Source organism: Lacrimispora sphenoides (assembly GCF_900105215.1).
GTDB lineage: Bacteria > Bacillota > Clostridia > Lachnospirales > Lachnospiraceae > Lacrimispora > Lacrimispora sphenoides_A.
In genome coordinates this window covers 1,729,172-1,786,842 of sequence record NZ_FOIP01000002.1, presented here as the reverse complement: position 1 = coordinate 1,786,842, position 57,671 = coordinate 1,729,172, and the positions used below count along the sequence as shown (strand labels likewise).

Below are 57,671 nucleotides of genomic sequence, written 5' to 3'. Positions count from 1 at the left end.
CAACAAATCAGGATTTCCGGAAGAAAGAGGGCTAAGCAGGCCCACTGATGTTGTTTTCGGACCTGATCATTCCATGTATATATCGGATATGGCGATCGCTGACTTAGATATGCAAAATATTTATTTACCAAACACAGGAGTCATTTGGAGAATAAGAAAAATAAAGTTTTAGATATAATTTAAGGGAAGTCATTTGGCTTCCCTTAAAACATCCAAATATTCAACATTGATTTAAACAAAAGCTATAAAATGCGTGCCCAGAAAGCATTCGCTAAAGTGCCGGAAACCGGGGAAAACGATTCTAAATTAACGGCACAGGGAATCCAACAGGTGACGGACGTAAATTCGAAGCTTTTCGCCATCCTCAAAGAAGTCCGGTTCATAGGAAACATAAGTGATCTTATCCTTGAATTCCATTTGCAGGCAGGGTGTCCACAAGGAGGTAAACTGGGGAAGATAACAGCCGGCCCTGCGGGTATAGCATGTCTTAGCCGTAGCTTTTATCCGGGCTTCCTTATCCACGTATTCCGCCACGCTTTTGTGAATGGCCTTGTCTTCATAAATCAGATAATAGTAATTTTTATAATCTGGATAAAAATATTTCAATTCACCCTCATAGAGGTCTATGGTTATGGTCAGGTGTTCTCCATCCGCTTCCATGGAGACCAGGGAATTGGATTTGGAAAATCCAACGGGAACGGCAAAGCCATTTTTGCAGGTGAGCCGTAAAGAGTGGAACTCCCGGCCGAAGATGTCTTCCTGGCTTAAAAACTCCTGATGTTCAAGGAGAAAGCTGTGCCCTAAAAAGTCCGGGTAATTCAATATAGGGAGGATTAATGGCATTCCTTTTAAATCATCTTCATTATGTAATATTAAAAGATCAAATAGAAATTTATCATGGGAGATAAGATAATCTTTATAAACTTCGATCAACTGCCCGCCGGAATAAAGATCCTTCCGCTCTACTTTTAAAAACTCCTCAATGGCTTTTTGTTTCATGGAAGGAAGTCCAAGAATTCCCCGGTAAGGGCGTATTTTTTTGTAAATATCCAGGCTATCTACACCGGAAAAATTATAAGACATGCCATGGGCAAGGCATCGCTTCAAAAGATAGGGAATATCGAAACCATCCCCGTTAAAATGTATGACTGTGGTAAAATTTTCTAAGAATTTAAAAAAGGTTTCCAGCAGTTCTTTTTCCGAATCCAGGGTGTCAGCGAACCACTGGACCAGGTTCCAACAGCCGTTTCTGTAATAAACACATCCGATCAGATAAAGGGTAGAATACTCCCCGGAGAAGCCTGTGGTTTCTATATCAAAGAACAGCAGATCCTCTTTCCGGCCGATCCGGTCAAAGGGATATGTCTCATGAAATGCAATGGTTTTCTGTAAGGTGATCATGTATGATTCCGCCCTTTCCTTAGTACTGTCCATGTTTTTTGAACAGGGCAAACCCCGCTTTACCGGGTGTATGGGGATACCCGCAGGGTAATTTCTCTCCCAATATTATAGCGGATTGGCGCCGGTCCGTCAACGGAAACAGAATATTTGTTCGACTATCCGCTTGCATAAGAACAGGCTGTATGCTATGATAAATAATATAGATTAGATTTCCAGCATAACAAAAGGAGACAGAGGTCGTGATTTCTTTCGTAAAAGGGCCATTGGTTGAAATATTTGAAGATATCGTTGTTATAGAGAGCGGGAACGTGGGATATGAGATACATGTTCCCATATCCGTGATTCAAAATATGCCGGGAATTGGCGTAGAGACAAAATTGTATACATATTTTCAGGTAAGAGAGGATGCCATGTGCCTCTACGGTTTCTTAAACCGTCAGGATCTGCAGATGTTTAAGCAGCTCATAAGTGTGAACGGGATTGGCCCCAAAGGAGCCTTGGGAATTCTTTCTGCCCTTGACCCGGATGATTTAAGAAGGGCCATTGTTTCAGGAGATGCCAAAGCCATATCCAAAGCGCCGGGGGTAGGAGTAAAGACTGCTCAGAGGATTATATTGGATTTAAAAGATAAGATTGACATCGCTGGAATTCTCCCTTCCGGATTTGTGGAGCAGGGGAACGGGCCTGTTTTATCCGGCGGCGGGGTGGCAGGAGAAGCCATGGAAGCACTGGCTGCTCTGGGATATTCCTCAGTTGAGGCGGGCAAGGCGGTTCGTCAGGTGGAAGTAACGGAATCCATGACGGTGGAAGATGTTCTTAAGGCCTCCTTAAAGCATCTGGCATTTATATAAAATAACGGGTAAAGGCAGAGATGGAACGTAGAATTATAACCACAGAGATAACAGAAGAAGATAAAAGAATAGAACCAAACTTAAGGCCCATGTGTCTTGCTGAGTATATTGGACAGGAAAAGATACGTACCAATTTAAAAGTATACATTGATGCCGCCAAAGCCAGGGGGGAATCCCTGGATCATGTTTTATTTTACGGGCCTCCCGGCCTGGGAAAGACGACTCTTTCAGGGATCATAGCCAATGAAATGGGAGTTAACATGAAGGTTACATCAGGACCTGCAATTGAAAAACCAGGAGAGATGGCCGCCATACTGAACAATCTCCAGGAAGGGGATGTGCTGTTTGTGGATGAGATCCACCGCTTAAACCGCCAGGTAGAAGAGGTTTTGTATCCAGCCATGGAAGATTTTGCCATAGATATCATGCTGGGAAAGGATTCTTCTGCCAGATCCATAAGACTGGATCTTCCTAAATTCACATTGGTGGGAGCGACTACCAGAGCGGGGCTTTTAACCGCTCCGTTAAGAGACAGATTCGGTGTGGTGCAGAAGCTGGAATTTTATACGCCCCAGGAGCTAAAGATTATTGTTTGCCGTTCTGCCAGAGTCTTACAGGTGGAAATCGAGGAAGAAGGGGCAGCAGAGATTGCCAAGCGGTCCAGAGGAACCCCCAGGCTGGCCAACCGCCTGTTAAAGAGAGTCCGGGATTTCGCCCAGGTAAAATACAACGGTATTATTACAAAAGAAGTGGCGGATTTTGCCCTGGACATTCTGGATGTGGATAAGTTTGGCCTGGATTATAATGACCGGGCGATCCTGACCACAATGATTGAAAAATTTGCCGGAGGTCCGGTAGGACTGGATACCCTGGCTGCTTCTCTGGGAGAGGATGCCGGGACGCTGGAAGATGTTTATGAACCATATCTTCTGATGAACGGTTTTATAAACCGCACCTCCAGAGGGCGTGTTGCCACGGAACGGGCATATAAACATCTTGGAATCTCCCTGGGTTCATAATCTGCATGAATTTTAGAACTTTCCTATTAGTTAGCCGTACTTTTTGGACATAAAGGTATGCAGGCAGGGCTTTTCTATCTGCACAAAATATGTTATAGTAAAAAGGAGCAAATGAAACAGGGAGAGAACAGCATGGATTCCAAACGCAGTACAGAAGTTTTAATAGATGGCAAGATTTATGCTTTGGGCGGAAGTGAGGAAGAAAGTTATATCCACCGCCTGGCAAGCTATATCAATGAGATGATTATAACGCTGAAGCATCAGGAAGGGTTTACGAAGCAAAGCGCAGAATATCAAAATATCATGATTCAGTTAAATATGGCGGATGATTACTTCAAGGCCAGAGAACAGACCGCCAGACTGGAGCAGCAGAAAGCGGAGATGGAAAAGGAGATTTATAGCTTAAAGCATGAGCTTGTGGCCACTCAGATGAAGCTTGAGTCGGCAAAGCTGGAACTGGTGGAAACCAGGAAATCTGCGGATTCCGGTAAGAAAGAGTAAGTCAGGAGGGGATGTTGGGCGGCAGGGCCGTGACATCCTCTCTTTCATCAATAAAGGGCAAACAGGAGGAACTTGTGAAGAAAGCAGTTGAAATTCTTGCTCCGGCAGGATCATTTGAAAGTATGAAGGCAGCGGTGGCGGCAGGCGCCGATGCGGTCTATATGGGCGGCAGCCGGTTTGGGGCAAGGGCTTTTGCGGAAAATCCCGAAGAGGATAAGCTGCTGGAAGCCATTGATTACGTCCATCTTCATGGGCGAAAACTGTACATGACCGTTAATACGCTGATGAAGGAGCAGGAGATAGGGGAGCTTTACGATTATCTTGTTCCATATTACAGGCAGGGCCTGGATGCAGTCATCGTACAGGATATGGGAACCTTCCGGTTTATCCGGGAGAATTTTCCGGAACTTCCCATTCATGCAAGTACTCAGATGACCATTACCGGCGCTTATGGAGCGAGGATTTTAAAAGACTTAGGAGCTGACCGGGTGGTTACTGCCAGGGAATTATCCTTGAAGGAAATTGCAAAGATCCGTGATCAGGTGGATGTGGAGATCGAGAGTTTTGTACACGGCGCATTGTGCTACTGCTATTCCGGTCAATGCTTATTCAGCAGCCTCATAGGAGGGCGAAGTGGAAACAGGGGAAGATGTGCCCAAACCTGCCGCCTGCCCTACGAGGTGAAGCGGGAAGGACAGGTTCTTGGAGGAAGAGATGACCGTTATTGCCTCAGCCTCAAGGATTTGAGCACTTTGGATATCATACCGGACATGATAGAAGCCGGAGTTTATTCCATGAAAATCGAAGGAAGAATGAAGAGTCCAAGGTATACGGCTGGAGTAGTGAGCATTTACCGAAAGTACGCGGACCTTTATCTTGCTAAAGGAAGAGAGGGCTACCGGGTCGAAGAGCAGGATAAAAAAATACTTCTGGATCTATTTGACCGGGGAGGTCAGACCGACGGATACAATAAGCGCCAAAATGGGCGGGATATGGTGGTCTGGAAAGAAAAGCCTGCTTTTCGGGAAGGCAATCAGGAGTTGTTTGATTTCCTTGATAAAAACTTTGTAGAAAAACAGGTAAGAGAGCCGGTGATTGGAACCGCGCTTCTGGAAGAAGGTCAAATGGTCTCTTTGCAGTTAAGTGCCTGCGGCCATAATGCCGCTGTCGCAGGCGAGATCGTGCAGACCGCCCAAAATCAGCCTGTAACAGAGGAAAAGGTAAGGAAACAGTTTGATAAAACCGGAAATACACCTTTTTATTTTGAAAATCTTGATATAAAGATAAATGGGAATATATTTTTACCAGTTCAGGCTCTTAATGATCTGCGCAGGCGTGGATTGGAAGCCTTGGAATATGAGATTCTTAAAGATTACAAGGAGAACAGGCAGGCAGAACCGGTGAAAGCGGTAGATGAGGCTGTTTATAGCCGAAAAGTTGCCTCAGAAGGCCCTAAACTAACGGTTTCTCTGGAGCGGCCGGATTGCCTGGAAGAAGCGGTGATCAGCCCTGATGTAAAAAGAATTTATATTGATGCTGCAGAATTTAAGCCGGAACAATGGAAAGCGTCTGTGGAGGCATGCCACAAGGCCGGTAAGGAGTGTATGCTTACCATGCCTCATATTTTCAGGATCAGGGCAGAACAGTTCTTTGATAAACATTTAACGGAGTTGAAAGCCGCTGCATTTGACGGATTTCTGATCCGTTCTCTGGAGGAAACAGGTTATTTAAAAGAGAAGGAAGTCAAGGGAACCCTGGTATTTGATTATGGAATGTATGGGATGAACAATTATGCTCAGGAGATGCTAAAAGAACTGGGAGCGGACGAGCTTACCTGGCCGGTAGAATTAAACAGCCGGGATTTGGGAAAACTAAAAGTTCCTGGGGAGCTTTTGGTATATGGCCGGCTGCCAATGATGGTGACCGCCCAGTGCCTGCATCAGGGAATGGAACAATGTGATAAAACACCGGTTGTTTTGACATTAAAGGACCGGATGGGGAAAGCATTTCCTGTAAAAAACCATTGTACTTTCTGCTATAATTCTATTTATAATTCAGCGGCCGTCTCCCTTCTTGGCTTAGAAGAGGCGGTAAAGGGATTATCTCCCTCATGGTTACGGCTTCAGTTCACCACAGAGAACAAAGCACAGACAAAAGCGGTGATACAAAGCTTTTCTGACGGATTCCTTAACGGAAGAGAAGCAAAGTTGCCGTTTGAAGAATTCACAAGGGGTCATTTCAAACGCGGTGTAGAGTAGGTGACATATGATTAATTTGATTATTGACATCTCCAGATATCTGATGATACTGTTGATTGCATTATACACATATTTGAATTTTCGTTTTTTTTCCTTTTCGGATGAAATCAGGAAAAGGAAGATTTGCAGACGCCAGAATTTTGCTATGTTTCTCATTCATCTGCTTGGCTATTTGGTCATCTGGCTGGAGACAGAGGATGAAAAGATGCTGGTTTTTTACGTGGCCCAGGTAATTTTCTTTTTCAGTTACCTTTTCCTGTACCGGCTGATTTATCGCAATGTATCCAGGCTGCTGGTCAATAATATGTGCATGCTCCTTACCATAGGCTTTATTATGCTGACCAGGCTTTCTTTCGACCGGGCCATGAAGCAGTTTGTCATCGTTGCTGCCGCGGCTCTGGTGACATTTGCCATCCCCTTTGTCATTGACAGAGTATGGCAGCTAAGTAAGATTCCATGGATCTATGGAATAGGAGGAATTCTTCTCCTGGGAATTGTATGCCTTGCCGGAACCAGCAGTTACGGTGCCCAGCTTTCCCTGGAGTTCGGAGGTTATTCCTTCCAGCCCACGGAATTTGTAAAGATCATTTATGTCTTTTTTATAGCCACGATGTTTTACCGGTCCACCAGCATGAAGACGGTTCTTATTGTCACCTCGGTGGCGGCCCTACATGTGCTCATTCTGGTGGCGTCCAAAGATCTTGGAAGCGCCCTCATTTTCTTTGTAACTTATGTTTTCATGCTCTTTGTAGCAACGGGAAAATGGTGGTATCTTCTGGCCGGAGCAGGAGGAGGAACTTTGGCTTCTATGCTGGCCTATCAGCTGTTTGGGCATGTAAGGACCAGAGTATCGGCATGGTTAAACCCCTGGTCGGATATTGCAGGAAAGGGGTACCAGATTACCCAGTCTTTGTTTGCCATTGGCACCGGGGGCTGGTTTGGTATGGGTCTGTACCGTGGGATGCCAAGAAGGATCCCGGTGGTAGAAAAGGATTTTATATTTTCAGCGATTTCGGAGGAGCTGGGGGGCATCTTTGCCCTGTGCGTCCTTCTCATCTGTCTGGGATGCTTTTTGCAGTTCATGATGATTGCCAGCCGGATGCAGGCGGTATTCTATAAGCTGATTGCATTTGGCCTTGGAACAATTTATATCATTCAGGTATTTTTAACTGTGGGAGGAGTAACGAAATTTATCCCTTCCACAGGAGTAACGCTTCCTTTGGTCAGTTATGGAGGAAGTTCCATCCTAAGCACCTTTATCATCTTTGGAATCATCCAGGGACTTTATATACTCAAACGCAATGAAGAGGAAGAAGAAAAATATGAAGGCTAACCCGAATCCAAAAGCAAATCACCATATCCTGATACTTACCTATGGGGTCGTACTACTTTTTGTAGGGCTTGCGGCTTATTTTGGTTACTTTTTGCTTGTGAAAAGCGACAGTGTGATCAATAATTCTTATAATGCCAGACTTGACAGCTTTGCCGACCGGGTGGTACGTGGAGAAATCTACAGCAATGACGGCAGAATCCTTGCCAGGACTGAGGTGGACGGAGAGGGAAAGGAAACTAGAGTTTATCCCTATGATTCACTGTTTGCCCATGCGGTGGGATATTCCACCAATGGAAAGACCGGTCTGGAAGCCCTGGCTAATTTCTATCTCCTGACAAGCCATGTAAATCTTGTAGAGCAGGTGGCAAATGAGCTGTCCGGCAAGAAGAATCAGGGGGACAGTGTTGTCTCTACTCTTGACGTGGATCTTCAGAAGACGGCTTATGATGCCTTAGGTAAGCGAAAAGGGGCGGTGGTAGTGATGGAGCCGGATACCGGCAAGATCCTTGCCATGGTATCCAAGCCCGATTATAACCCCAATACCCTGGCTGAAGACTGGAGTCATCTGGTGGCGGAGGAGAACACTTCAGCACAGTTATTAAACCGTGCGACTCAGGGACTTTACCCTCCGGGGTCCACCTTTAAGATAATTACGGCATTGGAATATATAAAGGAAAATCCGTCCAATTATAATGATTATACCTTTGACTGCAAAGGGATTTATAAAAATGGGGATTATACCATACGGTGTTACCATGAGACGGTCCATGGACACCAAAATCTGGAACAGGCATTTGCAAATTCCTGCAACGGAGCATTTTCAAATCTTGGTTTGCAGCTGGACTTAAATGGGTTAAAGAATACTGCGGACCAGCTTCTCTTTAATACGGATCTGGCCTTACCCATTGCAAGCAGCAAAAGCTCTTATACCATGGGAGGCGGCGCTGATACGTGGCAGATCCTTCAGACTGCGATTGGCCAGGGCCAGACTCAGATCACACCCATTCATAATGCCATGATTGTTGCGGCTATTGCCAACGGCGGAACTCTTATGAAGCCTTATTTTATTGACCGGGTGGAGAACGTAGGGGGAGATGTCATTAAGAAATTTATGCCTCAGTCCTATACGAGTCTAATGACTGCCGTGGAAGCTTCTGAATTAACCGAGTTTATGCGGGATGTTGTAACAGAAGGAACAGGCTCCGCTCTTAGGACCGATGCCTATACGGTAGCCGGAAAGACCGGATCTGCGGAATTTGAAAAAGGTAAGGAAACCCATGCTTGGTTTGTGGGATTTGCTCCGGCAGAGCATCCAAGAGTTGTTATAACTGTAATTGCAGAAGAGGCCGGCTCAGGCGGGCAGGCAGCGGCTCCGATTGCCAGAGCTCTTTTTGATGTATATTTTTCCAAACAATAAAAAGAATGATACATGTTTACAATAATTACGCACTTGCATATGAAACCAAAAAGAGGTATACTAGAGCCAGTCTGTGTGACACACCAAAACCGGGCTTCCCATGGGAGTTACGGTTTCACTCTGGAGGAATTGCAATGATAGAAGCAACGAGTTGTGGCGGTGTGGTTATTTTTCGAGGTAAAATTCTGGTTTTATATAAGAATTACAAAAATAAGTATGAAGGTTGGGTTTTGCCAAAGGGAACAGTAGAAGCGGGTGAAGAGTATAAGGAGACGGCTCTCCGGGAAGTAAAGGAAGAGACAGGCGTAAGTGCGTCCATAATCAAATACATTGGAAAGAGCCAGTACTCTTTTAACACACCTCAGGATATGGTGGAGAAGGATGTGCACTGGTATCTAATGATGGCCGACAGCTATTACAGTAAACCACAGCGGGAAGAATATTTTATTGATTCAGGATATTACAAGTTCCATGAAGCGTATCATCTTCTAAAGTTTTCCAACGAAAAACAAATATTGGAAAAGGCCTACAATGAATATCTGGATTTAAAGAAGAGTAATTTGTGGGGCAATAAGAAGTACTTCTGAACGGTCAGTCCAGGGAAGTACCTGGGCTTTCACTGGGAGAGCCGGAAAAGTTTAACAGCAACTTTTCCGGCTCTTTTCATATTGAATCATCTTTTAATAAGCAGCTTCCAGTTCTTTTAATTTGGCTGATAAGGACTTTGTGTTCAGCTCGAAGATAAGACCTTCGCTTTTAGGACTTTCCATTACCTGATTGATATAGGAACAATGGCTTACCATGAGATCCTGATCCCTGCCTGCAATCGTATCAAGCTCTTCAACGGAAACGATCTCGTCAACCACGATTCCCCATCTGATGCCATCCAGTATAAGAACCATCTCTTTGTAAATCGTTGAACGGAATAATTCCTTTGTCTGGTCCAAAAGGTTGATTATGGTCGGCATGGATTCTTCCTTTACCCGTTTTAAAATTTTAAGGAGGCATTCCTCTCTCTGGCAGTTTTCGCAGTCCTTTTTGCAGCGGTCTGCTTCATCGGCAGCCAGATGAAGCTTTTCATGAGGCTCCTCTATTTTGCGCAGATGATTGGTGATGGTAAGGTTGTCAGTTTTAAAACTGTCATACCACTTTCCCAAAGCGCACTGATGGGGATCTGTTGCCAGGTGGAAGGAGCCGCCTTCATTAATAAAACGCTCCAGTTCCTTTACCCAATTAACGTGGTCCTGTTTTCTGGCATCAATCATATCTTCAAAATCCCTGCACTCATCGGAAATGGATTTTAGTCCAAAAGTAATCCGTAAGTCAAGCATTTGTATGACTTCGTTCCGGTATTTGAACATTCCGGTCACATTGGCCGGAGCGGCCGGTATTGTGCTGTAGTCTGGCAGCTGTACAATGGTTGATATGTATTTACTGTTGATGCAATAGAGGGAACCGGCAATTTTAAATAAAATATACGGACATCTGATCTCTTTTTCCATTTTCTGATAGTACCTTCCCTTTTTTTTATTCTTGATATCTGTATTATATAGCCTATTGCTACATAGTTCAACGTCTTTTGAGGAAAATTATATTTTAAAACTTAATGATTGGACTATGAATAAATGGAAATTCAGAGTATAATGGAAGGGAATATCTGATCGGGATAGCACATATTTATCAGGGAGGAAGGATCATGGTAAAAGTAAGCTCTTTAAGCCGCAGCATCAATGCGTTTTATGTGGAATGGAGTGCTCTCAATCACTACTTGTCATCCTATGAATGCGAGCGGAATGGAGTACCATACATCAGTTTTGGGGACCCTCGCGTCCAAAAACTGTGGAAGGGATTATCTGCTCAGGAGCGAAAAGAAGTCATGAAACGCCTGGGCGCGAAAAATGAAATAGAACTGCAGAATTATTTTACCTGATTTTGCTAAGATTTGAAGAAATGGAGAAATACATGTCTGAAAGAAAATTTGTAGTCGTTGACGGTTCCTCTATGCTGTCGACCTGTTATTACGCGGTTTTACCAAGGGAGATCATGTTTGCAAAGTCAGAGGAGGAGAAACAGAAGCATTATGATAGGATCCTTCATGCAAAGGATGGCACTTATACCAACGCTATTTTCGGTATGCTTAAGATGGTGGTATCTCTGATGAAAAAGCAGCAGCCGGATCACATAGCCTTTGTATTTGACAAAACCAGGGATACATTTCGAAGAGAGCTGTACCCCGATTATAAAGGAACCCGGGGAGTGACTCCGGAGCCGTTAAAGAGCCAGTTTGTCCTGATGGAAGAGATCTTAAAAGACGTGGGCTTTCAGGTGCTTTTAAGTGAACAGTATGAAGCGGATGATTATGCCGGAAGCCTGGTTATGAAATTCCGGGAGGAGATTTCCATGATCCTTCTGACTAAGGACCACGATTATCTCCAGCTGGTAAACGATGAATACAATGTCCGTGCGTGGATGGTTCAGTCACGGCAGGAGAAAGCGGATGAGCTGTACAAAAAATATTATTCTTTTTACGGTGTAAAAAAAGATGAAGTCAACCTTCCTGAAAAGGTTTTTGAATATACCTCTAACACGGTGCTTATTGAAGAGGGTGTCCGGCCGGAGCAGATTGCAGATTTAAAGGGAATCCAGGGAGATCCTTCTGATAATATCCCGGGAGTAAAGGGAGTCAGCAGTGCGGCGCCTCCGCTTCTTCGGGAATATGGCACAGTGGAAGAGATATACCGTTCCATTCACGAGGCTGAGTCTGATAAAAAGAGCCTGAAAGCACTCCAGGATTTCTGGAAAAATGAATTGGGAATCACCCGTTCTCCTTATAAATCGATGACAAAGACCAGCGAAGAAGAATTGTGCGGGGAAAAGGCGGCCCTGCTTTCTAAAACCCTGGCGACCATGAAAATGGATATTCCTATTGATATGGAGCTTGAGGATTTTTCTGCAAAAGCCTATCAGGAGGAAAAAGTCAAAAAATGGCTTAAATCCCTTGATATAAAAGAAGCTTCCATTTTTGGCACCGGAAAATGATGCTTTAAAAAGTATTTTTTCATCCTGCCTGGGGACACTCATACAGAGCGTCCCTGATTTTGAGTCAAATACTAGGTATATTACTTATAGAAATAAAGGAGAAACAGATTATGAGCAAATCTTATGAGATTTTGTCCTCTTTGCTTGAAAAGACTATGGCACTTCAAACTTCCCTCGTTCTTTTTGAATGGGATAATGAAACTCTTGCACCGGAAGGTGCCGGTTCCTACACTTCAAGGGTAATCGGTGCGCTCTCTGAGGAATATTACAGGGTTATAACAGGGGATGAGATGGAAAAAGCCATTGCCGACTGCGAGGAAGATAAGAGCCTGTCTGATGTGGAACGGGCCATTGTCAAGGGAGCAAAGGAAGCCAGAGAAGAATTGGTGTGTATTCCGTCAAATGAGTACCGGGAAAATGCCCAGCTCATAGCTGAGGCAGCCAGAATCTGGTCAAAGGCAAAAAAAGAGGAAGATTTTGATTCCTTTGCACCGACACTTGAAAAAGTAATCGGATTTAAAAAGAAGTTTGCTTCTTACCGGAAGAAGGCAGGCCAGAAGCTTTATGATGTTATATTGGATGAGTTTGAAAAAGGATTTAATATGGAGCTTTTGGATGAGTTTTTCAGCCGTCTGAAAGAAGAAATTGTTCCCCTTTTAAAAGAAATAAAGGAGAATGGAAAGAACATTGATGATTCCTTTTTATCAGGCGGTTATCCTGAGGAAAAGCAAAGAGAGATGGCACACTATCTCGCGGAATATGTTGGTTTTGACTTTACAAAGGGTGTGCTTTCAGAAAGTGCCCACCCATTTACGACAAATCTCCATAATCACGATGTGAGAATTACGACCAGTTATCGTGAGAAGATGGATAACGCTATGTTCTCTGTGATCCATGAAGCCGGTCACGGAATTTATGAACTGGGAATCAGTGATGAGATCACCCAGACACCGGTAGGGCAGGGGACCTCCATGGGAATGCATGAATCCCAGTCCCGGTTTTTTGAGAATATCATCGGCCGCAGCCAGGCTTTCTGGACCCCTCTTTATGGAAAGCTTCAGGAACTTTATTCTGAAGAATTAAAGGGAATCTCCATTGAGCAGTTTATGGATGCAGTCAATAAGGTGCAGCCAAGCTTTATCCGGACAGAGGCCGACGAACTTACCTATAATCTTCATATTATGATTCGCTATGAAATTGAGAAAATGATTATGGAAGAAGATGTGGACTTAAAGAAGCTTCCGGAAATCTGGGCAGATAAATATGAAGAATATCTTGGAGTACGACCGGAAAATCCATCAGAGGGAATCCTGCAGGACATCCACTGGTCTCAGGGGTTAATCGGTTATTTCCCGTCTTATGCCCTGGGAAATGCTTTTGGAGCGCAGTTATATTACCATATGAGAAAAGAAATGGATTTTGACGAGCTTCTTGTAAGTGGAAAGCTTGATGTTATAAGAGATTATTTAAGAGAACATATCCACAAGTTTGGTAAGTTGAAAACCAGCCGTGAGATATTAAAAGATACTACTGGAGAGGATTTTACCCCGGAATATTTCATTCAGTACCTGAAAGAAAAGTATTACAGCCTGTATGAGCTTTCATAAAGCCCTGGCTGGGGCGGCAGGTCCTGTCCTGCTGAAATAAAAAGGGAACGAATAGTTCGCAGTTGAAAAGAGGATGAATATGGAAAATATCAAGAAAAGTGCATCAGAACTGATCGGCCATACACCCCTGGTAGAGTTCTCCAATTATGGAAAAAAGCACCATGTGACGGCTGCCATTATAGCAAAGCTGGAATATTTTAATCCGGCAGGAAGTGTTAAGGACCGGGCCGCTCTCTATATGATTCAGGATGCAGAAAAGTCCGGCACTTTAAAGCATGGTGCCACGATCATAGAACCGACTTCCGGCAATACGGGCATCGGTATTGCGAGCATAGCTGCTATGAGAGGATACAGAGCGATTCTTACCATGCCGGAGACCATGAGCGTGGAACGGCGCAATCTGTTAAAGGCCTATGGAGCGGAAATTGTATTGACAGAAGGATCAAAGGGAATGTCCGGCGCCATTGCAAAGGCGAAAGAGCTGCAAACAGAAATAACCGGTTCCATTATTCTGGGACAGTTTGATAATCCGTCCAATTCCAGGGCTCATTATGAAACAACCGGCCCGGAAATATGGGAAGATACCGATGGTATGATCGATGTTCTTATAGCTGGTGTGGGAACCGGAGGTACCATTACCGGAGCAGGAGAATATTTAAAAAGCAAAAATCCTGAGATAAAGGTGATAGCAGTAGAACCTGCCGCATCGCCGGTTCTTTCCGGCGGAAATCCTGGACCTCATGGAATTCAGGGAATCGGAGCCGGATTTGTCCCGTCGATCTTAAATACAGATGTTTACGATGAGATCATACCGGTGGAAAATGGAGATGCATACGAGACGGGAAAGGAAATCGCGCAAACAGAAGGGATTTTAGTGGGAATTTCTTCCTCTGCAGCCGTATGGGCAGCCAGGGAAGTTGCGAAACGTCCGGAATATGCCGGAAAAAGGATTGTTGTAATTCTTCCCGATACAGGGGACAGATACTTATCCACCCCTTTGTTTACCTGAACAATTTAACTATAAATATGAAAAACCAGGGCTGCCTTTTTCTGCAAGCCCTGGTTTTTGATTAAGAGCGCATATGCTCCCTCCAGTTTAAAGAATAATAGTAATTGATTTCAGCACCATAAAACAGGATGCAGACACAGGCATAAATCCACAGCATTAACAGCACAATGGCTGTAAGGCTTCCGTACATGACCGAGTAATTGCCGAAGTTATTAAAATAAATGGAAAACGCAAAAGAAGAAGCGATCCAACCCAAGGTACAAAAGGCGGCTCCGGGCAGCTGGCTTAAAAAATGTTGCTTTTTTTCCGGAACATAAGTATAAAGGACAGCAAAGCAGATCGTCATCATGAAAACGAGCATGGTACGAAACGTAAGAACATACTGGGTGATCTCGGCCAGCAGCGGAAAGTGGTGGTTCATAAAGCTCTGAATGGTACCTCCAAGGACCAGCAGAACAAGGGTCAGGAGACAGATAATCATAAAAATAATGGTATAAACGGCGCAGATGATCCTGGTCACGATATAGTTTCGTTTTTTCTCCTGGCCAAATACCCGGTTTAATCCCCGTTCAATGCTAAGCATCCCCTTGGAAGCGGACCATATGGCAGCCACTGCGGTCGCGGATAAGACAGCTACCGGAGAATTCGTATAAAGGTCATCGATAACAGATACGATTAAGCTGTTCATTTCCAGTGTACTTGGGATGATCGTAATCATAAGCTGGAGTAAATTTGCTTTCGTAATGGATGGGATGAGCTGTATCAATGCCAGTAAAAGCATCATAAAGGGAAATGCTGCTATAATGGTGAAGAAGGAGGCCTGGGCTGCATATACAGTCATTTCATCCCTGCTGTATTTATCATAGATTTGTTTACAGCGCAATAAAAATCGAATCATAATATCTCCTTTTCCTGCCATAATTTCTTCGCTAGTATTAGCATATTATCATGGAACAAAAAAAATATCAAGGCATTCTGCCGATAGGTAAAAATACGTACATGATTGACAGATCCTGCCATAAATCATAAAATAAAACCAACAAGTATCAGGCTCGAGGTGAAGAAAGGAACGAAAACGAATGGAGTTTATTCCTGCAAAGACCATAGTGACAAGAACAAAAGGCTCCCAGTGGTTTGGTATTGACTATAATATGAATATCTACAAAGGATGCTGCCATGGCTGCATTTATTGTGACAGCCGCTCAGACTGTTACCGGATTGATAATTTTGATTCGGTGCGGGTCAAGGAAGATGCCCTTAGGATCATCCGGGATGATTTAAGGCGTAAGGTAAAAACCGGCATTGTTGGGACAGGAGCCATGAGCGATCCCTACAATCCTTTTGAACAGGAGCTTGAATTAACACGGCATGCCCTTGAGCTTATTGATGCATACGGCTTTGGGGCGGCAGTGGCTACGAAAAATGCCCTTCTTAAGCGGGATATAGATATTCTAAAAGGAATCATGGAGCATTCCCCTGTCCTGTGTAAGGTGACGGTTACCACAACAGATGACAATCTGGCGAAAAAAATCGAACCACATGCATCCAGCCCCTCGGAGCGTCTGGCTTTGGTTGAGGCATTAAGGAAGAACGGAATATTTACGGGAATCTTATTGATGCCGGTTCTTCCGTTTCTGGAGGATAACGAGGAAAATATCCTTTCGATCGTAAAAGCTGCCCATGAAGCCGGAGCCAGCTTCATTTATCCTGCTTTTGGCGTGACTTTGCGCAATAATCAAAGAGAATGGTATTTTGACCGCCTAAAAGAACTGTTCCCCCAACAGGATTTGGTGTCGGAATATATCAGGCGGTATGGCAACAGTTACCAATGTACAAGCCCGGGAGCCAGAAAGCTATGGCAGGTATTTTCCCGGGAGTGTGAGCGGTATGGGATATTATACCGGATGAAAGATATCATTCATGGGTACAAAAAGAATTACGAAATAACCCAGTTAAGTCTTTTTGATTAGGAAAGGGACATCAACTCACCGAAATAGGAAACAAATTCTTTGGCTATGTTTGAAACATAGCCGTTTTTTTTATATACGGCAGCCATTCTGGTAACAGTATCCGCAGAGTCGATCTCCCTGAATACGAGGTCCGTGTGTTCTCCTATTTTGCTGATGGATTCAGGCACCAGAGCGATTCCCAGGCCGATGCCTGCCCATTGGAGACAGGTTCTGGCATCATCATTGCGGCAAAAAACATTGGGCATGATACCGCTGTTTTGGAAGGCAAGGGAGATGATGGAATCAAACCGGCGGTAATAGATCAAGGGCTTGCCGGAAAGGTCTGTCAGCCTGATTTTATTCTTGGAGACGCCTGAAAAAAAGGACGGGTTTCCAACCGCTATTAATGGTTCCTCTTTACCGTACACGCATTCAAATCCCTCTGCATTAAAAGGAGTCCTGATAATCGCGCATTCCACAATCCCATTTTTCATCTTTTCCAGAAGCTCGTAGGTATTTCCTTCTGTGACTTCAAACCGTACCTTTTTATGGGTGCAGCAGTATATCTTTAAAAAGTCGTGAAGCAGATTGCCGGAAGATGAGATGGTTCCCAGCTTTAAGATTCCTTTGGAAGCAGTCGGAAAATGATCGAGTTCTTCCACAATGGAGTCCATCATGGATAGGATGTCTTTAGCCCGGGAATAGAGAAAAGCACCTGCTTCCGTCAGTTCTGTTTTTCTGGAGCCGCGTTCAAAAAGCTTTACTCCAAGCTCTTCTTCCAGCAAAAGGATCTGCTTACTTAGTGGTGGCTGGGATAACCCCAGCTTTTTTGCTGCGGCTGTAAAGCCTCCGGTTTCTGCAATTGTTGTAAAATAATAAAGCTGCTTTGAATTAATTGGATTCATTGGGATATCCTCTATTTCATATTTATGTATTGTATTATTATACCAAAATGGTATAATGTTACAAGGTATTATTCCAAAAATGTATTTAATTTTTAAAAGCGGAGGAATATTAGGATGAAAAAGCTCCTGAAATATTTAAAGGACTATAAGGCAGAAAGCATTATGGGGCCGTTATTTAAGCTTCTGGAAGCCTGCTTTGAATTATTGGTGCCTCTTGTAGTAGCAAAGGTGATTGATGTAGGGATCAAGTCTCAGAATATGCCCTATATCCTTAAAATGGGCGGATTATTGGTGCTGCTTGGCGTCATAGGCCTTGTCTGTTCTATTACGGCCCAGTATTTTGCGGCAAAAGCAGCGGCTGGCTTCGGAACTTCTCTCCGAAATGATTTGTTTGCCCATATCAACAAACTCTCGTACCAGGAAATAGACTCCACTGGGACTGCGACTCTGATTACCCGTATTACCAGCGATGCCAATCAGGTACAGTCTGGAGTGAATTTATTCCTTCGTCTGTTCCTTCGTTCCCCGTTTGTGGTATGCGGCGCCATGATCATGGCATTTACCATCAATGCCAGGGCAGCTCTTGTTTTTGTGGTACTTATCCCTGTTCTTTCCATTGTAGTATTCGGCATTATGCTGATCAGCATCCCATTGTACAAAAAGGTGCAGAAGCAATTGGACCAGGTGCTTTTGGCTGTTAGGGAGAATCTGGAAGGAGTCCGTGTCATCCGTGCGTTTGACCGTCAAAATGATGAAATACGCAGGTTTGATGAGGAAAATGGCCTTTTAGTACGCTTTCAGGTTTTCGTAGGAAAAATTTCAGCCTTAATGAATCCCCTTACCTATGTGCTGATCAACTTAGGTGTCATCGTTGTGATAAACACCGGTGCCAGACAGGTGCAGAGCGGCATCATCACTCAGGGAGCAGTGATTGCATTAGTAAATTACATGTCCCAGATTTTAGTTGAACTTGTAAAGCTGGCAAATCTGATCATCACGATTTCAAAGTCCTTAGCCTGTGCAGGCCGGATTAGCGCTGTGTTTGAACAGAAACCAGCCATTACAGAAGTTACTCATAAGGCTGTAGAAGAGAAACAGGATGCTCCCAAAGTAGAATTTGACCATATGACCTTTGCCTATGCAGGTGCCAAGGATGCGGCATTAAGCGGTTTATCCTTTCAGGTCATGAAGGGGGAGACCATTGGAATCATCGGAGGAACAGGTTCTGGTAAGACCACCCTGGTTAATTTAATACCCCGGTTTTATGAGGTCACAGAAGGATCCGTAAAGGTGGGAGGAGTTGATATAAGACAATATCCTTTGGGCCAGTTGAGGGAGCTGGTGGGAATTGTCCCCCAAAAGGCAGTGCTTTTTAAAGGAACCCTTCGGGAAAATATGAAGTGGGGGAAAAAGGAAGCAACGGATCAGGAGATTTATGAGGCTCTTGCAACTGCCCAGGCAAAGGATTTTGTAGAGGAAAAAGGAGAAGGACTGGAGCTTCTGATCCAGGCTGGAGGAAAAAACCTTTCCGGCGGACAGCGGCAGAGGCTTGCCATTGCCAGGGCATTGGTAAAAGATCCTCAGATTCTTATCATGGATGACAGTGCTTCTGCCCTGGATTTTGCTACTGATGCCAGGCTTAGAAAGGCAATTAAAGAAAGTACCGGGAATATGACTGTGTTCCTGGTATCCCAGAGAGCTTCCAGTATTAAAAATGCGGACAGGATCCTGGTCCTGGATGACGGGCAGATGGCAGGCTGGGGAACTCATGAGGAGCTGTTAATTTCCTGCCAGGTTTACCGGGAAATATGCTTATCCCAGCTGTCAAAAGAGGAGGTGCAATAACATGGACGTAAAAAAATACAGATCCACTGTCAGCCGGATCTTTCAATGCATTGGCCGCTATAAATGGGGAGTTGCTGCTTCCCTGGCCTGTGCCTTTGTCACAGTTTTGTTGACTTTATATGTTCCCATCCTCACAGGCCGGGCCATTGACTGCATTGTGGGGGCAGGGGCTGTTGATTTTGCCGGCATGTGGACGATTTTAAAACAAATCGGAGTCATCATTGCAATAACAGCGGCAGCCCAGTGGCTTATGAGCCATATTAACAATCTGGTCACTTACCAGGTGGTAAAGGATATCAGAACCCAGGCATTTAATAAGCTGGAGATCCTTCCTTTAAAATATATTGACTCCCATTCTCACGGAGATATTATAAACAGGATTATCACGGATATTGATCAATTTTCCGACGGACTGTTAATGGGCTTTACCCAGCTGTTTACCGGAGTCCTTACCATTTTAGGAACCTTGGTTTTCATGTTTTCCATGAATTCGGCCATAACGGTTGTGGTGGTTCTGGTAACACCGGTTTCCCTGTTTGTCGCCAGCTTTATTGCAAGAAAGACCTTCCGCATGTTCAAGATGCAGTCTCAGACCAGAGGGGAGCTGACTTCTCTTGTGGAAGAGATGCTGGGAAATCAGAAGGTGGTGCAGGCTTTTGCCCATGAAGCCGATGCACAGGAAAAATTTGAAGATATTAATGAAAATTTGCGTGTCTGGAGCCTGAAAGCCACATTTTTTTCTTCCATTACTAATCCAGCCACCCGCTTTGTGAACAGCCTGGTTTATGCCAGCGTTGGAATCGCCGGAGCCTTTGCGGCTGTAAAAGGACTTTTAACCGTAGGACAGCTTTCCAGTTTTTTAAGCTATGCCAATCAATATACAAAACCATTTAATGAAATATCAGGAGTGGTTACTGAGCTTCAAAATGCCCTGGCCTCTGCTGCAAGGGTGTTTGAACTGATTGACGAGGAGCCTCAGGTCCCGGAGGAGCCGGACGCTGCAGTTCTTGGCAACGCAAAGGGAGAGATTTCTCTGGAACATGTGTACTTTTCCTATAATCCTGAGGTCGCCTTAATTGAGGATATGAATTTAAACGTACGTAAGGGCCAGAGAGTAGCCATCGTAGGCCCTACGGGCTGCGGAAAGAGCACGGTGATCAATCTTCTCATGCGTTTTTATGATGTGGATTCCGGTTCCATCCGGGTAGATGGGACAGATATACGCCATATGACCAGACAAAGCTTAAGAACCAGTTACGGTATGGTGCTGCAGGAGACATGGCTTAAGTCAGGGACCATTCGTGAAAATATTGCATATGGAAAGCCGGATGCGGATGAGGAAGAGATCATTCTGGCGGCAAAGGAGGCTCATGCCCACAGTTTTATCAGGCGTATGCCGGAAGGATATGATACCGTTATCTCGGAAGACGGCGGAAATTTATCCCAAGGCCAGAAGCAGCTTTTATGCATTGCCAGAGTTATGCTGTGCCTTCCTCCCATGCTGATTCTTGATGAAGCCACTTCATCCATTGATACCAGAACCGAGATAAAAATACAGAAGGCATTTGGAAAGATGATGGAAGGGCGTACCAGTTTTATCGTCGCTCACCGTCTTTCTACGATTAAAGAAGCGGATGTGATACTGGTAATGAGGGATGGCCATATCATTGAGCAGGGAACTCATGAAAGCCTGCTTTCCCAAAATGGATTTTATGCACAGCTTTATAACAGCCAGTTTGCTGTGTAGTTTCCATAAGATAATAAAAAACAGCGTCAGAAAGATATCTTGGATATACTTTCTGACGCTGTTCTTTTTTTCTCTGTTATGATATACTTTATAAAGTTCGATATTAGTAATAATAACTATATAAAAGGCGGTAGGATTATGTTAGAAATCATTATGGAAACCAGGAGAGTCTGTTTCAGCCCCGTAAGAATTCCTTTGCAGTTCACGGATAAGGGGAGGGGGGATGGATGATTATTATGATCACATTACAGGCGGTTTAAGATATTGATTCTGTAAAAGACAGTATAAAAGTCTTGGCCGATTTTATGGTTTAAAAGAACAGGGGGAAAAAATGAGTTTTTTAGATATTATGTTGTTGGGTGCACTGTTAACAGAGAGTGTGCTTTTAGTTGCGTTGGCCCATTTTTACAATAAAGAAAAAGAAAAAGTTCAGATTGAGAAAACAAAAAGAGCCGAAGATAAGGAGTATATTGATATTTTTATAGAGCACCTGGAGAAACGGGCTGAAACCTATGAAATACTCCTTGAATTTAAAAGAATTTTAGAAGAAACTTATAAAGATGCGATTTAAGAAAGGAAAACGGGCAGAGACCCGACGTATTTCCTTCTGATATAATCCATATGAAAATAATCCTTGACATTTTGAACATCCGTTATTACAATGGTACGTAACGTTACAATTAAAAACATCAAATGCAATGAAGGTGTAAGTAAATCCTTATTTTCTTCCAGAGAGAAGGGGCCATCGGCTGTAAGCCCTTTTAAGTTCAGCTAAGAGATTGAATTTCCCACCGAAGCAGCATGATTGAAACCAGTGACAGCTTTGGCTGCCGGTCTGGCGGGTAAGTCATGACGTCAATACACGTTACGTATACCGAGTGCCTGTGTCATACGCAGGAATCAGGGTGGTACCGCGAATATAGCTTCGTCCCTTTTTGGGGCGGAGCTTTTTTAGTTATTTCGCTGTTAAAGCAGCAAAAGTAAAATTTGATCATGAAAAGAAGGAGAGCACGATGAAGGACCAATTGGAAAAAATCAAACAGGAAGCGTTAAAGCAGATTGAAGCTTCCGATGCGCTGGAAAAATTAAACGATATTAAAGTTGCTTATCTTGGAAAAAAAGGTGAGCTGACCAGTGTATTAAAGAGTATGAAGGATGTTGCTCCGGAAGACAGGCCAAAGGTGGGGCAGATGGTAAATGACGCCCGGGCCATGATCGAGGGGAAATTAGAGGATGCCATATCCGCCCTGCAAAAAAAAGCCAGAGAAGAACAGCTGAAAAAGGAAGTAATTGATGTAACCCTTCCCGGCAGACGGAATAAGGTAGGCCACACCCATCCAAATACCATTGCTCTGGAAGAGGTTGAGAGAATCTTCGTTGGTATGGGATATGAGGTCATTGAAGGACCGGAAGTGGAATACGATTCCTATAACTTTGAAAAACTGAATATACCTAAGAATCATCCGGCAAGAGACGAACAGGATACCTTTTATATCAGTGACAACATCGTATTAAGAAGCCAGACATCACCGGTTCAGGTCAGGACCATGGAAAAGGGCAAGCTGCCGATCCGCATGCTGGCTCCCGGCCGTGTATTCCGGTCTGATGAGGTGGATGCAACCCATTCCCCTTCCTTCCACCAGATTGAAGGACTTGTGATTGATAAAAATATCACATTTGCGGATTTAAAGGGAACACTTGCAGAGTTTGCAAGAGAGCTTTTTGGTCTGGAGACAAAAGTAAAATTCCGTCCGCACCATTTCCCATTTACAGAACCAAGCGCGGAGATGGATGTTACCTGTTTCAAATGCGGCGGAAAAGGCTGCCGTTTCTGTAAAGGTTCCGGCTGGATTGAGATTCTTGGCTGCGGCATGGTTCATCCAAATGTGCTTACAATGAGCGGAATCGATCCCAATGAATATTCCGGCTTTGCATTCGGAGTTGGATTGGAGCGGATTGCCCTGTTAAAATATGAAATCGATGACATGAGATTATTATATGAGAACGACATCAGATTCTTAAAACAGTTTTAAGGAAAGGGAGATAGATCAATGAATACACCATTATCATGGATTAAAGCATACGTTCCGGATTTAGACGTGACGGCACAGGAATATACAGATGCTATGACGCTTACCGGATCAAAGGTTGAGGGCTATGTTTGCCTGGATAAAAACTTAGAGAAAATTGTAGTTGGACAGATATTATCCATTGAACGTCATCCGGATGCGGATAAACTGATCATCTGCCAGGTTAATGTTGGAGCGGAAACCGTACAGATCGTTACAGGTGCATCCAATGTTAAGACCGGAGATAAAATTCCTGTGGTATTAGACGGGGGCAAAGTGGCAGGAGGCCATGACGGCGGCGCCCTTCCGGAAGAAGGAATCCAGATCAAGAAGGGGAAACTGAGAGGAATCGAATCCTGCGGCATGATGTGCTCCATTGAAGAGCTGGGCTCATCCAATGAAATGTATCCGGATGCACCGGAAAGCGGGATTTACATTCTTCCAGAGGATACGGAAATAGGTGCTGATGCTATAGAAGTGCTGGGCCTTCGTGATTCCGTATTTGAATATGAAATTACCTCAAACCGTGTGGACTGCTACAGTGTAATAGGAATTGCAAGAGAAGCAGCTGCTACCTTCCGTAAGCCCTTTGTACCTCCGGTGGTAACAGCAACAGGAAACAGTGAGGATATCCATGACTATTTAAAGATTTCCGTAGAGGATAGCCGTCTTTGTCCCCGCTATTGCGCAAGAATGGTGAAAAATATCAAGCTTGCTCCTTCCCCGGCCTGGATGCAGAGACACCTTGCTGCATGCGGAATCCGTCCTATTAATAATATCGTGGATATTACCAATTATGTAATGGAAGAGTATGGTCAGCCAATGCATGCCTTTGACTATGACCTGCTTGCAAATCATGAAATCGTTGTAAAATGCGCGGGAGAAGGCGATACCTTCCAGACTCTTGACGAACAGGAAAGAAAGCTGGACAGCACCGTTCTCATGATCAACGACGGAGAAAAGGCAGTAGGAATCGCCGGCATCATGGGTGGAGAAAACTCCAAAATCACCGATGAGGTGAAGACCATGGTGTTTGAAAGCGCCTGCTTTGATGGAACCAATATCCGTCTTTCTTCTAAAAAAGTCGGATTAAGGACCGATGCTTCCGGTAAATTTGAAAAGGGTCTTGATCCTAACAACGCTGAGGAAGCGATTAACCGCGCGTGCCAGCTGATTGAGGAGCTGGGCGCAGGAGAAGTCATAGGCGGCATGATTGACATATATCCTGAGAAACGGGAGGGGAAAAGACTTCCTTTTGAGCCAGAAAAGATGAACCGGCTTCTGGGTACTGAGATCGAAGCGGAGACAATGCTTGAATACTTTAAAAAGCTGGATTTGGAATACAATGAGACAGCAAATGAAATCCTTATTCCCACTTTCCGCCAGGACTTAGACTGTATGGCGGATCTGGCGGAAGAAGTTGCCAGATTTTTTGGATATGATAAGATCCCCGTATCCCTGCCCACAGGTGAGGCAACGACCGGCAAGCTGTCATACAAATTAAGAATAGAAGAGGTGGCAAGAGAAGTGGCGGAATTCTCAGGATTTTCCCAGGGAATGACCTATTCCTTTGAAAGCCCCAAGGTATTTGACCGTCTGCTGATCCCGGAGGGCAGTCCGCTCCGTGAGACAGTGAATATATTAAATCCATTGGGAGAGGACTTCAGCGTTATGAGAACCTCCCCACTTCATGGAATGTTAAACTCCTTATCCACTAATTACAACCGCCGCAATAAGAATGTCCGCCTTTACGAGCTGGCCAATATTTATCTTCCAAAGGCGCTTCCATTGACCGCGCTTCCCGATGAAAGAATGCAGTTTACCCTGGGATTTTACGGCGACGGCGATTTCTTTGATATGAAGGGCGTGATTGAAGAATTCTTCGATAAAACCGGAATGCACAAACGGCCTCATTATGATCCAAAGAGTGGAAAAACATTCCTTCATCCAGGAAGACAGGCAGATATCATTTATGATGGGGTAACCATCGGATATCTGGGAGAAGTCCATCCGGAGGTGGCTGACAACTATAAGATTGGGGACCGGGCCTATGTGGCTGTGATCGATATGCCATCCATGATCCCGTTTACAAGTTTTGACCGGAAATACACCGGAATTGCAAAATATCCGGCTGTTACCAGAGACATCAGCATGGTGGTACCAAAGGAAATTCTGGTCGGACAGATCGAAGAGATCATCGAACAGCGGGGAGGAAAGATACTGGAAAGCTATGAGCTTTTCGATATTTATGAAGGAACCCAGATTTTAGCAGGATATAAGTCCGTCGCTTATTCCATCACCTTCCGTGCAGGTGATCACACCTTAGAAGAGCAGGAGGTTCTTGCTGTAATGAAAAAGATCCTTAACGGATTACAGGGATTAGGAATTGAACTTCGGGCATAAATAATGCCGTTTTACAAGTAAATCTTTAAAGAAAGATGCCAGGATGAAAGAAAAACCTCCTGGCATCTTTTTTCTCTGTACCTGCATGGATGTGGTAAATTCCGTCAATCCTTACTGTAAGAATGTAAGAAAGGACAGGGAGTCAAAAGGATGTTTAACAGCCTTGATATTATAGAAATAACAGGAAGGATTGTCCGGGATTCCTGGGGGTATCCCGGAGTGGAAGCTGAAGTGATCCTGGAAAACGGCGCTCATGGAAGAGCGACGGTTTCCCTGGGAGACACCAGCAGAGCAGAGAAACAGGCAGAACTTGTGAGTGGCTGGCTTTCAGAAGCAATATTGTTTGAGGATGCATCAGACCAGGGAAGGATCGATCGAATGCTTTCCAAGGCAGCAGAGGAGAACCGGGCAGAAGAAGTCGGGAACCAGGGAGTTCTTGCTATATCCATGGCGGCTGCAAGGGCAGCAGGGGCAGGACTTCATCTGCCGCTTTACCGTTATCTTGGCGGAACCTCAGCTCCTGTGATGCCGGTTCCCATGATGAGCATGATCAGCGGAGGAGGCGGGGAAAAAGGTCTTGATTTCCAGGAGATCATGATTGTGCCTCAGGGAGCAAATTCCTATTCGGAAGGACTCCGCATGGGAGTAGAGATTTACCAGACATTAAAAAGGCTTTTATCCATAAGTGGCTTTAGCACTTCCACAGGAGATGGCGGCGGCTTTGAACCGGATATGAAAAACTCAGAAGAAGCACTGCATTATTTAATGGATTCCTTTAAGCTTACCGGATATAAGCCAGGGACAGATGTGCTGGTGGCCATCAATGCTGATGCAGACCATCTGTACGTAAAGGAAGATGGCACTTACTGTTTTTCAAAGGAAAGCAGGAAGGGTGGAATCTCCATAAACAGGGCACAAAAGGATATGCTCGCCTATTATCTGAGGTTGGCAGACGGCTTTCCCATCTGTGCGTTCCTAAACGGACTTTGGAAAGAAGACCTGGAGGGAAGAGAGCAAATGATGAAGCTCCTTGAACACCGTACGCTTTTGGTGTCCGATGATTTTGCTGCGGCGAATGCCACGATCATCCGTATGGAACAGGCGGGGACGGTAACCGGGGCATTGGAAATGGTAGAGAAGGCAAGAAAAGCCAGACATAAGGTGATCATTGCCAGTGATGGAAAGGATACGGAAGAGTCTTTCCTTGCGGATATGGCAGCAGCTGTCGGTGCTGATTATGTGAAGAACGGAGCACCGTGCAGGGGAGAATGCACCGCCAAATACAATGAACTTCTGCGCATTGAAGATTTTTACAGGAAATTTGGACGGGCAGTCATGGAATATTCTTTTTGACTGGCTAATGGAATAGAAAGAGCAGTAGTGTTTGGTACAGCATGAAAAAGGCAGCGGTTGGTTTTACAGTCGCTGCCTTTTTTCTCTCCCCAATCGCCGGTACAGTTATTACCGGGGGCATCCGTTTAAAATTTAAGCATTGGCAGCCCCGCCTTTTTGCCCAAAGATGGTGCGAATGAGATGGTTTACATGATTGCTCCTTTCTGCCTGAAAAAAGCGTAAAAAATAAAAGCGCTGCCAATTGGCTTTCAGAAAGACAGCGCCAATTCTGTTATTATAGGATATCGTTACTTATTCTTCGTCATCGTGAGGAGCTTCAGGCTGCGGAGGCATATGCCTGCCGTCACCATGTCTGCCAAAGCGATTGGAACCGTGTCCGTTGAACCTTGGATCATTGTGGCCCGGTTCAAAATGTCCAGCACCGTGCGCACCTTTCGGTCTTCTGTCTGGGCAGCCATGAAAGCATTCTCTGCGGTCAAAAGGACGCCTGCCCCCGCGCATAAACATCATGTCAAACCTTTCATCACCCAGTCTTTCACGGGCAGAGCGCATCCATTCAAGCCTTTCGTCGTCTTCATCATCACCAAGCTGGGCTTCAAGTGCCGCAGCCACGCGGTCGAGATACTCACCGAAGACCATTTGTTCCTCCTCGTTAAGACAACTGAAAATATCTCCGCAATCCGGGCGGGGCTGCTGTTCATTTTCCCCTTTTTCTGTTAGCTGCACCAACATGACGCGTCTGTCGGCTTCCGAAGGGATGCGGGTGATATAACCGCCTTTCTCCAGTTTGTTAAGAAGCTCGTTAAGAGACTGTATCCGAATGCCCAGCAGATAAGACAGGTCTTTTGTGCTGATTTCAGATTGCATTTTGAGCATTGCTAAAACCCTGCCTTGCCCGCGGGTCGGATCCGCCATGGGACCATGTTCTGCATGTTTCTGTAAATGGTGGCGCTGCAAGAGCCATTGCAGCTTTGAGAATTTTTCGTAAAGTTCTGTAAAGTTATCTTCCATCATATTTAAAACCTCCTAAAGTTGAATATTCATCAGGTACCTTAAATATATTGTATAGGTACCTGATGGAAATGTCAAGAAAAATTTTATCAGGTACCTGTATATTTTTTGCACCTTATATTTTTGCTATAAAAAAATTCCATAGTGATGCATAAGGAAATGTAAAATTCCGAAAATTCCGAAAAAGCCTGAATATGGTATGATGGAAGAACATACCTGGAACATAGGGCCAAAGATGAAGAATAATGATATAATATAGATGGATACGAAGAAAATCATTTTATAATAAATTTTGCAGGGAAAAGAGGTAAATGCTTATCAAAGGTGAGTGAACGATAAAGAAGCTTCTATATATAATAAGCAAAAAAAACAGGGAGGGCTTCTTGATGAAACATGATTGTTGCCAAGGGGCGTATCACCTATAGAATATAAAAATATAAAAATATATTGTATTTTCAGAAAAATTATGGTATGATATCCTTTGTTTGACTATAGGAGGTGGGAAACGTGATCAGGATTATTTTATCAATCATATTTGTTATCATATGTGTTGCTTTATCAGCAATAATCCTTTTACAGGAAGGAAAGAGTCAGGGCCTGGGTTCTATTGGCGGTATGGCTGATACCTACTGGGGCAGAAATAAAGGCCGTTCCATGGAAGGAAAACTGGAGAAATTCACAAAATACGGTGCAGTCCTGTTTTTCATTCTGGCGCTGGTACTGAATCTGAATATACTGTAAAGATTAAACACTCTTGTGATATGGCAACAAGGGTGTTTTTTTCGCATTAAGGGGAAGTTTCGTAATACCTATTGGTAAAGTGCAGATAATATATTATGGCTTATTGGAGCTTGTAAAGCAAGTTTCGATAAAAGGGCCGTTTTTCAGCCCGTCCATCCGATTACCGGAAGTGCTTCTTACTTCCGATAATATAGAAAAAATTAAAATAGATAAAAATGATAATTAAGAGAGGAAGACAATGACAGAAGAACAGTTAACGCAAAGAAAAGCCATGCTTCTCCAGCTGATAAATGATCCTGCCTATGCACCTATGAAATTAAAAGAGTTAGCCATTCTCTTTGACATTCCAAAGGATCAGAGGGAAGATTTAAAAGAGGTACTGGATACTCTTTTGGCAGAAGGAAAGATGGGTATATCACAAAAAGGAAAATATGGAAAGCCAGATATCGGCTCCATTGCCGGAGTGTTTTCCGGACACTCCAAGGGCTTTGGGTTTGTAGCGGTAGAAGGGCTGGATCAGGATATTTTTATACCGGAAGACAAGACAGGCGGAGCACTTCACGGTGACACCGTGCTGATATCTGCCGAATCAAAGCCAGGAAACGGAAAAAGAGCTGAGGGCCATGTGATCAAGGTGCTGGTCCATGCAAATGAACAGATCATAGGGTTCTATCAGAAAAATAAGAGTTTTGGTTTCGTTATTCCGGACAACCAGAAAATTTCAAAGGATGTGTTCATTCCTCAGGGCAAGGACATGGGAGCCGTGACCGGACACAAGGTGGTGGTTAGGGTTACGGATTTCGGCGGGCCGGAACGGAAACCGGAAGGAATGATAACGGAAATAATTGGCCATGTCAATGATCCTGGTACGGATATTCTTTCGATTGTAAGAGCATACGGACTTCCGGAGGAATTCCCGGACAGCGTAATGAAGCAGGTGGAAGCAGTAACGGATGAAGTAACCGGTAAAGATATGCAGGGCCGTCTGGATTTGAGAAATTTACAGACAGTTACCATTGATGGAGAAGATGCAAAGGATCTTGACGATGCAATTACTTTATCAAAAAAAGATGGTGTCTATACCTTAGGCGTTCATATCGCTGATGTTACGAATTACGTAACGGAAAACAGCCCATTGGATGAGGAAGCATTAAGAAGGGGAACCAGCGTTTATCTTGTGGACCGGGTAATTCCCATGCTGCCCCATAAGCTGTCAAATGGAATTTGTTCCCTGAATCATGGAGAAGACCGGCTGGCCTTAAGCTGCATCATGGACATTGATGAAAACGGCAATGTAATGGGGCACAGGATAGCAGAAACCGTCATAAACGTGGACCGGAGAATGACCTATACGGCAGTCAACGCCATTATCACGGACCGGGATGAGGCGGTTATGAAGGAATACGAAGCCTTTGTTTCCATGTTTGATCAGATGAAGGAACTGGCTGATATTCTGCGGGAAAAGAGAAAGAAGAGAGGCTCCATTGATTTTGATTTCCCTGAAACAAAGGTGATTCTTGATGAACGGGGAAAGCCTTTGGAAATCAAGCCCTATGAGAGAAATGCAGCAACTAAAATCATTGAAGACTTTATGCTGATGGCAAATGAGACGGTTGCAGAGGATTATTTCTGGCAGGAGATTCCCTTCCTTTACCGGACTCATGATAACCCGGATCCGGAAAAGATGAAGAGTCTTGCAACTTTGATTAATAATTTCGGATATTCCATCCGTTTTCACAATGGTGAGGTTTACCCGAAGGAAGTCCAAAAGCTGCTTGCTAATGCGGAGGATACGCCGGAGGAAGCTCTTATCAGCCGTCTGGCCCTGCGTTCTATGAAGCAGGCTAAATATACGGTGTCAAATACCGGGCATTTTGGCCTGGCAGCTAAATATTACACCCACTTTACCTCTCCGATCAGAAGGTATCCGGATTTACAGATCCATCGTATCATTAAGGAGAACTTAAGGTCAGGCTTAGCCGGGAAGAGAATCAGCCATTACGATAAGATCCTTCAGCAGGTAGCCGTCCAGTCTTCTGCCATGGAGCGTAGAGCCGATGAAGCAGAGCGGGAGACCATTAAACTTAAAAAGTGTGAGTATATGTCAAAACACATTGGGGAAGAGTTTGACGGAGTGATTTCCGGTGTGACAAACTGGGGGCTTTATGTGGAGCTTTCCAACACCGTGGAAGGCTTGATTCATGTGAATCAGCTCCAGGATGATTATTATCATTTTGATGAAGAACATTATGAGCTGGTAGGTGAAATGACAAGGAAAACCTTTAAATTAGGTCAGCCTATCAGGGTCATGGTATTGGGTACGGATAAGCTTTTGCGTACCATCGACTTTATTCCGGCAAAGAGTTTAGAAGAGGAATAACAGGAGGAATGAAAATGGGGAAAGAGAGTTTCAAATTAATTGCTAATAATAAAAAGGCATATCACGATTATTTTATTGATGAAAAATACGAGGCAGGCATTGAACTTGCCGGAACAGAAGTAAAATCCATCCGCATGGGCAAATGCAGCATCAAGGAATCCTTTGTGAGAATTGATAAAGGAGAGGTTTATGTCTGCGGCATGAACATCAGCCCGTATGAAAAAGGGAATATCTTTAACAAAGATCCGCTGAGGGTCAGAAAGCTGCTGCTACACAGGACTGAGATCGGAAAGCTGGATGCAAAGATTGCCCAGAAGGGCTATACCCTGGTCCCTCTGCAGGTATATTTTAAAGGAAGCCTGGTGAAGGTGGAGATCGGCCTTGCCAGAGGTAAAAAGCTATACGATAAGAGAGATGACATTGCGAAAAAGGATCAGAAAAGAGAACTGGAAAGAGACTTTAAGGTGAAAAATCTTTCATAGAGTGCCGCTTTAAGCCTCCTGAATAATCTGTACAGAAAGCTGTTTTAATGCTAAAATAACCTTAGAAAATGTTGGAGGGAAAACGGATGGCATTATATGATTACGTAGGGGCGTTAAAGCGGGGCCGCAGGCAATATCAGGCTTCCGTGTCAAAAGGAGAATATCCGTATCTGCCGGTCTTGGATCAGATCCTGTCCTATACGGATATTGTTTCAGAAGTGAACTTGGGAATCATGGATGTTCCTCTTGAAAAGGTGGTAGGCACGAAAACGGAGGGACGCACCAGCGCCTTTGCCAGTAATTTCATGCCTCTATTGTCGGAGAAATCGGAATTTGGGGCGAAATGGGCATATTTATATGACCATCAGATTGAAGAGGGGATCCATGATCCCATCCAAGTCTTTGAATTTATGAACCAGTATTACGTTCAGGAAGGCAATAAAAGGGTCAGTGTCTTAAAATATGTAGGTGCTTTCAGCATCTCTGCCTCTGTCACCCGCCTGATTCCAAAGAGGACTGATGATTTAGATAACAGGCTTTATTATGAATTCCTGGATTTTTACCAGGTTTCCTTTAACTGCGATGTCTGGTTCAGCAAAGAAGGAAGCTACGACAAGCTGATAAAGGCCATGAATAAGAATCCGGGAGAGCCTTGGAGCGAGGATGACAGGATCATCTTCAAATCCGCTTATGACCGTTTTTCCAAAGCATTCCATGCCTTTGGTGGCGATGATTACGATATGACATGTTCGGACGCGTTTCTTGTTTACGTCGAACTATTCGGATACCGAATCGTAAAAGACCGGATTGAGGGGCAGATAAAAAAGGACTTGATCAGAATTAAGGATGAACTACTCCTGGCCTCCAGAGGCAATAAGATCACTTTGGTTGAACAGCCGGAAGAAATAGAGGAATCATCGGATAATAGTCCTCTTAAGCTCATTAATTGGCTGCGCCCGTTCCAGTCCATTGAACCGGAGATGTTAAAAATTGCATTTATCCATGCGAAAACAGCAGAAACTTCCAGCTGGACTTATGGACATGAGCTGGGCAGGATGTACTTAGAACAGGCTTTTAACGGAGCCATACAGACGATTGCATTTTTTAACGCAGATTCTGAGCCGGAGATCGCTAATGCCATTGAACTGGCCATTGGGGCCAGGTGTAATGTAATATTTACTACGGCCTCCCAGATGATCAATTTAAGTGTGAAAGCTGCAATCGATCATCCGGAAGTAAAGGTGTTTAACTGCTCCGTTAATATGTCTTATTCATCCATCTGCACCTATTATGGAAGAATGTATGAATCGAAATTCCTTATGGGGGCCTTGGCAGCTTCCATGTCCCAGGCTGAGAAGATCGGATATATTGCTGATTATCCGATCTACGGCACCATTGCCAATATCAATGCCTTTGCCCTGGGAGCCAGAATGATCAATCCTTATGCCAAGGTGTACTTAGAATGGTCAAGGGTAAAGGACCGGGATGCTCACGCGGAGTTGGAAAAAGAGAACGTTGCCTTTATTTCAGGTGATGACATGATAACTCCTCAGACGCCCACCAGAGAATACGGACTTTACCAGAAGCATCCGGATGGAAGCCTGAAAAATCTGGCGACTCCTATCTGGCATTGGGGAAAGTTTTACGAAAGAATTGTTAATATAATATGCCATGGGGATTTCGGCAGGAAGGAAATGAAGGGGAAACAGGCCATCAATTACTGGTGGGGGATGTCGGCAGATGTGATCGACGTCATTTGCTCTCATAATCTGCCACACGGAACCAGCCGGCTGATTACATTTTTGAGAAATTCCATACGGGCTGGAAGCTTTCAGCCCTTTGAAGGAATTATTTATTCTCAGGACGGACAAATCCAGTGCGGGGAAAACGAAAATCTTACTCCGGAAGAAATAACCACCATGAACTGGCTGACAGAAAATGTGGTGGGACAGATTCCGGAATTTGATGAGCTTACGGAAGAGGCTCGGTCTCTGGTACGTCTCCAGGGACAGACAATATACGAGAACATGGATATGGAGGAACAGCGTGAAGATCCTGGTACTGTCTGACCATGAGTCAAAAACACTTTATGAATACTATTCACCGGAAAAATTGCAGGACATTGATTTAATTATTTCCTGCGGAGATTTACGAGCGAATTATCTTACGTTTTTTGCAACTTTTTCCCATGCCCCGGTCTATTATGTCCGGGGTAACCACGATTGCAGGTATGAGGACTGTCCACCTGAAGGCTGTACCTGCATTGAAGATGATATCATAACCTATAAGGGAATCCGGATTATGGGGCTGGGCGGTTCCATGCAGTACATTCCAGGTTCGCCGAACCAGTACACGGAACGGGGAATGGAGCGGAGAATCAAAAAGATGTGGTGGAAGCTTAAGAAGAACAAAGGTTTTGATATTCTTGTCACCCATGCTCCGGCGTTTGAACTCAACGATTTACCGGACTTGCCTCATCAGGGATTTACCTGTTTTAAGGCACTGATGGACAAGTATTCTCCCAAATATTTTCTTCATGGACATGTCCATGCCAATTATGGAAAGAGCTTTAAGAGGGAAGACCAGTATGGCTGCACAAAGGTTGTAAATGCCTATGAGTATTATATTATTGAGTATCCGGAAAATCCGTAACATCCTGGACCCTGGATTACATATAATATTATAGTGCCTGATGGATGAAACCTTATAAGTAGTATTAAAAATCCGGCTCTATTTTATAAGTTGTAGAGACACTCTTTGCACTGCATAAATCTACAGTACAAACTGAACAGGCGATAGCTATCTTAAGCTATAGGGCCGGGTTGCCAAGTGCGACAGCGGATGACTTCATTGCATCTGTGGGACAGTAGTTTACTCGATTGTTCCATAGGTGCATTTTTTGTATCACAAAATATAAAAAAGTGCCATGGGCCTATCTTATTCAATAGGAGGTAACTTTTATGGAACCGATTTTTAAAAGGAAAAAAGAAAGGAACTCAATAGGCATTGCCATGCATGTATCAATGGTCACCATTGTGATCAATCTGCTCCTTTCAGTATTTAAGCTGACTGCAGGTATCCTGGCAAATTCCGGAGCCATGATTTCTGATGCGGTACATTCGGCATCTGATGTATTGAGTACAGTTGTCGTCATGATAGGAGTAAACATAGCCGGTAAAAAGTCAGATAAAGAGCATCCTTACGGTCATGACCGCATGGAATGCGTGGCTGCTATCATCCTGTCTGCCATGCTTATGGCTACAGGAATTGCAATTGGCATAAACGGGGTCAAAAAGATCGCGGCGGGAAACGGAGAGGGAGCAGTTATTCCTGGGCTGTTAGCGCTATTTGCTGCTGTATTGTCCATTGCTGTAAAAGAGTGGATGTATTGGTACACAAGGGCGGCAGCAAAAAAAATAAATTCAGCAGCTGTCATGGCTGATGCATGGCATCATCGTTCTGATGCGCTGTCTTCTGTAGGAGCCATGATAGGCATTGCCGGAGCAAGACTTGGCTATCCGGTTCTGGATCCGGTGGCCAGTGTGGTGATCTGTTTGTTTATCGGCAAGGCGGCAGTTGACGTCTTTCGGGATGCTATGGATAAGATGGTGGATAAAGCCTGTGATGATGAAACGATCCAGAAGATGAAGGAATCCGCCTTGGCGGTAATGGGAGTGAAACAGATTGATGATATCAGGACCAGGATGTTCGGGGCCAAGGTGTATGTGGACATTGAGATAGCGGCTAAGGGAAATCTGTTTCTTGTGGATTCCCATGAAATCGCTGAGAACGTACATTTATCCATTGAAAAACATTTTCCTGATGTAAAACACTGCATGGTACATGTAAATCCATTGCCTGAACCGGAAGATCAAGAAAATGACCGGGAGTGCCTGTAGGTTTTCCAAATAACCAAAGAAGAACTTAGTACCATTCTGGAAGAAGGCAGCTTTGCCCCGTCGGCTATGAACCGTCTGGCTGTGGTCATAGTGGCTGGGGAATCCAGGATATTATGAAGGGATCGGTCATTGCATACTTGGGTATGGAAATATGGGATACCCCCAGGCTAGGCCAAGGAAAGAACATGCAATTATATATATAGAAGAAACAGAAATAAAGAGGACTGCGTATGATAAGACGCGGCCCTCTTTGCTTTATTTTCAGGTATAACCTCAAATTATAATACACATTCCTATTAATTAGTTGACAAATAGATGTTGGATTGCTATCATTTAAGTTACTATACAAAAAGGCGGGGATATGGATGGAGAGAATCGTATTATCATTGTTGGTTGATAACACCTCCGGCGTTTTGAGCCGTGTAGCCGGACTGTTCAGCCGCCGTGGCTATAATATTGAAAGCCTTACGGTGGGTGTGACTGCGGATGAGAGATATTCCAGAATGACGGTAGTGTCCACAGGCGATCAGGAGATTTTAGACCAAATTGAAAAACAGCTGAGAAAGCTGGAAGATGTCAGGGATATCAAAGAATTAAAGCCAGGCTATTCTGTTTACAGGGAGCTTATTCTGGTCAAGGTACATGCGAATGCCGGCCAGCGTCAGGCGATTTGTGCCATAGCTGATATTTTTAGAGCTACCATTGTTGATGTTGGCAAAGATTCCGTAACCGTCATGCTTACAGGAGATCAGTCCAAGCTTGATGCAGTTCTTAACCTGCTTGAAGATTACGAAATTTTAGAGCTTGCCAGAACTGGTCTCACAGGACTTTCCAGAGGCTCTGACGATATTCGGTATCTGCCTTAGGCAGTCAGGATTTGTAAGCTAGAGGTTATTGCCAAAGGCGGACAGTGAGCCGTCGGCATGGTTCCTTTAACAAAATATATCAAGAGTCAGTATATGAGGAGGAAATAAAAGATGGCAAAGATTTACTATCAGGAAGATTGCAACTTATCCTTATTGGAGGGTAAGACCATTGCAGTTATTGGATACGGCAGCCAGGGCCATGCCCATGCACTTAATTTAAAGGAGTCTGGATGCAATGTCGTTGTAGGACTTTATGAGGGAAGCAGTTCCTGGGCAAAGGCAGAGGCGCAGGGTTTAACCGTTTATACAGCAGCAGAAGCTGCAAAGAAGGCTGACATCATTATGATCTTAATCAATGATGAGAAGCAGGCTGCTATGTACAAGGAATCTGTAGAGCCTAATTTAAAGGATGGGGACATGCTGATGTTTGCCCATGGTTTTGCCGTTCATTTTGGACAGATCGTTCCTCCTAAGAATGTTGATGTTACCATGATCGCACCAAAGGCTCCCGGCCATACCGTAAGAAATGAATATCTGGTAGGCAGAGGAACCCCATGTCTGGTCGCTGTTCATCAGGATTATACAGGCAAGGCAAAGGACAAGGCTTTAGCTTATGCATTGGCCCTGGGCGGAGCAAGAGCCGGCGTACTGGAGACAACCTTTAAGGATGAGACAGAAACAGACCTTTTTGGCGAGCAGGCTGTATTATGCGGAGGCGTATGCGCTCTGATGAAGGCAGGCTTTGAAACTTTAGTAGAAGCAGGATATGCTCCAGAGAATGCTTATTTTGAATGTATTCACGAGATGAAGCTGATCGTAGACCTGATTTTTGAAAGCGGCTTTGCAGGCATGAGATATTCTGTTTCCAATACTGCTGAATACGGTGATTACATCACAGGACCAAAGATCGTTACCGATGAGACCAAGAAGGCGATGAAGCAGGTTCTTACCGATATTCAGAATGGAAACTTTGCAAAGGACTGGCTGCTTGAGAACCAGGTAGGATGCGCTCACTTTAATGCGGTTAGAAAGAAAGAAGCTTCCCACCAGTTAGAAAAGGTAGGCAGCGAGCTCCGCAAGCTTTACAGCTGGAACGACGGCGGAAAGCTGATTGATAACTAAGTTATATAACAACAGGCAGCGGCCTGTTAAATAATAAAGCCCGGAAAAAGCAAGTCTTTTTCCGGGCTTTTTATTTACTTGAGCAATGATCCGGCCCCTCTCATGGCATCAAAAAAGTTCTCCATAGCCGTGGATAATCCATTGGGATTATAACCGAATCCAACGGTTCTCTTTTTAATCGCTGTTTCCATGGGAATCTCAACCAAATCCCCCCGGTCCAGTTCCTCCTGGACAAATTCTTTGATCACACATCCGATCCCTAGTCCGATTTTGGCAAATTCGATCAGCAGATCCATGGTAGTGACCTCCAAAAGCTGATTTGGCACAATCTGATTTTCTTTCATATATTCGTCAATATACTTTCTGGTCATGTTGTTCTTATCCAAAAGAAGGATATTCCCTGTCTGAAAGAAATCCGTATCCGGTCCTTCTCTTAAATACAGGTTATCCAGATAAGATTTTGTAGCCACGAAAATATCCTGGACGTCCATAACCGGTTGAAACAAAAGAGGGCGCCGGTTGCTTGGCTCTGCAATCAGACCCAGATCAATCCGCTGTTGTTCCAACATAGTGATCGTATGGGAAGTGGACTGGCTTTCAATGGAAATCTTAATATGAGGATACTTCTCAATGAATCCCTTTAAATAAGGAAGAAGAATATATTTGCAAAGAGTATTGCTGACACCTATTTTCAAGTGTCCGATATTAAAATCCTTCACCCGCTTCAGTTCCAGTTCCCCGCGGTTTAATTCTTCAAAGGCCGCTTTTGTATGATTATATAGAAGCTTTCCTTCTTCGGTAAGCTGGACGCCTCTTGAATTTCTCGTAAATAAGGTTACCTCCAGGCTGTCTTCCAGCTTGCTGATGGATTTACTGATGGCAGGCTGGCTGATATAAAGTTCTTTGGCCGCTCTTGAGATATTTCCGGCTTTGGCAACTTCATAAAATATCTTATATTGGGAAAGGTTATGATCCATATTAAGTCTTCCTCTCATTGAACGATACTTTTCGTTCCGTTTTATAACTAACTATTATATTAAATATTCGTATTATGTATTTCTATTATACCAATAAGTGTGTTAAAATGTAAAGCGAGAAAAAGATGTTACAATTTAAACTGTAATGGTGATAAATTAACAGGAGGACGCAGACAATGGGAATGACGATGACCCAGAAAATATTGGCAGCCCATGCAGGGCTTTCCAAGGTAAAGGCAGGCCAGCTGATCGAAGCGGAACTGGATCTGGTATTGGGGAATGATATCACATCTCCGGTTGCCATTAAGGAAATGGAGAAATTTGATAAAGATACGATCTTTCATAAAGATAAGATTGCCCTGGTCATGGACCACTTTATTCCAAATAAGGATATTAAATCCGCGGAAAACTGTAAATGCTGCCGTGATTTTGCCGGCAAACACGAAATTACCAATTATTTCGATGTAGGACAGATGGGAATCGAACATGCCCTTCTTCCGGAAAAGGGGCTGGTGGTTGCAGGAGATGCAGTCATTGGAGCGGATTCCCATACATGTACCTATGGAGCACTGGGAGCTTTTTCCACCGGTGTGGGCAGTACGGATATGGCGGCAGGCATGGTAACTGGAAAAGCCTGGTTCAAGGTACCGACCGCAATTAAGTTTGAACTGGTGGGGAAACCCTCCAAATGGGTCAGCGGCAAGGATGTTATTTTGCATATCATAGGCATGATCGGAGTAGACGGTGCTTTATATAAGTCGATGGAATTTTCCGGAGAGGGTATCAGGAATCTATCCATGGATGACCGTTTTACTATTTGCAACATGGCCATAGAGGCCGGCGGAAAGAACGGTATTTTCCCGGTGGATGACCTTGCCATCCAGTACATAAAGGATCATTCAAAGCGTGATTACAAAATCTATGAGGCGGATGAGGATGCAGAATATGAGGCGGTTTATACCATTGACTTATCCAAATTAGAGCCAACGGTTTCTTTCCCCCACCTTCCTGAAAATACCAGGACCATCGGCACGTTTGGTGAGATTAAAGTGGATCAGTCGGTAATCGGCTCCTGTACCAACGGCCGGCTTGACGATATGCGCATAGCAGCCGCTGTCATGAAAGGACATAAAGTGGCAAAAAATGTGCGCTGCATCGTGATTCCAGCTACCCAGGAAATCTATTTGCAGTCCATGAGAGAGGGGCTTTTAGAAATCTTTATTGAAGCCGGAGCTGTAGTCAGCACACCAACCTGCGGTCCGTGCCTTGGTGGCTATATGGGTATTCTGGCGGCAGGAGAACGCTGCATCTCTACCACCAACCGTAATTTTGTAGGTCGGATGGGTCATGTGGAATCAGAGGTATATTTATCCAACCCTGCAGTGGCTGCTGCAAGTGCGATTACCGGCCATATATGTGCGCCGGATGAACTGGGATTATAGGAGGTTGTAAATATGAAGGCATGTGGATCTGTTTTTAAATATGGAGATAATGTGGACACGGATGTTATCATTCCGGCAAGATATTTGAATATTACAGATGGGAATGAGCTGGCTAAGCACTGTATGGAGGATATTGACAAGGATTTTATAACCAATGTAAAAAATGGAGACATTATTGTCGCAAATAAAAACTTTGGATGCGGTTCTTCCAGAGAGCATGCGCCCCTTGTCATCAAGTGTGCCGGAATAAGCTGCGTGATTGCCGAAACTTTTGCCAGGATTTTCTACCGGAATGCAATTAATATCGGCCTTCCTATTATAGAATGTCCGGAAGCTGCCAGAGCCATTCAGGCAGGAGATGAGGTTATGGTTGATTTTGACAGCGGCATTATCACCAATAAAACTACCGGTGAATCCTTTGAGGGGCAGGCGTTTCCTCCCTTTATGCAGGAGATCATTTCAGCGGGAGGGTTATTCCCCTATATTAATAAGAAGAAATAGCTTGTTTTTCCATGGAAAATTAGTCCGTAACTGTCAGGAATTGTATTTGACAGTTGCGGACCTTTTTGCTGTGGGGTATTCTGGCATTGCCAATAAAAGAAATGCGTATTATAATTAGAAAAAATTCAAGGAGTTGATCTATATGGTAAAGACAAATGCAATGAGAATGCTTGACAAGGCAAAGGTTGAGTATACCACCAGGGAATATGAAGTGGACGAGCAGGACCTTTCCGGCAGCCATGCGGCGGATATGATGGGGGCGGATCATGGGAGCGTATTTAAAACTCTTGTATTAAAAGGAGAAAAAATAGGATATCTGGTCTGCTGCATTCCGGTTGATGGGGAACTGGATTTAAAAAAAGTGGCGAAGGCTGCCGGAGATAAGAAGGTAGAGATGATTCCTATGAAGGATTTGCAGGGAATCACAGGATATATACGCGGAGGCTGTTCTCCTGTCGGCATGAAAAAACAATTTCCTACATTTGTCGAAGAAACGGCCCGCTCTTATGAGGAAATTGTCGTCAGCGGAGGCTTAAGAGGACAGCAAATCGTCATTTCTCCCCAAGCCCTTGTTGCGTTTATAAAGGGCAGTTTTGCCCCTCTTACCCACAATTAGTTTACATAACACAAGAAATGCTGTGGACAAGTCATACGGGTGAAGTTGAATAATTAACATAAATGTAACACTATTGTAAAATATGAGTGCAATAATAGCATAAAAAACCAGGAGACTCATAGGTGAAAATAGTGCAAAATATACAAAAGAAAAAAGGAGCTGAAAATTTAGAAATTAAAATATCACAAAAATGTTAAATGACCATTGACTTTTTTGGCAGGCTTCTTCTATAATTACGGACGTCACCATGAAACGGCTGTGGAATGTAACCCAGCCCAGGCAAGTGATATAAGAGAAAGAGGTGTATATATGCTTACACTACGCTCTATCCTTCAGCAGATTTGTCAATTTTTCAGAGGGATGTCCTTTAAGGTCACAAAGCGGATGTATCGTTCTTCCGCAGTTTTTATGGCGGGTGCGGCAATTATTACTGTTGTGGCGTTTACCTCAGCAGGATTTGGAAGCGGCGGCAGAAATGCTTTAACAGCATTTGCGGAAACGCCGGAGTCAGATGACTCTACGGATAATGAAGATGTGAAAGATGAAACAGCGAAAGAAGAAACGGTTACCCAGGAAAAAGCCCAAATAAAACTTACGGAAGTCAGAATGCAGGCTCAACAGCTGGCCGGTGATTTCCTAGAGAAAGATGTGATCCAGAAACAGGAACAGGCGGAGGAGTCCAAGGCAGAGATTGAGCGAATCAATACGAAGATCGCCATGGAAGAAGAGGCTAAACGGCAGGCAGAAGAAGCAGCTAAAAAAGCGGAAGAAGCAAAGAAAGCGGCAGAAGAGGCAGCAAAGAAGGCAGAGAAAGAAAAGGCCGCCCATTCAACGTCTGTGACTCAGGACGATTATCAGGTCTTGTTAAAGATCGTGCAGGCGGAAGCCGGTATTTGCGATGACAAGGGTAAGATCCTTGTGGCCAATGTTATAATTAACCGCGTAAAGAACGGAAAATTTCCCGACACGGTGAAAGGAGTCGTTTATGAACCCTCCCAGTTTTCACCGGTATCAAACGGCAGTATTAATTCCGTAAAAGTGACAGATGATACGAAACAGTGTGTTGACCGTGCGCTGGCAGGAGAGGATTATTCCGACGGAGCCCTGTATTTTATGAATCGGGGAGGCTCCAGAAGAGGTGCTATCAGCTGGTTTGATTCCCATCTGACTTATCTGTTTCAGCATGGCAACCATGAATTTTTTAAATAAAAACATTGTAGAATATTCTGCTTTAGGTGTATACTATATGTGCATAGCAGGTACCCCTTGAATCTGCGGCCAAACTAGACGATACATAAAAGGAGAGTAGGATTATGATTTTTGATTCAGCAAAAAACCTTGATTTTTACAGAGGCCTTGGAGTGGACGGAAGATACGAAAAGGCAGTTGATTTTCTTAAGAACACTGATTTAGAGAGCCTGGCGCCAGGCAAATATGAGATTGACGGCAAGAATGTTTTTGCGAATGTAACAGAGTATACAACGGTTCCCTGGGAGGAAGCCAAGTACGAAGCTCACCATAATTACACAGATATTCAATATGTGATATCCGGTTCTGAAACCATGACATATGCACGGATCGATGAACTGAATGAAAAGGTACCTTATAACGAAGAAAAAGATGTTGTATTTTACGACAATGAAAATCCAGGCTTAAAAGTAGTAGTAAAAGCTGGAGAATATATGATTTTCAATCCCTGGGATGGTCATAAGCCAAAAGCAGCTGCAGGTGAACCGGCTTTGATTAAAAAAGTGATTGTTAAGATCAAAGAGAACTAAATTAAAAACGGGATCCGATCCTTTTTACAAGGGATCAGCTCCCGTTTTCGTTTTATGGATTCCAGTTGTCCGAACCGGACAGAACTGCTTCTTTTGAGAATCTTTTAAGATCAGTTTCTGTCAGCCGGTGAATCCAGTCCGGTCGTTTTTCCATCACGGCACCAGGGCCGTAACTGCCGTATTCGCCGAAGAAGGTATGTTCATGGGCAGCTTCCTTGTTCCAGTCATGCCAGCCTTCTTTGCAGATATGGTCATCCAGAAAGCAGTTGATCAGCACGGTTTTTCCATACTCTCTCCATGGACGACCAAGGTAAGCGTTGTCAGCGGGGCAGTTGCTTTCAAAGCGGCAATTTTCCATGACATAGCCATATTCCTGTCCCTTTGGAGTGGAGGCGGCAGTTACATAGCTGCTGATCTCCATTCCCGTATATTTGGAAAAGAAGGTACAGCCTTCAAAATAAGCGGTTGCGCTACCAAAAATAAAGTCAATATCCCCTTCTAAGTAACAATTTTTATAATAGTGCCGTCCGTTGATCCGGGGGGAATGCTGCTTCGGTCCGATAAAACCATTGGGTTCGATTTCCTTTGGAGGAAGGGGACCTGTAAAAAGAGTATCCTGGTTTCCTAAGAAACGGCAGTTTTCAAAGAACAACCGGTCTCCATCGGCATAAAGAGCCAACGCCTGTCCAACATCGGTACCAATTCCCGCGCTGTTTTCAAATGTTAGATTCTTAGCGGTAAAATCATGGGTATCGATCAGGCAGGAATAGGTGCGGAAGGTGCCGCGCTTCATCCCATCCTCCATGGTCATGCGGGCATAAAGGCCGTAAGAGAGAATGGCGCTTTCTGCATCTTCCCCAACAAAAGTTACGTGAGGAACCGTTACGGTAATCTGCTCTTCATAAAATCCCTTGTGTATGTAGAGGACCTGTTCCTTCGTATGATCAGATGGAAGAGAACGAAGTGCCTCTCCAATGCTTTTAAAATCTCCTGTACCATCTTTTGAAATATGAATCATAATTATCCTTTCTTTTGCTTATTGTACACAAAATGCATAATATATATATAATATATCCATTATTTAGGAAAATTGCAATGAAAATCATTGACTTTTTCTTAACAAAGTGAGATAATAGTGACAAATTTGGATTTTATAAAAGGAGGAATTTTCTATGTCAACAAAAGCATATTATCCAATTAATGAAATTGGAAAAGGCCAACCAGGTTTTGCAACTACGCGTTCGATCATTGAAGCTCCGTTTTATGGAAACAACGTAATTAAGGTTACTACACTTAGAGAGGCATATGAACTGGCGAAGAATTCACCAGGAACCGTGGTAACGGACATGCCTGTATACAGGGGAGAGGAATTTGGCCTTGATAAAGATGCCAAGGTTCTCTTATTTAATGATGGTGCGATTACCGGACGTTATGCGACTGCAAGAAGAATCGCAGGAGAACCCGGTGTAAATTGCGGCGCTCTTGACAAAGTTGTTATGGACGCAGTTTATGAAACCCGTTGGAAAACAATGTATCATGCAGAGGTTTATGCCGGACTTGATCCTGAATTCATGGTGAAGGTACATCTCCTTATTCCGGAAGGCGAAGAAAATATTCTGTATAACTGGATGCTGAACTTCCAGTATATGTCTGATGAGTATGCGAAAATGTATAAAGCTTCTAAACCAGTCGGCGATGGAAAAGAAGCAGACATTTATATCTTCTCTGATCCTCAGTGGAATGGTTCCGACCGTCCTGGAGTAGATCTGTCCTGTTTAAGCGATCCAAAATGTTTATGCTACTTTAATACGGACCAGAACTGTGCGGCAATCCTGGGTATGAGATACTTTGGAGAGCACAAAAAAGGCACCCTTACTATGGTTTGGGCTCTTGCTAACCGCAACGGATATGCTTCCTGCCATGGCGGACAGAAAGAATACAACTTAACCGATGGTTCCAAATATGTTGCATCTGTATTTGGTTTATCCGGCTCAGGTAAATCCACCATTACCCATGCAAAACATGGCGGAAAATATGATGTTACCGTTCTCCATGACGATGCATTCATTATCAATACCGACACCTGCTCATCTGTGGCAATAGAGCCTACATACTTTGATAAAACACAGGATTACCCGACTGGCTGTGATGATAATAAATATCTCTTAACTGCCCAGAACTGCTCCTGTACCTTAGACGAAGACGGAAAGATCCAGCTGGTAACAGAGGACGTCAGAAACGGCAATGGACGTGCCATCAAATCAAAACTGTGGTCTCCTAACCGTGTGGATAAGATCGAAGCACCGGTCAATGCGATTTTCTGGATCATGAAGGATCCTACCATTCCGCCGGTAGTAAAATTAAAAGGCGCTTCCCTGGCATCTGTTATGGGTGCAACTCTTGCAACAAAGAGATCAACAGCGGAAAGACTGGCACCGGGAGCTGATCCCAATGCTCTGGTGGTTGTGCCTTATGCCAACCCATTCAGAACCTATCCTCTGGCCAATGACTATGAGAAATTTAAAAAACTGGTAGAAGAGAAGAACGTAGATTGCTATATCATCAACACCGGTGATTTCATGGGCAAGAAGGTTCAGCCAAAGGATACCTTAGGCATCCTGGAAGCCATTGTGGATAAGACTGCCCAGTTCAAACAGTGGGGACCTTTCTCAGATATCGAAATCTTTGAGTGGGAAGGATTTGTTCCGGATCTTCATGATGCCACTTATGCGGAGCAGTTAAAGGCCCGTATGGAAGACCGGGTGAAATTCGTTTCCAATATCGCCACGGTTAAGGAAGGTTATGACAAGCTTCCGGATGATGCTTTGGCAGCACTTCAGAAAATTGTTGATGAATTAAAGTAAAAATTTCATAGAGACGAAAAAGGAGCTTTCCTTTTTCGTCTCTGTTTTTGCTCGGATACCGCAGCAGCTAAGAAAAACCCGCAAAGCGTGTTTTTCTTAATTTCACCATACAGGAGGCACCATGAATAAAGAATATTTGTTGTTTGATTTAGATGGAACCCTTACGGACCCCAAAGAGGGCATAACGAAGTCTGTCCAGTATAGCCTCCGGCATTTTGGGATTGAGGTGGAGAATTTAGATGAGCTTTGCTGCTTTATCGGGCCGCCTTTAAAGGACAGCTTCATGGAGTATTATGGCTTTAGCGAGGAACAGGCAAAAAAGGCCATTGATATTTACCGGGAATATTTTTCGGAAAAAGGATTGTATGAAAATAAAGCCTATGAGGGAGTTTTGGATGTTCTGCAGTCCCTTCTTAAGGCAGGGAAAAAGCTTTATGTTGCTTCCTCTAAGCCGGAAGTGTTTGTCCGGATGATCCTTAAACATTTTGAGTTGGATTCCTGCTTTTTATTTATGGGAGGTGCCAACATGGATGAAACCAGGGTAAAAAAAGCAGATGTGATCCGTTATGTTTTAAAAGAATGCGGAATTACCGATCTGAACAAGACGGTGATGATCGGAGACAGGAAGCATGATGTTCTGGGGGCAAAAGAAATCGGAATAGCATCGGTAGGGGTGTTGTACGGCTATGGAAGCAGGCAGGAACTTACAGAAGCCGGAGCGGATGTTCTGGCAGAAACAATTTTTGATTTGCAGAATCTATTATAGTATGTTATACTAGGTCTCTAACATTTTAAGCAGGAGGAATACAAGAGATGAAAAAGGTGGAGATCGGATTCTGGGGAGTTGAGTCCATCCTGGAATTTGTCTCAATTGCGGGAGCGTGTAAAGAAAAAATAAATTTGGCCTGCGGAGAAAGAACGGTAAACGCAAAATCGTTGCTTTCGGTGCTGTCTTTGGCCACTGCGGAAGGGTTGGAACTGATCATTCAAGAAGACTCCAGCGACTCTCTTTTAAGACTTCTGGAACTGTATGTAGAGCATGGAAGACTGCTTGGCAGCAAACATATTGCTGTCTGATCCAATAGATTAAAATCAAAACTGACAGGAAAAGGAACTTGAAAAACAAATCAAAGTAGTGTATACTAAGACCATAGAAAACATGGGAAGGTAATTCCTGAAATGTGCGACACTCTTACCTTTTTTGAACCTACATTATGACTCATGGGATTCCGATATTTTCAGGTGGATGTCAAGCCTCCGTTTGCAGTGGAAGGCAGAAACTTGAGTGAGGTTGCCCACCTAGCAAGGCTAGGCGTCAATAAGTAAGAACCGGCATTTTGGGGTTACCAAAGAAAAAAGCAGCGAGAAATCGCTGCTTTAATTTTATGTAAAAGTATGGTAGAGTATAGGATAGACATTAGTCAATCTTAAAAACTTAGGAGAATTTTTATGAAAGAGACAAAATTTCGGAATTATTTATGCTGGGGAGTCACAGCACTTTCCGTTATTGCTTTGAGCATAACCTTTGCCTTTTTTCTTTCCAGATTCCAGGCTGTGAAGGGTACGGTAAAAATAATTGTGGGGATTCTTATGCCTGTCATTTACGGGGCAGTCCTCGCATATCTTTTACTGCCGGTATATAACAAGTCCAGAGACATTACGGTACGCCTGCTTTCTTCCAGATGGAAAAATAGGAATGGGGTAAAGTCCATATCCCGGGCCGCGGCAACTGTGGTCAGCTTGATTTTTCTGTTTGTGATAGTAGTCGGACTTTTCTGGATGATCATCCCCCAGATTTATACAAGTGTCATGGGACTCCAGGAATCACTGGGCGAGAATATGAATGATCTGGCTCTGTGGCTTCAGAAGATGCTTGAGGATAATCCTTCTGTGGAACGGGCGGTCATTCCCATATATGACCGGCTGACAGGCCAGCTGCAAAACTGGATGACTTCTGACCTGGTCCCCAACATGTCCATGTTGATCGGCAGCCTTTCCAGCGGACTGCTAAGCGTGGTACTGGTTCTAAAGAATATACTGATCGGTGTAATCGTAATGGTTTATCTCCTGAACATAAAGGGAACGCTTTCTGCTCAGGGAAAAAAGATCATTTACAGTATATTTCCTATTAAAACGGCTAATCAGGCAATTGATGAAATCCGTTTTGTTCATCGGGTGTTTGGCGGGTTCATAACGGGAAAGATTTTAGATTCCCTGATTATCGGGATTATGTGTTTTTTCCTTTTGAACGCTATGAATATGCCTTACACACTGTTAGTAAGCGTAATTGTTGGCGTAACCAATGTGATTCCCTTTTTCGGTCCGTTTATCGGAGCCGTTCCCAGTGCATTTTTAATCCTGCTGGTCAGCCCTATTAAGTGTCTGTATTTCCTGATATTTATTCTTTTGCTCCAGCAGTTTGACGGAAATATCCTGGGTCCGAAAATATTGGGACAATCCACGGGTCTTCCCAGCTTTTGGGTGCTGTTTTCCATCCTGCTTTTTGGCGGACTGTTTGGTTTTGTGGGAATGATCATTGCGGTTCCGACCTTTGCGGTGTTTTACAGCGTAGTTTCAAGGCTGGTGAACCGTTCCCTGACGAAAAAGGATCTCTCCCTTAAAACGATGGACTATTTTGACCTGGAGCGGATTGATGAAAACAAAAAAACTTATATGAGATAAGAGGAGCGCATGAATAAAAAGACATTTATCGGATTTATAGTCGGTATTCCTCTTTTGGTTTTGATTCTCATTATTATTATTCTGGTAAATGAACCGGAACCGGAGGGAATATCAAGGGGGGTAGCATATAAGTCAGCTGCTCTTCTTCTTACCGATAGAGAAAACTGTGAAAAAATGCTGAAGGAACATAGCCAGGAATACTTTCCGGAAAAGGAACAGAATAACTGGTATGTGAAATACATGAATTACCTGTATGCAGGCAGTTATCTTGACCCCCATGAAATTCCGGCAAAAAGTGATACTGCGGAAGGCTTTTTGACCTACAAAGAGGCGGAAAGCCTGGCGGAAGCTCTGGTTCCCGGATCAGGAAAGAAGATCCATGAAAGCAGCAAAAAACAAAATAAGAAGCTTCCTGCGGATGAATGGTGGTATTTGTATGAAGAATTGAGGCAGGCACTGGATAAGGAAGGAACGATCAGAGTGCTTGACGTGTTTCTTTATGGCACTCCTACCAATGTAAAAACTGCAACAGCCTGGACTGCCTATACCAGCGAAGGGAATTTTCAATTTGAGGGCATCAGCCTGGATTCTTACATAGACTGGGAGTTAAAGCTTCTGGTAAAGGGCAATGAGATCATTGCATTAAAAGAAGCGGTGACAGATTCCATAACCTATAAAAATGTCTGGCTGACCACAGGAACGGGAGGAACGTTCGGTGTATACTTAGGGTCAGTGGAGCGTACCTTCCCCCTTGAGGCCTCTTTGGGGCAGCCGGAGGATTTTGCCAATAATATTGCGGATATCAGTTTAAAAAGAGGAAGCCTTCAAAAGGTCACCTTGAAGAAAAAGAAGATATCGGGAAAGGTTCTCGCGGTGAAGGATGATTCTATTGAGGTTGAGGGGTATGGCAGCTTAAAACTGGATAAAGATTTTAAAGTATACCGGTTATACGGTCAGCTTGAAGAACGCAGTGTCTCCGATATTCTGGTAGGATATGATATACAGGATTTTGTTGTTGCCCATGGCAGGATATGTGCTGCCTTGCTAGTAAGGGAATTTGATGCAAAGAGCATTCGTGTCCTTTTGATGTCCACCAATTTCCAATCGATCTTTCAACCGTCTGTAACCCTGTCTGCTGAAAGCGGCCTGTTATTGACCTATGGCGAGAAGGCGGTAAAAGTGCCTCCAAAGGCAGAAGTGATTATTGATACCTCAGATGAGCGGCTAAAGGATGGACGGATTGTAATCGCACCTTTAGAAAAAGGAGACTCCATTTCCGTTAATTCCATCCAGAGGTCCTATGGCACCCCGGCCTATGACGGTACGATTGAGATACGTAAGGAAGCCGATGGGCTGCTTTTAGTCAATGAGTTGTACCTGGAGGATTATCTGACAAAGGTTGTTCCCAGTGAGATGCCTGACAGCTATGAAAAGGAAGCCTTAAAAGCTCAGGCTGTCTGTGCCAGAACCTATGCGTTCCGTCAGATCCAGAGCAACACCTACAGCAAATACGGAGCCCATGTGGATGACAGCACCAGATTCCAGGTTTATAACAATCTGCAGTCCGCATCAAAAACAGAAGAAGCGGTACGTGAGACTTATGGAAAGCTGTTGTTTTATAATGATAAACCTATAGAAGCCTTTTATTTCTCCACCTCTTGCGGACATACGACCGACGGGAGCATATGGGGAGGTGATCCGGCTGGGTTTCCCTATCTGGATGGCAGTCTTCTACAGGATAGCAGGGGAGTATTAAATCTGTCGACAAATTCTGATTTTGATGAATTTATAAAGAAAAAAGATTATCCAGCCTTTGATTCAGGATTCCCCATGTACCGATGGGAAACCACCGTCACGAACCGGCAGCTGGAGGAAGAGATCACCGAAGTAGGATCGATCCTGAACATTACTGTAACAGAACGTGGAGTAGGCGGAATTGTTAAAAAACTAAGGGTCGAAGGATCCGACGGCGTCATGACCATCAATGGGGAAGGACAGGTAAGGGCAAAGCTTGGAAATAAATATATGACCATTACAAAGCTTGATGGTACTCTCATGAAGAATTTTGACTCCCTTCCCAGTGCCTATATTGCAATAGAAAATCAGGGCGTTGATGACAATAACATTACAACCTTTCATATCTACGGGGGAGGCTTTGGGCATGGTGTTGGAATGAGCCAGAATGGGGCTCAGGCCATGGCAAAGAGCGGAAAGAACTTTGAGGATATCTTAAAATTCTTCTATCACGACACGGAAGTGCGGGAAGCAGAGCAGAGTAAGGAATGAGAATGACAGTTCCAGCGTAGGATGATAGAAAAAACACAGGAATGTCGTATGCAAGATCAAAAGCTGGAAGTCCTGTTAAATCTTGCCCTCAGCGCAACTCCTGAAGAGCGTGAAAAATCAGGCAATTTAAATGTAGGATATAATCCCGAGGAAAAAACTTGGGATGTGATCGTTAAGCATTCCGGAGATATAAGCAATCTTTCCCTTATTGGAATCCGGGTGGAGCAAATGGTAAACGAATACTCCATACTTACAGTTCCGGAATCCCTTATTGACCAGTTAAGTGCCTTGCCTCAAATCGAATATGTTGAAAAACCAAAGAGGCTGTTTTTTGCCATCAACCAGGCAAAGTCGGCCTCTTGTGTCAATTTGGTCCAGCAGGGAAGCAATCCTCTTACCGGAAGGGGAGTTTTGGTAGCCATCATTGATTCGGGGATTGATTATTACCACGCTGATTTCCGGAATGATGACGGTACGACCAGGATCGTAGCGCTGTGGGATCAGACACTGGACCGGGTGTTTACTGCAGAAGAAATCAATGCCGCCCTGGCTACCGGTAGCAGGACAGAGGCCAGAAAGCTGGTTCCAAGCGTAGATATCTCCGGCCATGGCACAGCCGTGGCATCCATAGCGGCCGGAAACGGAAGGGAAAACAGGGGACAATACCGGGGAATCGCTTTTGAAAGCCCGCTTTTAGTTGTAAAGCTTGGAGTTCCTCAGGAAGGCGGGTTTCCCAGGACAACAGAACTTATGCGTGCGGTCAATTTTGCAGTACAACAAGCGGTAAGTATGCAGATGCCCCTGGCCATTAATTTAAGCTTTGGTAATACTTATGGATCCCATGACGGCACCAGCCTTTTAGAGACCTTTCTTGATGACTTATCCAATTACGGGAAGACAGTGATTGTGGTAGGAACAGGTAACGAAGGGGTGGCTGGCGGCCATATTTCCGGAACCCTGACAATGTCAAGTCCCGAGGAAATTGAGCTGAGCGTGGGACAATACCAGCGAAGCTTCAGTGTACAGCTATGGAAATCTTATGCAGATTTATTTGACATCAGCATTATAACACCTTCCGGAGTGGTGATCGGACCCATCAGCAGCAGCCTGGGACCTCAAACCATAAACTATGGAAATACAAGGATTTTGCTGTACTATGGGAAGCCCGGACCTTACAGTGTGGCACAGGAAATTTATATGGATTTCCTTCCTCTCGATACCTATATTGACAGCGGGATATGGAAATTCCGCCTGACTCCCAGACAGATCGTGGAAGGTAAATACGATCTCTGGCTCCCGTCCGCCGGAGTGCTGAGCGAGACTACCAGGTTTTTAAGAGCCACGCCTGAAACCACTTTGACCATTCCATCTACGGCCAACAAGGTCATTTCCGTGGGAGCATATGATGATACTTATCAGTCTTATGCGGATTTTTCCGGCAGAGGATTTACAAGAAGAACCAATCTGGTAAAACCGGATCTGGCTGCTCCAGGAGTGGGGATCATTGCGGCAAGGGCCGGAGGCGGATATGAGTCGGTAACAGGTACGTCCTTTGCAACTCCTTTTGTCACTGGCAGCGCCGCCCTTTTGATGCAGTGGGGAATTGTGGATGGAAGGGATCCGTTTCTGTTCGGGGAAAAGGTTAAGGCTTATTTTATTCGCGGTGCCAGGCCTCTGCCCGGAATTACGAAATATCCCAATCCTGAGCTTGGATACGGCGCTTTATGCGTGAGCGACAGCCTTCCTGTATAACATGGGAAGAACGCCCTGACAGGAAGATGAAAAGCCATTGGAAAAATATACAAAATGATTTATAATAGAATCAGTACTTTTGGGGAGGTGTGAAATGGAAGTCAGGCATGAACTGGTCATTCCCAATGATGATTTGCCTTTCCGGCTGTTTATTTTTGAGGGGAGAGATGGAAATTACAAGGTCACGAAACACTGGCACCATTCCGTTGAGATTTTTCTGGTTCAGGAAGGCAGGATTGATTTTTATATCAACAACAGCCACCTATCCCTTGAAAAACAGGATTTTGTGCTGGTTAATTCTAATGAAGTCCATTCCATTGAATGCCCAAATCCTAATATCACCATAGTTCTTCAAATACCGGCGGAAACCTTTGAGGAGTATATGGGAGAAGAAAATTATGTGAATTTTGAGAAAAAGGATGAGGTCCAAAATAAGAGACTGACGCAGCTGGTGATTTCCATGTTTTCCATATATGAGGAACAGGAATATGGTTATAGCCTGAAGGTAAAAAGCCTGTTCTATGAACTTCTGTATCTTTTGGTTACGGAATTTAAGGCGGAGACCATGGATAAGGAGGTCATCCGCCAGAAAAAGCAGCTCGACAAGCTGTCAAAAGTGACTCAGTATATGAGAGAAAATTATGACCAGGACTTAAAGCTTGACGAGGTGGCAGGGCGATTTGGCTTCAGTCCTACCTACCTGTCCAGAATCTTTCAAAAATATGCGCAGGTCAATTACCGTACCTATCTTATTGACCTGCGTGTCAAGTATGCGGTCCGGGAACTCGTAGGGACCGGCGGTGAGATCGGTGAGATCGCCATGAAGCATGGATTTCCGGACAGCAGGGCCTTTTCCAAAGCATTTAGGAAGCGGTATGGCTGTCTTCCCAGTGAATACAGGAAACACCTGGATGCAGGCAGATGACGGAAATGCAATTATTTTAATATAGGGTGTTATAATTACTGAAAATATGATATAATGTACCATAACTTTGGGCGAAGGATGTGATTGTATGAATATCAGGGAATCCACTGAACAATGGGAGGAAGCATATTTAAGTCCTTATGCCGCTTTCAGTAAGAACAGTAAAGGAAGAGAGCGGGAAGAGGACGCTTGTGATATCCGGACTGCCTACCAACGGGACCGGGACCGGATCATTCACTGCAAGGCATTTCGCAGGCTGAAACATAAAACCCAGGTTTTTCTGGCCCCGGAAGGGGATCACTACAGAACCAGACTGACTCATACCCTGGAAGTATCCCAGATAGCCAGAACCATAGCAAAATCTTTGCGCATGAACGAAGACTTAACCGAGGCCATAGCTTTGGCTCATGATCTGGGCCATACCCCATTCGGCCATTCCGGGGAGGCAATTTTGAATAAGATCTGCTCCCAGGGCTTTGCCCATTATAAGCAAAGTGTACGGGTAGTAGAGGTTTTGGAAAAGGATGGCATGGGCTTAAACCTTACCTGGGAGGTCCGGGATGGAATCTTAAATCACCGCACCAGCGGTCACCCTTCCACATTAGAAGGGGGCATTGTCCGCCTGTCGGATAAGATTGCCTATATCAACCATGACATTGACGATGCCATCAGGGCAAAGATGTTTGTGGAGGAGGATCTGCCGGAGTGCTATACGGGCGTCTTGGGTCACAGCGTTCGTGAAAGACTTAACAATCTGATCCATGATATTATCCGCAACAGCTATGGAAAGCCGGAGATCATAATGTCTCCCGATATGGAGAAGGCCATGCAGGGGCTGCGCACCTGGATGTTTGAAAACGTTTATAAAAGTGATATCCCAAAAGCAGAAGAAGGGAAAGCACAGCATCTCATCGTCATGCTTTTTAATTACTATATGGAACACCCGGACAAGCTTGCGGAGGAATACCGCACCTTAATGGAGGAAGGGGAAGAAAGCCGGGAACAGGCGGTCTGCGATTACATTGCAGGCATGAGTGACAGATTTGCGATTGATAAATTTGAAGAGCTGTTTGTCCCAAAAGCCTGGAAAATGGTTTAAAGCAAATGAAACTGAAAAGGAGAAAGGAGAAATGAAGCTTCATGCGATATTCGGAAGAAGTAATTGAAGAGGTCCGGATGAAGAATGACATCGTGGATGTGATCTCGGGATACGTCAAGCTGCAGAAGAAGGGAAGCAATTATTTTGGTCTCTGTCCTTTTCACAATGAAAAGTCCCCTTCCTTTTCCGTATCTCCCGCTAAACAGATGTACTACTGCTTTGGCTGCGGTGCAGGCGGAAATGTACTGACGTTTATCATGGAATATGAAAACTATTCCTTCTCTGAGGCCTTAAAAGTTCTGGCAGACCGTTCAGGCGTGAAGCTTCCTGTGGCAGAGTACAGCAAGGAAGCAAGAGAGCAGGAAGATCTTAGGTCCACTCTTTTGGAAATCAATAAGCTGGCCGCCAGCTACTTTTATTACCAGCTTAAAAAGCCTCAGGGTGATACCGGCTACCGCTATTTAAGGGACAGGCAGCTAAGTGACGAGACCATCACAAGGTTCGGGCTTGGCTACTCAAATAAGACCAGCGATGATCTTTACCGGTATTTAAAGGGCAAGGGATATGACGATAGTCTGTTAAAGCAGACCGGACTGGTGACCATAGAGGAGCGGGGGACCTATGATAAGTTTTGGAACCGGGTCATGTTTCCTATTATGGATGTGAACAACCGGGTCATTGGTTTCGGTGGCAGGGTCATGGGAGCCGGGGAACCAAAGTATTTAAACTCGCCGGAGACAAAGCTTTTTGACAAAAGCCGGAATTTATATGGTCTTAATTATGCCAGGCTTTCACGGGAAAAGTACATATTAATCTGCGAGGGCTACATGGATGTGATCGCGATGCACCAGGCCGGTTTTACCAATGCGGTGGCTTCTCTGGGAACGGCATTTACCACCCAGCATGCCCAGCTTTTAAAACGGTATACGGATAAAGTGGTTCTCACCTATGACAGCGACGGCGCTGGCGTTAAGGCTGCCCTCCGTGCCATTCCCATTCTTAAGGAAGCGGGAATCTCCATCCGTGTGCTTAACATGCAGCCATATAAAGATCCGGATGAGTTCATAAAGAATCAGGGGGCAGAAGAATTCCGTAAACGGATCGATGAGGCCCGCAACAGCTTCCTGTTTGAAATTGATGTGCTGAAAAAGAATTATAAAATGGATGATCCGGAGCAGAAAACAGAATTTTATAATCAGGTAGCCAGGAAACTTCTGGAATTCCCGGAAGCCCTGGAACGTGAGAATTATTTGGAGGCGGTATCCAGGGAATATTTTATCAATTATGATGATTTAAAACGTCTGGTCAACCGCCTGGGCGCTTCTCTTGGACCATCAGTTTCTGCTCAGAGGGAAGAAGAGGGAAACTTAAAAAACAAGAGGAAAAAGGAAAAGGAAGACGGTGTAAAGCAGTCCCAAAGGCTGCTTCTCACCTGGCTCATTGAAAATCCATTATTATTTGATAAGATTGAAGGAGTTGTTACTCCTGATGATTTTATAGAAGAACTGTATCACAAGGTGGCACGGATGGTTTTTGACGGACACGCTGCCGGAACATTGAATCCGGCCGAGATCTTAAATCATTTCATTCATGATGAAGGTCAATACCGGGCAGTCGCAGGTCTTTTTCATGCGAGCTTAAAAGAGTCCCTAGATAATGAAGAGCAAAAAAAGGCGTTTTCGGAAACAATTATGAAAGTGAAAAAAAACAGTCTGGATTATGCCAGCCGTCATGCAGCGGGGATTTTGGAACTGCAGAATATTATAAAGGAACAGGCTGCGTTAAAGGATTTGCATATTTCGCTGGATTAGGGTGTACACTATAGGCAGGCTGTGGAAGGATGGAAGAACATGGACGATAATGTGAAGAAGGCAGCAGATAAAATGGTGGGGTCAAAAAAAACGGAAGAGGAACAGGCTGCAGAGCTTAAGGCTTTGGAGTCAGCCGCTGCATTTGAGGAAAAATTAAATCAGCTTCTTCTCCTTGCAAAAAAGAAACGGAATGTGCTGGAAAACCAGGAGGTTCTGGATTTTTTTGTGGGAGAGAACTTAGACTCGGATAAGCTGGATCAGATTTATGATTTTCTGGAAAGCAATAAGGTAGATGTACTTCAAATCGGCGGTGAGGAACTGGATCTTGATGAGGATCTGTTCATAGAAGAAGATATCGAGGATGAAGAAGAAATCGATATGGAAAGTATTGATTTATCCGTTCCGGAAGGTATCAGTGTGGAAGATCCGGTCCGCATGTATTTGAAGGAGATCGGCAAGGTACCTCTTCTTTCCAGTGAAGATGAAATTGAGCTCGCCAAAAGAATTGAGCTGGGAGATGATGATGCAAAGCAGAGGCTGACAGAGGCCAATCTGCGTCTAGTGGTCAGCATTGCCAAGCGCTATGTCGGGCGGGGAATGCAGTTTTTAGATCTGATTCAGGAAGGAAACTTAGGACTTATTAAGGCTGTGGAAAAGTTTGATTACCGGAAAGGTTATAAGTTCAGCACCTATGCGACCTGGTGGATCAGACAGGCCATCACCCGCGCCATAGCGGACCAGGCCCGTACCATCCGGATTCCGGTTCATATGGTGGAGACCATCAACCGCCTGGTTCGTGTGTCCAGACAGCTTTTACAGGAGCTGGGCAGAGAGCCGGTGCCGGAGGAAATAGCAGCCAGAGCAGATATGCAGGTTGACCGGGTCAGAGAAATCATGAAGGTATCCCAGGAACCTGTATCCCTAGAGACACCTATCGGAGAGGAAGAGGACAGCCATCTTGGAGATTTTATTCAGGATGAGCAAGTTGCAGTTCCGGCCGATGCCGCCACATTTACCATGCTCCATGAACAGTTAATGGAGGTGCTTGACACCCTGACCGAACGGGAGCAAAAGGTCTTAAAGCTGCGTTTCGGACTTGATGACGGGCGGCCCAGAACCTTAGAAGAGGTAGGGAAAGAATTTAATGTTACGAGAGAACGGATTCGTCAGATAGAGGCAAAAGCATTGCGTAAACTGCGCCATCCCAGCAGAAGCAAGAAGCTTAAGGACTATCTGGATGATTAAAGATACAAGACGGAGTTTAAGATGAAGTTATCAAGGCGTTTGGAAACGATCGCTTCCTTTGTTCCGGAAGGAAGCAGAATTGCAGATATTGGAACGGATCATGGTTATATTCCTATCCATCTGGTACAGGAAGGAAAAGCAAAATATGCCATTGCCATGGATGTGCGGAAGGGCCCCTTGTTAAGGGCCCAGGCCCATATCCAGGAGGCAGGTCTGCAAACTCATGTGGAAGTCCGTTTAAGCGACGGACTTTTAAAATTAGAGCAGAACGAAGCAGACTGTGTGGTCATAGCTGGCATGGGCGGTGAGCTGATCATACATATACTTGAGGAAGGCCGTGATTTATGGGAAGGCATTTCCTACTGGGTCCTATCCCCTCACTCAGAACTGGACAAGGTGCGCAGATTCCTGGAAGAACAGGAATTTTTTATTGAGCGGGAGACTATGATAAAAGAAGAAGGAAAGTTCTATTCCGTAATGGGAATC

50 protein-coding genes, 1 other RNA gene, 1 riboswitch and 1 other annotated feature (2 of these 53 running past the window's edge) are annotated in these 57,671 nt (G+C 44.3%); of the genes, 44 read left to right on the top strand and 7 right to left on the bottom strand.

Translation table 11 applies throughout. The features are described from left to right. Positions 1-172: the 3' end of a PQQ-dependent sugar dehydrogenase gene (locus tag BMW45_RS25000; RefSeq protein ID WP_166433469.1), read on the top strand. It extends 1,139 nt beyond the left edge of the window; only the last 172 of its 1,311 coding nucleotides appear in the window; the start codon falls outside the window, past its left edge; it ends in the stop codon at positions 170-172. A 134-nt stretch (positions 173-306) separates the two neighbouring features. On the opposite strand, the gene BMW45_RS24995 is transcribed toward BMW45_RS25000, so the two are convergent. Then, positions 307-1,401, bottom strand: coding sequence for a ribonuclease H-like domain-containing protein (locus BMW45_RS24995; RefSeq protein ID WP_092250295.1), 1,095 nt, complete (start codon positions 1,399-1,401; stop codon positions 307-309). A 239-nt stretch (positions 1,402-1,640) separates the two neighbouring features. Between BMW45_RS24995 and ruvA the strand changes: the two genes are divergently transcribed. The 7 genes from ruvA to BMW45_RS24960 all read left to right on the top strand — a co-directional run bounded on the left by ruvA (position 1,641) and on the right by BMW45_RS24960 (position 9,367). Further along, positions 1,641-2,252, top strand: a complete 612-nt coding sequence (gene ruvA / locus BMW45_RS24990; protein WP_092250293.1) for a Holliday junction branch migration protein RuvA — start codon at positions 1,641-1,643, stop codon at positions 2,250-2,252. Positions 2,253-2,272: 20 nt separating this feature from the next. Further along, positions 2,273-3,271, top strand: a complete 999-nt coding sequence (gene ruvB, locus BMW45_RS24985; RefSeq protein WP_092250291.1) for a Holliday junction branch migration DNA helicase RuvB — start codon at positions 2,273-2,275, stop codon at positions 3,269-3,271. Positions 3,272-3,403: 132 nt separating this feature from the next. After that, positions 3,404-3,772, top strand: coding sequence for a cell division protein ZapA (locus BMW45_RS24980; protein WP_025233336.1), 369 nt, complete (start codon positions 3,404-3,406; stop codon positions 3,770-3,772). A 122-nt stretch (positions 3,773-3,894) separates the two neighbouring features. Next, complete coding sequence (locus BMW45_RS24975) at positions 3,895-6,030, top strand: U32 family peptidase (RefSeq protein ID WP_242883323.1); 2,136 nt, start codon at positions 3,895-3,897, stop codon at positions 6,028-6,030. A 7-nt stretch (positions 6,031-6,037) separates the two neighbouring features. After that, positions 6,038-7,363, top strand: a complete 1,326-nt coding sequence (locus BMW45_RS24970) for an FtsW/RodA/SpoVE family cell cycle protein (protein WP_092250287.1) — start codon at positions 6,038-6,040, stop codon at positions 7,361-7,363. Continuing rightward, positions 7,353-8,780, top strand: coding sequence for a peptidoglycan D,D-transpeptidase FtsI family protein (locus BMW45_RS24965; protein ID WP_330390887.1), 1,428 nt, complete (start codon positions 7,353-7,355; stop codon positions 8,778-8,780). Before BMW45_RS24970 ends, BMW45_RS24965 begins: the two co-directional genes overlap by 11 nt. A 134-nt stretch (positions 8,781-8,914) precedes the next feature. Next, positions 8,915-9,367 carry an NUDIX hydrolase gene (locus BMW45_RS24960; RefSeq protein ID WP_002603763.1) on the top strand — a complete coding sequence of 151 codons (453 nt, stop codon included), beginning with the start codon at positions 8,915-8,917 and terminating at the stop codon, positions 9,365-9,367. A 93-nt stretch (positions 9,368-9,460) separates the two neighbouring features. On the opposite strand, the gene BMW45_RS24955 is transcribed toward BMW45_RS24960, so the two are convergent. Beyond that, the gene (locus tag BMW45_RS24955; RefSeq protein ID WP_092250283.1) at positions 9,461-10,282 is read right to left on the bottom strand and encodes a CZB domain-containing protein; all 822 of its coding nucleotides are present in this window, start codon (positions 10,280-10,282) and stop codon (positions 9,461-9,463) included. A 194-nt stretch (positions 10,283-10,476) separates the two neighbouring features. On the opposite strand from BMW45_RS24955, the gene BMW45_RS24950 reads away from it, so the two are divergent. The 4 genes from BMW45_RS24950 to cysK all read left to right on the top strand — a co-directional run bounded on the left by BMW45_RS24950 (position 10,477) and on the right by cysK (position 14,435). Beyond that, positions 10,477-10,710 carry a hypothetical protein gene (locus BMW45_RS24950; RefSeq protein WP_092250281.1) on the top strand — a complete coding sequence of 78 codons (234 nt, stop codon included), beginning with the start codon at positions 10,477-10,479 and terminating at the stop codon, positions 10,708-10,710. A gap of 32 nt (positions 10,711-10,742) precedes the next feature. Then, positions 10,743-11,819 carry a 5'-3' exonuclease gene (locus tag BMW45_RS24945; protein ID WP_092250279.1) on the top strand — a complete coding sequence of 359 codons (1,077 nt, stop codon included), beginning with the start codon at positions 10,743-10,745 and terminating at the stop codon, positions 11,817-11,819. 110 nt (positions 11,820-11,929) lie between these two features. Continuing rightward, positions 11,930-13,426, top strand: a complete 1,497-nt coding sequence (locus tag BMW45_RS24940) for a carboxypeptidase M32 (protein WP_092250277.1) — start codon at positions 11,930-11,932, stop codon at positions 13,424-13,426. Between the two features lie 79 nt (positions 13,427-13,505). Next, the gene (gene cysK, locus BMW45_RS24935) at positions 13,506-14,435 is read left to right on the top strand and encodes a cysteine synthase A (protein WP_025233328.1); all 930 of its coding nucleotides are present in this window, start codon (positions 13,506-13,508) and stop codon (positions 14,433-14,435) included. Between the two features lie 61 nt (positions 14,436-14,496). Here the strand turns inward: cysK and BMW45_RS24930 are convergent, their stop codons facing one another. Further along, positions 14,497-15,333, bottom strand: coding sequence for a YihY/virulence factor BrkB family protein (locus BMW45_RS24930; RefSeq protein WP_092250275.1), 837 nt, complete (start codon positions 15,331-15,333; stop codon positions 14,497-14,499). Positions 15,334-15,514: 181 nt separating this feature from the next. On the opposite strand from BMW45_RS24930, the gene BMW45_RS24925 reads away from it, so the two are divergent. Beyond that, a complete protein-coding gene (locus tag BMW45_RS24925; RefSeq protein ID WP_092250273.1) occupies positions 15,515-16,405 on the top strand; it encodes an SPL family radical SAM protein in 891 nt (296 codons plus the stop codon). Here the strand turns inward: BMW45_RS24925 and BMW45_RS24920 are convergent. Beyond that, the gene (locus BMW45_RS24920; RefSeq protein ID WP_092250271.1) at positions 16,402-17,289 is read right to left on the bottom strand and encodes a LysR family transcriptional regulator; all 888 of its coding nucleotides are present in this window, start codon (positions 17,287-17,289) and stop codon (positions 16,402-16,404) included. The genes BMW45_RS24925 and BMW45_RS24920 overlap by 4 nt on opposite strands. A 114-nt stretch (positions 17,290-17,403) precedes the next feature. On the opposite strand from BMW45_RS24920, the gene BMW45_RS24915 reads away from it, so the two are divergent. The 6 genes from BMW45_RS24915 to BMW45_RS24890 all read left to right on the top strand — a co-directional run bounded on the left by BMW45_RS24915 (position 17,404) and on the right by BMW45_RS24890 (position 26,706). After that, positions 17,404-19,134, top strand: coding sequence for an ABC transporter ATP-binding protein (locus BMW45_RS24915; RefSeq protein WP_092250269.1), 1,731 nt, complete (start codon positions 17,404-17,406; stop codon positions 19,132-19,134). A gap of 1 nt (position 19,135) precedes the next feature. Further along, the gene (locus BMW45_RS24910; RefSeq protein ID WP_092250267.1) at positions 19,136-20,881 is read left to right on the top strand and encodes an ABC transporter ATP-binding protein; all 1,746 of its coding nucleotides are present in this window, start codon (positions 19,136-19,138) and stop codon (positions 20,879-20,881) included. A gap of 331 nt (positions 20,882-21,212) precedes the next feature. Continuing rightward, complete coding sequence (locus BMW45_RS24905) at positions 21,213-21,452, top strand: hypothetical protein (RefSeq protein WP_092250265.1); 240 nt, start codon at positions 21,213-21,215, stop codon at positions 21,450-21,452. Between the two features lie 118 nt (positions 21,453-21,570). Continuing rightward, positions 21,571-21,817 (top strand) — a binding site (T-box leader). Positions 21,818-21,894: 77 nt separating this feature from the next. Continuing rightward, entirely contained in the window at positions 21,895-22,914 is a 1,020-nt protein-coding gene (gene pheS / locus BMW45_RS24900; protein WP_092250263.1) for a phenylalanine--tRNA ligase subunit alpha, read from the top strand. 18 nt (positions 22,915-22,932) lie between these two features. Next, on the top strand, positions 22,933-25,353 hold the full coding sequence (gene pheT / locus BMW45_RS24895) for a phenylalanine--tRNA ligase subunit beta (RefSeq protein ID WP_092250261.1): 2,421 nt from the start codon (positions 22,933-22,935) through the stop codon (positions 25,351-25,353). Positions 25,354-25,503: 150 nt separating this feature from the next. Next, entirely contained in the window at positions 25,504-26,706 is a 1,203-nt protein-coding gene (locus tag BMW45_RS24890; RefSeq protein ID WP_092250259.1) for a phosphopyruvate hydratase family protein, read from the top strand. A 291-nt stretch (positions 26,707-26,997) separates the two neighbouring features. Here BMW45_RS24890 and BMW45_RS24885 read toward each other — a convergent pair whose 3' ends face one another. Next, positions 26,998-27,720: a MarR family winged helix-turn-helix transcriptional regulator gene (locus tag BMW45_RS24885; protein ID WP_242883227.1), complete on the bottom strand. Its 723-nt coding sequence runs from the start codon at positions 27,718-27,720 to the stop codon at positions 26,998-27,000. Positions 27,721-28,224: 504 nt separating this feature from the next. Here BMW45_RS24885 and secG point away from each other — a divergent pair. The 8 genes from secG (at position 28,225) to ilvC (ending at position 37,207) form a co-directional block, all read left to right on the top strand. After that, positions 28,225-28,458: a preprotein translocase subunit SecG gene (gene secG, locus BMW45_RS24880; protein ID WP_025233317.1), complete on the top strand. Its 234-nt coding sequence runs from the start codon at positions 28,225-28,227 to the stop codon at positions 28,456-28,458. Between the two features lie 238 nt (positions 28,459-28,696). Then, positions 28,697-30,838 (top strand): ribonuclease R, encoded by a 2,142-nt coding sequence (rnr, locus tag BMW45_RS24875; RefSeq protein WP_330390886.1) that lies wholly within the window; start codon positions 28,697-28,699, stop codon positions 30,836-30,838. A 14-nt stretch (positions 30,839-30,852) separates the two neighbouring features. Continuing rightward, positions 30,853-31,320 carry an SsrA-binding protein SmpB gene (smpB, locus tag BMW45_RS24870; RefSeq protein ID WP_092250257.1) on the top strand — a complete coding sequence of 156 codons (468 nt, stop codon included), beginning with the start codon at positions 30,853-30,855 and terminating at the stop codon, positions 31,318-31,320. Positions 31,321-31,406: 86 nt separating this feature from the next. Further along, complete coding sequence (locus BMW45_RS24865; protein WP_092250255.1) at positions 31,407-33,389, top strand: BMP family ABC transporter substrate-binding protein; 1,983 nt, start codon at positions 31,407-31,409, stop codon at positions 33,387-33,389. Continuing rightward, on the top strand, positions 33,367-33,972 hold the full coding sequence (locus BMW45_RS24860; protein ID WP_092250252.1) for a metallophosphoesterase family protein: 606 nt from the start codon (positions 33,367-33,369) through the stop codon (positions 33,970-33,972). Before BMW45_RS24865 ends, BMW45_RS24860 begins: the two co-directional genes overlap by 23 nt. A gap of 122 nt (positions 33,973-34,094) precedes the next feature. Next, a riboswitch (NiCo riboswitch) is annotated at positions 34,095-34,189 on the top strand. 91 nt (positions 34,190-34,280) lie between these two features. Continuing rightward, positions 34,281-35,219, top strand: coding sequence for a cation diffusion facilitator family transporter (locus tag BMW45_RS24855; RefSeq protein WP_092250249.1), 939 nt, complete (start codon positions 34,281-34,283; stop codon positions 35,217-35,219). Positions 35,220-35,584: 365 nt separating this feature from the next. Then, entirely contained in the window at positions 35,585-36,085 is a 501-nt protein-coding gene (gene ilvN, locus BMW45_RS24850; protein ID WP_092250246.1) for an acetolactate synthase small subunit, read from the top strand. A gap of 111 nt (positions 36,086-36,196) precedes the next feature. Continuing rightward, positions 36,197-37,207: a ketol-acid reductoisomerase gene (gene ilvC, locus BMW45_RS24845; protein WP_025233311.1), complete on the top strand. Its 1,011-nt coding sequence runs from the start codon at positions 36,197-36,199 to the stop codon at positions 37,205-37,207. Positions 37,208-37,281: 74 nt separating this feature from the next. Here ilvC and BMW45_RS24840 read toward each other — a convergent pair whose 3' ends face one another. Further along, positions 37,282-38,184, bottom strand: coding sequence for a LysR family transcriptional regulator (locus BMW45_RS24840; protein ID WP_092250243.1), 903 nt, complete (start codon positions 38,182-38,184; stop codon positions 37,282-37,284). 176 nt (positions 38,185-38,360) lie between these two features. Between BMW45_RS24840 and leuC the strand changes: the two genes are divergently transcribed. The 5 genes from leuC to BMW45_RS24815 all read left to right on the top strand — a co-directional run bounded on the left by leuC (position 38,361) and on the right by BMW45_RS24815 (position 42,521). After that, entirely contained in the window at positions 38,361-39,626 is a 1,266-nt protein-coding gene (leuC, locus tag BMW45_RS24835; RefSeq protein WP_092250240.1) for a 3-isopropylmalate dehydratase large subunit, read from the top strand. Positions 39,627-39,638: 12 nt separating this feature from the next. Further along, entirely contained in the window at positions 39,639-40,127 is a 489-nt protein-coding gene (gene leuD, locus BMW45_RS24830; protein ID WP_025233308.1) for a 3-isopropylmalate dehydratase small subunit, read from the top strand. A gap of 142 nt (positions 40,128-40,269) precedes the next feature. Beyond that, complete coding sequence (ybaK, locus tag BMW45_RS24825; protein ID WP_025233307.1) at positions 40,270-40,743, top strand: Cys-tRNA(Pro) deacylase; 474 nt, start codon at positions 40,270-40,272, stop codon at positions 40,741-40,743. A gap of 309 nt (positions 40,744-41,052) precedes the next feature. After that, positions 41,053-41,952: a cell wall hydrolase gene (locus BMW45_RS24820; RefSeq protein ID WP_092250238.1), complete on the top strand. Its 900-nt coding sequence runs from the start codon at positions 41,053-41,055 to the stop codon at positions 41,950-41,952. 104 nt (positions 41,953-42,056) lie between these two features. Continuing rightward, complete coding sequence (locus BMW45_RS24815) at positions 42,057-42,521, top strand: NanQ anomerase/TabA/YiaL family protein (RefSeq protein ID WP_025233305.1); 465 nt, start codon at positions 42,057-42,059, stop codon at positions 42,519-42,521. A gap of 52 nt (positions 42,522-42,573) precedes the next feature. Here BMW45_RS24815 and BMW45_RS24810 read toward each other — a convergent pair whose 3' ends face one another. Beyond that, positions 42,574-43,539: a pectinesterase family protein gene (locus tag BMW45_RS24810; protein ID WP_092250235.1), complete on the bottom strand. Its 966-nt coding sequence runs from the start codon at positions 43,537-43,539 to the stop codon at positions 42,574-42,576. Positions 43,540-43,693: 154 nt separating this feature from the next. Between BMW45_RS24810 and BMW45_RS24805 the strand changes: the two genes are divergently transcribed. The 12 genes from BMW45_RS24805 to BMW45_RS24750 form a co-directional block, all read left to right on the top strand. Continuing rightward, positions 43,694-45,385: a phosphoenolpyruvate carboxykinase (ATP) gene (locus BMW45_RS24805; RefSeq protein WP_092250232.1), complete on the top strand. Its 1,692-nt coding sequence runs from the start codon at positions 43,694-43,696 to the stop codon at positions 45,383-45,385. Between the two features lie 121 nt (positions 45,386-45,506). After that, positions 45,507-46,151 (top strand): HAD family hydrolase, encoded by a 645-nt coding sequence (locus tag BMW45_RS24800; RefSeq protein WP_092250229.1) that lies wholly within the window; start codon positions 45,507-45,509, stop codon positions 46,149-46,151. 47 nt (positions 46,152-46,198) lie between these two features. Then, positions 46,199-46,462: an HPr family phosphocarrier protein gene (locus tag BMW45_RS24795; protein ID WP_092250226.1), complete on the top strand. Its 264-nt coding sequence runs from the start codon at positions 46,199-46,201 to the stop codon at positions 46,460-46,462. A 91-nt stretch (positions 46,463-46,553) separates the two neighbouring features. Continuing rightward, positions 46,554-46,733: non-coding RNA, 6S RNA (gene ssrS / locus BMW45_RS24790), on the top strand. 101 nt (positions 46,734-46,834) lie between these two features. Continuing rightward, positions 46,835-48,067, top strand: coding sequence for an AI-2E family transporter (locus BMW45_RS24785; RefSeq protein WP_092250223.1), 1,233 nt, complete (start codon positions 46,835-46,837; stop codon positions 48,065-48,067). A gap of 9 nt (positions 48,068-48,076) precedes the next feature. Next, entirely contained in the window at positions 48,077-50,353 is a 2,277-nt protein-coding gene (locus BMW45_RS24780) for a SpoIID/LytB domain-containing protein (RefSeq protein WP_092250221.1), read from the top strand. Positions 50,354-50,401: 48 nt separating this feature from the next. Beyond that, positions 50,402-52,105: a S8 family peptidase gene (locus tag BMW45_RS24775; RefSeq protein ID WP_092250218.1), complete on the top strand. Its 1,704-nt coding sequence runs from the start codon at positions 50,402-50,404 to the stop codon at positions 52,103-52,105. Positions 52,106-52,199: 94 nt separating this feature from the next. Further along, positions 52,200-53,030: an AraC family transcriptional regulator gene (locus BMW45_RS24770; protein WP_092250215.1), complete on the top strand. Its 831-nt coding sequence runs from the start codon at positions 52,200-52,202 to the stop codon at positions 53,028-53,030. A gap of 88 nt (positions 53,031-53,118) precedes the next feature. Further along, positions 53,119-54,129, top strand: coding sequence for a deoxyguanosinetriphosphate triphosphohydrolase (locus BMW45_RS24765; RefSeq protein ID WP_025233297.1), 1,011 nt, complete (start codon positions 53,119-53,121; stop codon positions 54,127-54,129). A gap of 41 nt (positions 54,130-54,170) precedes the next feature. Further along, on the top strand, positions 54,171-55,940 hold the full coding sequence (dnaG, locus tag BMW45_RS24760; protein WP_092250212.1) for a DNA primase: 1,770 nt from the start codon (positions 54,171-54,173) through the stop codon (positions 55,938-55,940). Positions 55,941-55,979: 39 nt separating this feature from the next. Beyond that, positions 55,980-57,185, top strand: a complete 1,206-nt coding sequence (gene rpoD / locus BMW45_RS24755) for an RNA polymerase sigma factor RpoD (RefSeq protein ID WP_242883225.1) — start codon at positions 55,980-55,982, stop codon at positions 57,183-57,185. A gap of 21 nt (positions 57,186-57,206) precedes the next feature. Next, positions 57,207-57,671: the 5' portion of a tRNA (adenine(22)-N(1))-methyltransferase gene (locus BMW45_RS24750; protein ID WP_092250209.1), read on the top strand. 237 nt of this gene lie beyond the right edge of the window; 465 of the gene's 702 nt are visible here — the first part of the coding sequence; the start codon lies at positions 57,207-57,209; its stop codon lies beyond the right edge, outside the window.

Coding starts and splice junctions, on each gene's coding strand:
- BMW45_RS24995 (WP_092250295.1), bottom strand. CDS start 1,401: ATGATCACCTTACAGAAAACCATTGCATTTCATGAGACATATCCCTTT.
- ruvB (WP_092250291.1), top strand. CDS start 2,273: ATGGAACGTAGAATTATAACCACAGAGATAACAGAAGAAGATAAAAGA.
- BMW45_RS24980 (WP_025233336.1), top strand. CDS start 3,404: ATGGATTCCAAACGCAGTACAGAAGTTTTAATAGATGGCAAGATTTAT.
- BMW45_RS24975 (WP_242883323.1), top strand. CDS start 3,895: ATGAAGGCAGCGGTGGCGGCAGGCGCCGATGCGGTCTATATGGGCGGC.
- BMW45_RS24970 (WP_092250287.1), top strand. CDS start 6,038: ATGATTAATTTGATTATTGACATCTCCAGATATCTGATGATACTGTTG.
- BMW45_RS24965 (WP_330390887.1), top strand. CDS start 7,353: ATGAAGGCTAACCCGAATCCAAAAGCAAATCACCATATCCTGATACTT.
- BMW45_RS24960 (WP_002603763.1), top strand. CDS start 8,915: ATGATAGAAGCAACGAGTTGTGGCGGTGTGGTTATTTTTCGAGGTAAA.
- BMW45_RS24955 (WP_092250283.1), bottom strand. CDS start 10,282: ATGGAAAAAGAGATCAGATGTCCGTATATTTTATTTAAAATTGCCGGT.
- BMW45_RS24950 (WP_092250281.1), top strand. CDS start 10,477: ATGGTAAAAGTAAGCTCTTTAAGCCGCAGCATCAATGCGTTTTATGTG.
- BMW45_RS24945 (WP_092250279.1), top strand. CDS start 10,743: ATGTCTGAAAGAAAATTTGTAGTCGTTGACGGTTCCTCTATGCTGTCG.
- BMW45_RS24940 (WP_092250277.1), top strand. CDS start 11,930: ATGAGCAAATCTTATGAGATTTTGTCCTCTTTGCTTGAAAAGACTATG.
- cysK (WP_025233328.1), top strand. CDS start 13,506: ATGGAAAATATCAAGAAAAGTGCATCAGAACTGATCGGCCATACACCC.
- BMW45_RS24930 (WP_092250275.1), bottom strand. CDS start 15,333: ATGATTCGATTTTTATTGCGCTGTAAACAAATCTATGATAAATACAGC.
- BMW45_RS24925 (WP_092250273.1), top strand. CDS start 15,515: ATGGAGTTTATTCCTGCAAAGACCATAGTGACAAGAACAAAAGGCTCC.
- BMW45_RS24920 (WP_092250271.1), bottom strand. CDS start 17,289: ATGAATCCAATTAATTCAAAGCAGCTTTATTATTTTACAACAATTGCA.
- BMW45_RS24915 (WP_092250269.1), top strand. CDS start 17,404: ATGAAAAAGCTCCTGAAATATTTAAAGGACTATAAGGCAGAAAGCATT.
- BMW45_RS24910 (WP_092250267.1), top strand. CDS start 19,136: ATGGACGTAAAAAAATACAGATCCACTGTCAGCCGGATCTTTCAATGC.
- BMW45_RS24905 (WP_092250265.1), top strand. CDS start 21,213: ATGAGTTTTTTAGATATTATGTTGTTGGGTGCACTGTTAACAGAGAGT.
- pheS (WP_092250263.1), top strand. CDS start 21,895: ATGAAGGACCAATTGGAAAAAATCAAACAGGAAGCGTTAAAGCAGATT.
- pheT (WP_092250261.1), top strand. CDS start 22,933: ATGAATACACCATTATCATGGATTAAAGCATACGTTCCGGATTTAGAC.
- BMW45_RS24890 (WP_092250259.1), top strand. CDS start 25,504: ATGTTTAACAGCCTTGATATTATAGAAATAACAGGAAGGATTGTCCGG.
- BMW45_RS24885 (WP_242883227.1), bottom strand. CDS start 27,720: ATGATGGAAGATAACTTTACAGAACTTTACGAAAAATTCTCAAAGCTG.
- rnr (WP_330390886.1), top strand. CDS start 28,697: ATGACAGAAGAACAGTTAACGCAAAGAAAAGCCATGCTTCTCCAGCTG.
- smpB (WP_092250257.1), top strand. CDS start 30,853: ATGGGGAAAGAGAGTTTCAAATTAATTGCTAATAATAAAAAGGCATAT.
- BMW45_RS24865 (WP_092250255.1), top strand. CDS start 31,407: ATGGCATTATATGATTACGTAGGGGCGTTAAAGCGGGGCCGCAGGCAA.
- BMW45_RS24855 (WP_092250249.1), top strand. CDS start 34,281: ATGGAACCGATTTTTAAAAGGAAAAAAGAAAGGAACTCAATAGGCATT.
- ilvN (WP_092250246.1), top strand. CDS start 35,585: ATGGAGAGAATCGTATTATCATTGTTGGTTGATAACACCTCCGGCGTT.
- ilvC (WP_025233311.1), top strand. CDS start 36,197: ATGGCAAAGATTTACTATCAGGAAGATTGCAACTTATCCTTATTGGAG.
- BMW45_RS24840 (WP_092250243.1), bottom strand. CDS start 38,184: ATGGATCATAACCTTTCCCAATATAAGATATTTTATGAAGTTGCCAAA.
- leuC (WP_092250240.1), top strand. CDS start 38,361: ATGGGAATGACGATGACCCAGAAAATATTGGCAGCCCATGCAGGGCTT.
- leuD (WP_025233308.1), top strand. CDS start 39,639: ATGAAGGCATGTGGATCTGTTTTTAAATATGGAGATAATGTGGACACG.
- ybaK (WP_025233307.1), top strand. CDS start 40,270: ATGGTAAAGACAAATGCAATGAGAATGCTTGACAAGGCAAAGGTTGAG.
- BMW45_RS24820 (WP_092250238.1), top strand. CDS start 41,053: ATGCTTACACTACGCTCTATCCTTCAGCAGATTTGTCAATTTTTCAGA.
- BMW45_RS24815 (WP_025233305.1), top strand. CDS start 42,057: ATGATTTTTGATTCAGCAAAAAACCTTGATTTTTACAGAGGCCTTGGA.
- BMW45_RS24810 (WP_092250235.1), bottom strand. CDS start 43,539: ATGATTCATATTTCAAAAGATGGTACAGGAGATTTTAAAAGCATTGGA.
- BMW45_RS24805 (WP_092250232.1), top strand. CDS start 43,694: ATGTCAACAAAAGCATATTATCCAATTAATGAAATTGGAAAAGGCCAA.
- BMW45_RS24800 (WP_092250229.1), top strand. CDS start 45,507: ATGAATAAAGAATATTTGTTGTTTGATTTAGATGGAACCCTTACGGAC.
- BMW45_RS24795 (WP_092250226.1), top strand. CDS start 46,199: ATGAAAAAGGTGGAGATCGGATTCTGGGGAGTTGAGTCCATCCTGGAA.
- BMW45_RS24785 (WP_092250223.1), top strand. CDS start 46,835: ATGAAAGAGACAAAATTTCGGAATTATTTATGCTGGGGAGTCACAGCA.
- BMW45_RS24780 (WP_092250221.1), top strand. CDS start 48,077: ATGAATAAAAAGACATTTATCGGATTTATAGTCGGTATTCCTCTTTTG.
- BMW45_RS24775 (WP_092250218.1), top strand. CDS start 50,402: ATGCAAGATCAAAAGCTGGAAGTCCTGTTAAATCTTGCCCTCAGCGCA.
- BMW45_RS24770 (WP_092250215.1), top strand. CDS start 52,200: ATGGAAGTCAGGCATGAACTGGTCATTCCCAATGATGATTTGCCTTTC.
- BMW45_RS24765 (WP_025233297.1), top strand. CDS start 53,119: ATGAATATCAGGGAATCCACTGAACAATGGGAGGAAGCATATTTAAGT.
- dnaG (WP_092250212.1), top strand. CDS start 54,171: ATGCGATATTCGGAAGAAGTAATTGAAGAGGTCCGGATGAAGAATGAC.
- rpoD (WP_242883225.1), top strand. CDS start 55,980: ATGGACGATAATGTGAAGAAGGCAGCAGATAAAATGGTGGGGTCAAAA.